The sequence below is a fragment of the Vibrio sp. S457-15 genome (genome assembly GCF_000960545.1).
Taxonomy (GTDB): domain Bacteria; phylum Pseudomonadota; class Gammaproteobacteria; order Enterobacterales; family Vibrionaceae; genus Vibrio; species Vibrio parahaemolyticus.
The window spans coordinates 1-57671 of record NZ_JYOQ01000042.1; the positions used below are offsets into that span (position 1 = coordinate 1).

Below are 57671 nucleotides of genomic sequence, written 5' to 3' on the forward strand. Positions count from 1 at the left end.
CTAAAGGGTTGTCGGAGACTACGACGTTGATAGGTCAGGTGTGTAAGTGCTGTGAGGCATTGAGCTAACTGATACTAATTGCCCGTGAGGCTTAACCATACAACACCCAAGGGGTTTTGATGGACTCAAAGCAAGAACAGAATTGAATGTGTAGAGAACACAAAAACAGCTTTCCGAATTAAAGAATTTGCTTGGCGACCATAGCATTTTGGACCCACCTGATTCCATTCCGAACTCAGAAGTGAAACGAAATAGCGCCGATGGTAGTGTGGGGTTTCCCCATGTGAGAGTAGGACATCGCCAGGCTTTAAATTTAGACTTAGGTCTAACCAGTGCGGAGCGGTAGTTCAGTTGGTTAGAATACCGGCCTGTCACGCCGGGGGTCGCGGGTTCGAGTCCCGTCCGCTCCGCCACTTATTTGAAAGCCCTGCTAGAAATAGCAGGGCTTTTGTCGTTTTAGGGGCTGTCATTTTCCCTTCCAAGAGAAGTCATACTAACCTTGAAAATTAACTGGTTAGGTCTATCCATTTTCACGAATGCATTTTGGTGACTCTTTTGGAGCAATCCAAAAACCGATTTCATGCATCGCAGACTTTGGAGATGATGTCGTGGTAATCAGTAAAAGATTGGTTGGATAAATCGCGTTGCCTCAACCAACGCCATACTTGTTCGATAGGGTTTAGCTCTGGAGAATAGGGAGAAAGTTTGATTACACTGACATTTAAAGTCATTGGCAATTTCTCTGTATGCCATCCTGCACCATCCATTACAACGACAGCGTGACGTCCCTCCTCCGTGACTGCCAAGTGCTCTATCATGATGTCTTTATGAACCCAAGGACAATGATAGCCTCACCAATTCCTTTTCTGGGACAAACTGAACCGAACAGATAAGCATACTCAAATTGTTATTGCTTCACGGCTCTGGGGTGAGTTGCTTTTTCAGTCCATAAGCGTGTTGTAGTGTTTTGTTGCCCAAATCTGGCTTCGTCCTGAAACCAAACATCAACACACTCTAAAGCTATATGTTCTGGGATCTTAAGGATCGTTTAGATTTTGATTTTTTCAAATCCTTCTGTGCTTGGCTTTTCTTGCTGTCCTTTTAGCCCCTCTTCAAGAAAGCTTTGGACCAACTTATTGACACTGGTTCGGCTTACCTTGAGAAACTTGGCGATTTGTGTGCGTGAATGTTCATCATTTGAAATGAGCAAGGGCCAGCAGTCTCATTTTCATCTGAATGGATTTTTGCTGACTTGCGAGCTTTTTAAAGTCGATATTAAGGATGGAATGATGGTGGTTTAGGTCGATAAATAGCGAACAGATATAGAGCATTTTTTACTAATAGTTATAAGGCTTTTAGATAGGTGAGTTTTTAGCGATGTTATTGTGGTCAGAAAAGGGGAACTTATATTTAAGAAACTCTTTGTATTTTTAGGTGACCGGCTTGATAAAGCTTAAGATCTGGCAGGTTTTCGTAAGCTAGGGTGACTTGATTGCGTCCTGAGTGCTTTGAATAGTACATCGCTTTATCGGCCTCGATTAGAAGCTCTTTTGCGTTGGATTGTTGTGAATTCAACTCTGCTACACCAATACTAACAGTGGTCGTAATTTCAACGTCATCGACATGACAGATCGTTGCTTGTATAGCTTGGCGGATGCGTTCAGCTACTTCATACGCTTGAATCGCATTCGTATCTGTTAAGATTACTGCGAACTCTTCTCCTCCCAATCGACCTATAAAGTCGCTGCCACGAATGACTCCTTGGCAAACGTGAGCAATGCGAGTGATAACATGATCTCCAGAAAAATGGCCAACGCTATCATTAATATCTTTGAAGTGATCAATATCGATCATCAAGCATGAAAGTGTTTTAGAACGTTTTGTATGTTGAATGATCGCATTATCTAAATTGGAGATAAACGCCCGACGGTTGAGAAGACCAGTAAGTGCATCAGTTTCTGATAATTGTTTAAGGCGTTGCTCTAGCAAATGAGTCTTGGTGATATCACGTACAGACCAGATCACCAGTTTGTTTGCATTTTCAGGAGCGTTAACTGGTTTGATAATCGCTTCAAACCACATTTCTTCTGGATTTTCTAACGCTTCTAGTTCTTCTATAGGCAGGAGTAGGTGGTCATGCAGAGAAAGATTGTATTTCACGACTTTCGCTTCGTTATCTTGCATAACGTCAAAAATGAACCCCATGAGTTCATCTGCTTTGCTTGGGGAAAGGACATCGCTAAGCTGTAAGCCAGTGTAGCGTTTTGCGTTGAACGTTTTGGAGTGGTGGGTTCCACCAAAGCTTTCAATATAGCGCCCGCTTTCGTCTAGGATAAACACATGATCCGGTAGGGTGTTTAAAATGGCTTCTAACCATGTTTCCCTTTCTTTATAAATCATGTGGTTACTTTCCTTCTTTTCGGCAAGTAGCCGATTATATAGGTTTGTATTGATGACACAATCAATATGGAACACATAATGGTTTATCGATTCAGCTAATCTGTGTGTGTTAGCTTTTGAGCTGTTTGAGTGAAATTTTTATAGCACTTTGTTTCGTGCGGGTGTAGGCTCTTGCCTGTATATTTTTGAGACAAAAGTTCATGTTATATCTCTTGTTTAAAAACTTCGTAAGAAGGCTGAACTCCGTGCATAAAACGCGATGAAGTGTTGCTCGGAGTCATAAATTATCTTCATCAGATGTGGAAATACGTGCACAGCTAAGCTGGAAATGCGTAGGTTGTATTACATCTGAGTAAAGACAAGAGACCGCCGGTGATATTTCATCACCGGCTTTTTTGTATCTGAAGTTTGAAATCAGATATGAAGTTACCCATAGTTGAAATAGGGGCCGGTATGTAAGTACCGGCCCTTTTTATTTGGTAAAAAACATGAGTGTGTTACACGTTAAAAATATGTCCTATCAGGTTGTTGATCATCACCTATATTGCCATTCCCACTTCACTATTCATGCTGGAGAGCACGTAGGAATCACCGGTGCAAACGGAGTAGGAAAAAGTACATTGTTAAAGTTGCTTGTTGGTGAAATTTCTGCCGATGAGGGAGATATTCATTGGCAGCCAAACTTAGAGATTGGCTATCTTGATCAACATCTTGTGGTAGATAAAACTCAGACGATTAGAGAATGTTTACAATCGGCATTTAATGAGTTGTTTGAAGCTGAACGTGAATTATTTTCTTTGTATCAAGAGATGGCTGAATCTGCATCGCCTTCTTTGCTTCGCCGAGTTGCTAAGTTACAAACGGAATTGGAAGCCCAAGGCTTTTACGCCTTACATGCCCAAATTGAAAGTGTATCCGCAGGGCTTGGTATACAGCAGTTGGGACTGGATACGCTAATGAGTGCGTTAAGTGGTGGGCAACGCCATAAGGTTTTATTAGCGCGCTTATTGTTGCGTGAACCAGACGTCTTATTGTTAGATGAGCCGACTAACTATCTTGATGCAACTCATATTGAGTGGTTGAAGAGTTATCTCAATGCTTATGTAGGAACCGTACTGTTGGTGTCTCATGATGTGAGTTTCCTGAATGCGGTTACTACCTGCATCTGTGATATCGACTATCAAAAAATCCAGAAATACATCGGCTCATACCACAAAGCAATGGCGCAAAAGCGACACAACAATTCGCTGTTGGAAAAAGAGTACCACTCACAGCAAGCTGAGATTAAGAAACTGGAACAGTTTATTGCGAAAAATGGCGCAGGTGTGAATGCGAGCATTGCGAAGGGCCGTAAGAAACAATTGGATAAAATTGAAAGGATTCAGTTGCATAAAACAGATGCCGTGACTGAATTTGATTTTTCTTATGCGCCTATTGGACATCAAAGTGTTGTTAGTGCCGAAGCGTTGAGCATTGGCTATCAAACGCCTTTACTGTCACCGATTGATATCACTATCGCGCGAGGAGACAAGTTGGTGATTGAGGGCTTTAATGGCGTAGGGAAGTCGACATTGCTCAAAACGCTAATGGGGGAGGTGCTTCCACTCTCTGGTGAAATGACGTTTGCACAAGGTCTTAAGATCGGTTACTTCGCTCAAGACCTATCTTGGCGTCATCCGGATCATACACCGGAGCAAGAGGTGTGTGCGGTCGATTCTTCAATCAATAGTAAATCGGCTCGTAAGCTGTTAGCACGCTTCGGGATAAAGGGTGATAAAGCACAACGTCGCTTAGAGGCTTTGAGTGGTGGAGAGCAAACTCGCGTTAAGCTTTGTTGTTTAGCAACACGAGGCTGCAATGTACTCATTCTCGATGAGCCAACTACGCATCTTGATACCAGCAGTAAAGATGCGTTGAAGCTGGCGCTACAACGTTTTGCGGGCAGTGTCATCTTGGTTTCACACGAGAAGGCATTTATCCAAGATTGGCCAGACAGAATCGTCGATATCGCGACCTTAGCGGAGCTTTCGTTGCAAGCGGAGGTTGAAGCATGATTCAGTCGATAGCGTTGTTCTTTATTGCATTTCTGGTAGGTGCTGACGAATTGCTGCTTGGCTCTATTTTAGAACCTATCGGAGGTGATCTTGGTGTTCCTCCGAGCCAGGTGACACTCTTTATTACGGCGTATAGCCTAGCGATTGCGTTTTGTGCGCCTTATTTAGGGCGCTGGTCGGATCGAGTAGGGCGTCTTCGCCTTATGTTGCCTGCTTGTTTCGTTTTTGGCATCTCCTCGATTCTGACTGGCTTGGTTAGCCAGTTTGAATGGGCTTTAGTCACTCGTGTTGTTACGGGCATTGCTAGCGCAGGAATGCTGCCAATCGCATTTGCGTTGGCTGGTGATGCAAAAGGTGGGCGCTCGATGCGGCAGATTGTGATGGTGCAAGCTGGATTGACATTAGGAATGATAACCAGCCCTGCTATCGGCGCACTGATCACTCAGCTCTTATCATGGCGAGCTGCTTTTATCATCTTAGGTATGGCGGCACTTGCTGTTGGGGCCTTAGTTTGGGGATGCATGAGAGAGCACCATGATCAGAATGAGCGGTTAATGACATTACCTCCCGTTATAGAGGCATTTCGCCTTCCTGGAGCTTTGGGTGCGATTGCGGCTATGTGTTTTGGCTTAGGTGGTGGTATTGGTGTGTTCAATCTCATTGGGCTCAATATGCGAGATGTCGCGGGAGTGTCGATAAGTTGGATTGGCATGATGTACGCAGCTTTAGGAATCGTGAGTGTTCTTGGAAATCTACTCACGACTCGAGCTTCTCATCGCCTTGGAAGTGGCCGAGCTGTAATGCGTATTGCGCTTATGGTGTGCATGCCATGTAGCATCTGGGTATTTGCGTGTGGTGCGAGCCAATTCGTGGCCTATCTTCCCATATTGGCAATTTGGTCGTTGGCAGGCGGTATAGGCTCTCCGGCTCTACAGGCTTATATAGCGAGCTTATCGGATGAATATCGAGGAGTTTTAATGTCATCTGCGATGAGCATGATGCATTTTGGCGTCGCAATTTGGTCTGCGCTTGCTGGATTCGCCTATGATGTAGGGAGTGAATGGGTCGCTGTATTGGCCGTACTACTCTTTGGCTTCGCTATCGCAGCATTGAAGCCCATTCAGGAAACGGAGCAACTCCAGCGCTACTCATAAAAGAGTGTGAATCGCGTGATGCGAAAGTGTCACGTGTGTTTCTTCACTAATATTTTTAGATCAGTAGATAAAGAAAAGCCGCTACCCGAAGGTAACGGCTTGTTCCAAATACTTTTGAAATCCGGTCTTAGTTCATGCCGTATTTCTTAAGTTTCTTGCGAAGAGTACCGCGGTTGATACCCATCATAGTTGCTGCGCGAGTTTGGTTACCGCGAGTGTACTGCATGATAGTATCTAATAGTGGCTGTTCAACTTCAGCTAGAACTAATTCGTATAGTTCTGTTACTTCCTGGCCATTTAGTTGAGCAAGGTAGTTTTTAAGAGACGCTTTAACAGAGTCACGTAAAGGCTTTTGAGTAATCTGGTCTTGTGACGTTACTGTAGTTACTGTTAATGCTTCTGAAGTCAGATTTTGTTCGAACATATTCGGTCTAGCTCTTCTCTTAATTATGATGCAACGTTATCAAAATAACCTTCTAGCGCTTCAATTTGCAGCGGAGCTGCGTCGATAGCGTTGAAGGTACGGCGAAACTCACTCGCTTGTTCATGTTCTTTCAGATACCAACCTACGTGCTTACGCGCGATACGTGGACCTAAATACTCACCATAAAATTCATGAAGAGCATTCACATGACCAAGCATAATGGCTTTCACTTCCTGAGTGGGAAGCTCCTCCATTGTGGTGCCGTTTTCCAAATAGTGATGGATTTCCTGGAAAATCCAAGGACGGCCCTGGGCAGGGCGTCCAATCATTAAAGCGTCCGCACCGGTGTACTCCAGTACAAATTTGGCTTTCTCCGGGCTATCGATATCACCGTTCGCGATAACCGGAATTGAAATCGCCTCTTTTACCGCTTTAATGCTGTCGTATTCGGCCTCACCTTTGTACATACACGCTTTTGTTCTGCCATGCAGGGCAAGAGCTTGTATGCCGCAGTCTTCGGCTAATTTAGCGATTTGGACACAGTTTTTGTTGTCTGTATCCCAGCCTGTTCGGGTCTTTAACGTTACAGGAACGTCTACCGCATTCACTACCGCTTTCAAAATCTCTTCGATAATGGTTGGGTATTGAAGCAGTGCAGAGCCCGCCAGCTTCTTATTCACTTTTTTTGCCGGGCAGCCCATGTTGATGTCGATGATTTGCGCACCGTTTTCAACACTGAATTGAGCTGCATCTGCCATAAGCTGTGGATCGGAACCGGCAATTTGTACAGAGCGAATGCCCGATTCGCCTTCATGCACCATGCGCTGTTTCGACTTCGACGTTTTCCATAGTTTTGGGTTGGCGGACATCATTTCACTGACGGCCATGCCCGCACCATAACGAAGACACAACTCGCGGAACGGTCTATCCGTTACACCAGCCATAGGGGCTACGATTAGATTGTTCTTAAGTTGGTAGTTTCCGATTTTCAAAACGTCATCACAGTTCTGTGCCAGCAAGGGCGCGCATTTTACGCATTTTTTCACTGCGTGAAAAGACTAATATTTGAGCATTTACAAATTGTTTTTGTAAATTGTATGAATTTCAAACAATTAGCCCTGAAAACCTTGTCTAGCCTTGCTTACGACCAGAGATGCGACACCATTCGCTTTGCTCAATGATAGGGTCAATGTGAAGCTCATCACGGTAATAGCTTGCAACATCTTCCGCTTGCGTGTCCAAAACACCAGACATCGCTAGGGCGCCATTTGGCTTAACTAGGCCTTTAATGATTGGTGCAAGTTCACGTAGTGGGCCAGCAAGAATGTTAGCAACAACCACGTCTGCAATCAGACCTTCTGGTTGGTTGTGAGGAAGGTATACTTCTAGTTTGTCGGCAACGCCGTTACGCTCTGCGTTGTCTTTTGAAGCAAGTAGCGCTTGAGGATCAATGTCGATCCCGATAACTTTTTCTGCGCCCAGTTTGATCGCTGCGATCGCAAGAATGCCTGAGCCACAGCCGAAGTCGATAACGGTTTTACCGCTTAAGTCCATGCTTTCTAGCCACTCAAGGCAAAGCGCGGTTGTTGGGTGAGTACCAGTACCGAATGCAAGACCTGGATCCAGCATTACGTTGACAGCGTCTGGTTCTGGCACTTCACGCCAGCTTGGGCAAATCCATAGGCGCTCACCAAATTTCATTGGGTGGAAGTTTTCCATCCACTCGCGTTCCCAGTCTTTGTCTTCAAGCTGTTCAACTTTGTAAGCAAAATTTTCTGCTAGCATATTGCTAGCTTTGATTTGGTCGATGATGAAGTTGGTATCGGCTTCTGCATCGTACAGTGCCAGAATGTCAGTATCGCCCCATAAGCGAGTCTCGCCAGGTAGAGGTTCGAATACAGGTGTATCCTGCGCGTCTAAGAAAGTTACAGACAGCGCACCAGTCTCTTCCATTAGCATGTCGCCGATTTGCTCGGCGTTTTCATTGGTCGCGTTGAGTTTGATTTGAATCCAAGGCATTTGTTTTTGCTCTTAAAGTGAATGAAGTGGCGCAGAGTTTACCAGAACTCTGCGATTTGTTTGAGTATAGACTTTATACAAAACAAAAATGCCCACAGATGTGGGCATTTATTAGAGGTTCGCTGAGGCTTATTGTAGGCCTAGTTTCTTCTCTAGGTAGTGAATGTTAGCACCGCCGTGTTGGAAGTTTTCATCATTCATGATTGACACTTGCAGTGGCACGTTAGTTTTAATGCCTTCGATGATCATCTCACCCAGTGCATTCTTCATACGTGCAATCGCTACGTCACGGTTTTCACCGTAAGTGATCAGCTTACCGATCATTGAGTCGTAGTGAGGTGGTACTGTGTAACCAGAGTAGATGTGCGATTCCCAACGAACACCCATGCCGCCTGGCGCGTGGAAGCGTTGAATCTTACCTGGAGATGGTAGGAAGCGCTCTGGGTCTTCTGCGTTGATACGACACTCAATCGCATGGCCGCGGATCTTTATGTCATCTTGAGTGAATGACAGTGGTTGACCTGCTGCTACGCGAAGCTGTTCTTTGATTAGGTCTATACCGGTAACCATTTCTGTTACTGGGTGTTCTACCTGAATACGAGTGTTCATTTCGATGAAGTAGAATTCACCGTTCTCGTATAGGAATTCGAACGTACCCGCGCCGCGGTAACCGATTTCAATACATGCACGAGTACAACGTTCGCCGATGTACTTACGCATCTCTTCAGTGATGCCAGGAGCTGGAGCTTCTTCCACTACTTTTTGGTGACGACGCTGCATAGAACAGTCACGTTCACCTAGGTGGATTGCACCGCCTTGACCATCAGCAATAACTTGTACTTCAACGTGACGTGGGTTTTCTAGGAATTTCTCCATGTAAACTATGTCGTTGTTGAATGCTGCTTTTGCTTCTGCACGAGTCATAGCAATAGCTTGAACGAGGTCTTTTTCTGCACGAACTACGCGCATACCACGACCGCCGCCGCCGCCAGATGCTTTGATGATAACAGGGTAGCCGATACGCTTAGCGTGAGCTTTGTTCTTGTCTTCGTCGTTATCTAGTGGACCGTCTGAGCCAGGTACACATGGAACGCCCGCTTTTTTCATTGCGGTGATCGCTGATACTTTGTCGCCCATCATGCGGATAGTGTCCGCTTTTGGACCAACGAAGATGAAACCACTGCGCTCAACTTGCTCTGCGAAGTCAGCGTTTTCTGACAAGAAGCCGTAACCTGGGTGGATAGCTACCGCGCCAGTTACTTCTGCTGCAGAAATGATGCGTGGGATGTTTAGGTAGCTGTCGATACCACGAGCAGGGCCGATACATACGGTTTCATCTGCAAGTAGTACGTGCTTAAGATCGCGGTCAGCTGTTGAGTGAACAGCAACGGTCTTAATACCTAATTCTTTACAAGCGCGAAGAATACGAAGTGCAATTTCACCTCGGTTCGCGATGACTACTTTGTCTAGCATAAGGCAAGCCTCGCTTATTCGATTACAACTAGAGGTTGGTCGAATTCAACTGGTTGGCCGTCTTCAACTAGGATTGCAGTAACAACGCCAGATTTGTCCGCTTCGATTTGGTTCATCATCTTCATTGCTTCAACGATACATAGCGTGTCGCCAGCGTTAACTTTTTGGCCCACTTCTACGAATGATTTCGCATCAGGACTTGGAGAGCGGTAGAAAGTACCAACCATTGGAGAAAGAACTTGGTGACCTGTAGGTACCGCTGCTGCTGGAGCTTCAGCTGCTGGCGCGTCTGCTACAGGTGCTGCTACTGGAGCAGGTGCTGCTACTGGAGCTGCTGCGTAGTGAACTGGTGCTGGAGCTGCTGTACCGTGACGACTGATGCGTACTGACTCTTCACCTTCAGAAATCTCTAGCTCAGCAATGCCAGACTCTTCAACTAACTCGATTAGCTTCTTGATTTTACGAATATCCATCTTTTCTTTCTCTTTTATCTTGTGATTAAGACAACCCCTGTGGGGTTGCAGAGTGTTAGGGTTACTTTGCCTGTAGCTTTTTAATCGCGGCAGACAGAGCGAATTCATAACCTTGTGCGCCTAAACCGCAGATCACGCCTTCTGCCTTATCAGACAGGTAAGAGTGATGACGAAACGGCTCACGTGCATGCACGTTCGATAGGTGCACCTCGATAAATGGGATGGCCACGCCAAGTAATGCATCTCGCAGTGCTACACTGGTGTGAGTGAAAGCAGCTGGATTGATGATGATGAAATCAATCTTGCCGTAAGCGGCATGAATGGCTTCAATCAGTTCGTACTCACGATTTGATTGTAGGTGTTCCAATTCCACCCCTGCGTTGTGCGCTTGTTCAGTCAAAGCGTCCACAATTTGTGCTAGGGTGTTGTTACCATAGTGTGTCGGTTCACGCAGACCTAATAGGTTAAGATTTGGTCCGTTTAGAACAAGAATCCGTGACTTTGCAGACATTATGTTGCTATCTTCCCTTATCGTGAGTGGAACGTTTATATTCCCAAATATACGATAATTCAGCACGATTTTTTTGTTAAAACCGAGCAAATTTTAAAAAATCGACCAAGATTATAGCTAATTCATAGCAATTAGCAGCAATTTACTGGTCTAATCTCCTAATTGCCCGCCTCGTTTCTGTAACCAAGTTAACAAAAACAACATAATCACCATATCTATGTTGTGGTTAATTTGCGCCCAAAAGCAAAAAACCGCCATACAAAGATGGCGGTTTTCGTTCACTGTTTAAAACAGGCTGGCGAGCTTATACCAGTTCTGCTTTTTCGGCGATGAGTTTGTCTACTACACTTGGATCGGCAAGCGTTGAAGTATCACCTAGGTTGCTGGTATCACCTGTCGCAATCTTACGCAGAATACGACGCATGATCTTACCTGAACGAGTCTTTGGTAGAGAGTCTGTCCAGTGCAGTACGTCAGGCGTTGCAATTGGACCAATCTCTTTACGCACCCAATCTTTCACTTCTTTGTGCAGCTCTGCGGATGGGAATTCGCCATCGTTGAGCGTGATGTAGGCGTAGATCGCTTGGCCTTTGATGTCGTGTGGAATACCAACAATCGCGGCTTCGGCAATTTTGTGATGCGCGACTAGCGCAGATTCAATTTCAGCGGTGCCCATACGGTGTCCAGACACGTTCAGTACGTCATCGACGCGGCCAGTGATCCAGTAGTAGCCGTCTTCGTCACGACGCGCACCGTCACTGGTGAAGTACATGCCCTTAAAGGTTGAGAAGTAGGTTTGTTCGAAGCGTTCATGGTCGCCGTAAACCGTACGCATCTGACCTGGCCAAGAATCAAGAATTACCAAGTTACCTTCAGCCACGGTGTCTTCAAGGATATTACCCATGTTATCAACCAGCGCAGGTTGTACGCCGAAGAATGGGCGAGTTGCTGAACCTGGTTTGAGATCTGTCGCGCCCGGAAGTGGAGCGATCAAGATGCCGCCGGTTTCCGTTTGCCACCAAGTGTCGACGATAGGTGAATTTTCGTTTCCGATCGTTTTGTAGTACCACTCCCATGCCTCTGGGTTGATTGGTTCGCCCACTGAGCCCATGATGCGAAGGCTTGAGCGAGACGTGCCAGCAACCGCTTCGTTGCCTTTTGCCATCAACGCACGAATAGCCGTTGGTGCGGTGTACAGAATGTTCACTTGATGCTTATCGACCACTTCGCTCATACGGCTTGTGTTCGGGTAGTTTGGTACACCTTCGAACAGGATGGTTTTCGCGCCGTTCGCAAGTGGTCCGTAGATAAGGTACGTGTGGCCTGTAATCCAGCCTACGTCTGCGGTACACCAGAAGGTTTCACCTGGTTGGTAATCGAAGACGTATTTAAACGTCATGGCCGCATAAACAAGGTAGCCACCTGTGGTGTGAAGTACGCCTTTTGGTTTGCCTGTCGAGCCAGATGTGTAGAGGATGAACAGTGGGTCTTCCGCTTTCATCTCTTCTGGTGGACAAACATCAGATACTTTTGCGGTTGCTTCGTGCCACCAAACATCACGATGCTCATGCCAATCTACATTGCCGCCTGTGCGTTTTAGTACCACAACCTTGCTGATGGTTTTTACTTCTGGGTTAGTGAGTGCTTCGTCCACGTTCTTTTTCAGTGGAACGGCACGTCCACCGCGCACACCTTCGTCCGCAGTGATCACAACTTTCGCGTCAGAGTCGATGATACGACCAGACAGTGCTTCTGGTGAGAAACCACCAAACACCACGGTATGCACCGCGCCGATGCGTGTACACGCCAGCATAGCGATAGCTGCTTCTGGCACCATTGGCATGTATAAACACACCACGTCGCCTTTGCGCACGCCTTGGTCTTTTAATGCGTTAGAGAACTTGCACACTTCTTTGTGCAGTTCGTTGAAAGTCAGCGTTTTGTCGTCTGCTGGATCATCGCCTTCCCAGATGATCGCTACGTCGTCGCCGTGTTCTGCGAGATGACGGTCGATACAGTTTGCAGATACGTTCAGTGTGCCATCTTCAAACCAGCGAATGTCAACGTGGCCGGTGTCGAATGAGGTGCTTTTTACTTTGGTGAAAGGTTTGATCCAATCAACGATTTTGCCGTGCTCGTTCCAGAAGCCCTCTGGATCGGTGACCGACTGCTGATACATGGCTAGGTAGGTATCATTATCCGCGTGTGTATGAGTTTTAATATTTTCTTTTACCGGATAAACGTGGGCTTCGCTCATGGCTTCTCTCCTTGTGCCTTAATTCTCGGCCTTACACCAATCTACTTAAGATTCTGAATATGTATTTTTGTAGGGCTGTCTTTTGGTTCTTAAATACTCAGTCGTCCTAGAACGACGTTGTGCCTATAACTGTCAGTCACAGCGCGTATTTCCACAATTAGACTTTAGGATGAGACAGAGGGGTGTGCCGGAAAATGCTTGAAATAAAAGTAATTATGGGAGCTAGGTCAACAGGATTTATGTGTATGGCGCGGTGAGATTTGGCAGATCGCCCTTGGTGAGGCGCACAAAAACCAAGGCGGCAGAAATCGCATCTTGCAGTGCGTCGTGTTTATCTTGAATGGGCAGTTCAAGGTGCTTGCAAATCGCATCCAGACTTAAGTCGAAGTAGGCATTGGGTAAATGCCGTTCTAGTTTGTCGTGATAAATCTGGCTGACTTCAATCAATGGGTTTGGCAGTGGGAAGCCGAGTTGCCTTTGGCAGGCAAGGTCGAGAATTTTTTTGTCATAGCGAATGTGATATCCGACTAAAGGACGGTTGCCGATGAACGTGAGCAGTTTCAGCAACGCTTCTTTCTCGCTGATACCATCAGCCAGATCTTGGTGGCGAATTTTATGAATTTTCACTGACCCAGAATCTAACGATTGGGGTGCACGTAAGCGTACTTCAAAAGGCTGACTGGTGAGGATGCGGTTGTCGATGATCTTGGTTGCCGCGATGGTTACCAACTCAGCACGGTTCGGATCAAGGCTGGTGGTCTCACAATCTAGAGACACAAACTCGGTTTTGTGTGGCGCACAAAACAGCGACTGATAAGGCGAGCCTTTCAGTTTGTAATGCCAATATTTGCGTTGTAACCAGTTCATCCTCTACGCCTCATTTTGACTTGTGTAAGCGCTTAATCGCGGATTTGATAGTGGAAGCCCAAGAACTGCTTAAACTTCTTCACTACATGCAAGCTATGACGCAGCAAGTCACGCTCGGTTCGGTCTAACTGTTTGATATCAATGTTGTTAAGTGTTTCTTGTTTACTCAATTGCTGATGAAGGCGAATCTTAAAGAACAGCTTCAACGCTTCGTTTAAGTTGTCTGCGGTCTCAGGTTCTAAGATGCGTTTTTTTCTTAGTGCTTCGATGCGTTCAAAGGTGTTTTTTTCTTCAATCGCATATTCCAACGACAAGGTGCGAATACCATGCACGATAGGGAAGATGCCACCACGTTTGATATCCAAACCATCCTTGGCACTTTTTACGTTGCCAAACAGAGTAAGGGGCACGGAAAATTGCAAAGCAGGGCGCGTGAAATCCGACAAAACCAGCATGCGATCTTTCATGCTGTCTCTGAGGTGATTTGCTATTGGGGTGAGAAGCTCTCGATTTCCTGCTACTGCATGTGCGTCACTGAAAATCGCCAAGTCCATGATTGGTTCAGGCTCCGCCTTCGTAATCCAATGATCTAAGGTGTGGATCCACTCTTGCTGCGTTTTGACCCATTTCGGGTTGTTGACCATCACTTTGCCGGGACAGAGTGGGTAACCAAGCTGCTGCAGAGTATGGGTAAATGATTGCATTACTTGTTCGCAATGCGGCCATTCTAGCCCGTCTTCAATAATGAGCGCGTTGTCTTGGTCGGTCTTAAGAATTTGCTCGCCACGCCCTTCTGAGCCCAGCACGATCAAACAACAGTGGTCGTGCAAAGCGGGTGGCACCACCAGTTCAAAGGCTTTTTCGATAATTTGTTCGTTTACCGCAGAGATGAGCTCCATGATGAAGCGAGTGCGGATGCCGTTTCTCAGCAAGCTTTCTACCAGTTGACGTTGACGGTTTGAGGCCAACGCCAGTTCTTCTACGCTGCTTGCTCGTGCAATGCTGAGTGTTAACACATGGGAGTGGGTCGAGAACGCGCTGAGAATTTGTGTCATGTCGAGCATGCCCACCGCGCGATTGCCTTCGCAGACCATCAAACGCTTCATGCGATTACGTGTCATGGTGATCATGGCGTTAAACAGAAAATCCCCGTCATCAACATGGTAGACAGGGAAAGTTGCGATCTCACCTACGGGCGTGTCCACGGCGCAATTATCCAACATAACCGAGTGCAGCATGTTGGTACGAGTCACGATGGCGTACTGGTGAGCAGACGGCCATTTTTCCAATCGCGGGTCGTCGTCATGGAGCTGAACCAATGCAGCATCGATGCCGTTATCTTTTAGAGTTCGAGTTACCTCGTTGATTGGCGTTTCTGGCGCGAGGATCATCGGCGGATGATAAATGCTGTTATCGACTTTGGTCAGAATGAACTCGGCCAAGTTTTGCTGTTGCTGCGCGGCTTCGATGAGTTCTTGTCGTTTGGATAAATTGTTGTCGAAGTAAGCCGCGAACTGGCCATTCTCGTTATAAAGCTCGAGAAAAACGTCTTTTGGCAGCAAGTACGAAAGGGTGTCTTCCAGCGCGATGTATTGATGTCGAACGCATTCTTCAAACAGTGAACGCACATCAAACATGTCGTCATTGGCGTAGTGAGCGAACACTTCGGATTGGTCTTTAGAACGCTCTTCGACTGCGCCTTTGATCAATATGTGCAAGTGAGGGTTGGTCTGCCCGCTAGATAAAATGACATCTCGAGTTCGATAGTACGCCACATCTAAGGACGAGCGCAGCCGAGTTTGCTGAGCATCGGTCAGACGATCGAACGGGGGAGATTGCATATTAAATTTGTCAGGCATGGAGACACCTAAAATTGGGAGGAACACAGTATAAGTCTGACAAATTTCTTGCCGTAAGCCAGACGACTTTGGTCTAAACCGCTGGATATTGATGGGCGAGTTCGGCGCATCAAAAGTCAGAATGACATCGAGGAAACGGTAAGTTGCCTATTCTTCCCTTTTTCTAATACGCATAGCGATCCATAATCCACGGTTCGAGCGATGGTGTTCCCGTTTTAGGATATTAGTAATGTTGAAACCTTCTCCGTATGGCTGGATTTCCCAGTACTTTCTCGGATTCTTTTTTGCGTATGGCGTTTACCTGCCATTTTGGTCGTTGTGGTTTAAAGAACAGGGCGTTTCTTCCACGGACATTGGTTTACTGGTTGGTTTAGGTTTGGCGACACGCTGTGTGGCTAACATCGTCATTACCCCTCGTGTACACCGAGTTGAACATCTAATGCCAACGTTGCGTTGGTTGAGCTTTGCAGCCCTCATTTTTGTTGGTTTCCACTTTTTTACGGGCGGCAGTTTTTGGCTCATGGCATTGGCAACGGTGTTGTTTAACTTGTGTTGTGGTCCGGTAGTACCGCTATCAGACGCGATGGCAAACTACTACGCTCGCTTGAAAATGTTGGATTACGGGCGCACGCGTTTGTGGGGCTCTATAGCCTTCATTGCGGGTTCAACGGTGGTGGGTTTCCTTGTCGCAGAATTTGGCTCGGATATGATTCTGTACACCGCGATGGTGGGGGTGTTCTTTTCATTGCTTTTCGCGATGCGCAGCATCAATCCAATGCCTGTCACTCGTGGTGACCAGCATGCTGAACGTCCGAAATTATCTACACTGCTTACCGATAAATCAGTGGTGAAGTTCTTGGTTTTGGTGTCGCTTATCCAAGGTAGCCATGCGGCGTACTACGGCTTTAGTGCCATTCACTGGAAAGCGGCGGGTCACTCAGAAGACGTGATCGGCTACTTGTGGAGTCTAGGCGTTGCGGCAGAAGTGGCTGTGTTTGCATTGAGCAAGCGTCTGTTTGCTGGTTGGGCGCTGCGCACGCTGTTTATTGTTGCAGCTTGTGGTGTGATGATGCGTTGGGGCATGACCGCAGCAACAACGTCTATCGTTGCGTTGGTTATTGTGCAACTTCTGCACGGCGTGACATTCGCGACGGCGCACATTGCGGCCATTCAATACATCCAAAACTCTGAAGAGCACAAAATGGTGGCGCTGCAAGCGCTATACAATGCGATCCCGCTTGGCGCATTTATCGCGCTGATGACGGTGCTCAGTGGTTGGGGTTACGAGCACTGGGGCGCGCTGGTGTTCTGGGGTATGGCGGCAATGGGCCTATTGGCGCTGTTCATCAAATTGGACCCTCAAGAGCCTAGCCACAACGTGGTGGATGTGTCTGAAAAGGCACTTGAAACACAGAATTAGACTTCTGTGACAAAGGTTAAAAACTAATCTTTGTCTCCATTGTGAAACCAGTGTTAAATGAAACCTCTCCCTCAAGGAGAGGTTTTTTATTTTCTGTAAGAAAAGCTAGAAAGGATATCGGATGCAAGGATGGCTGGTGGTTCCCGTTTCGTTGGCGTACTTGGGAGCCCTATTTATAATCGCGTGGTACGGTGACATACAGAAGCGCTGGCTCGCCCGTTGGCGACCGTGGATTTATAGCCTCTCGATTGCGGTGTACTGTACCTCGTGGACCTTCTACGGCACGGTCGGACAGGCGAGCAGCAATCCTTGGTCTTTCTTGCCCATCTATATCGCGCCGATTTTGGTGTTTACCATCGGATGGCGGGTTCTGGCTCGACTCATTCTGATCGCGAAGCGCGAACACATCACTTCCATCGCTGATTTTATTGGTGCCCGTTACGGAAAATCGCAAGGTTTGGCGGTGGTCGTCACATTGATTGCGGTGGCGGGGATCTTACCTTATATCGCCTTGCAGCTGCGTGGCATCACCATGGGGTTGGAGATCATCGCCCCAGAATTGGCGACCGATTTTGGTTATCAGAATGACAGCGTGTCTTGGTTTGTCGTGGTGGCACTGGCCATTTTTACCATGTTGTTTGGTACTCGCCATATTGATAACACCGAGCATCACCGTGGGATGATGATGGCGATCGCGTTTGAATCCATCATCAAATTGCTGGCGTTTTTGGTGGTGGGGATTTTCATTGTCTGGTTGGCGATGAGCACGGAAAACTTGAGTCTGGTTGAAGTGGCTTCTGAAACCTACCAGTCGCCAAACATTCCAACCTTATTGATTCATACTGTGCTGACCATGTTGGCGATTGTCTGTTTGCCGCGTCAGTTCCACACCATGGTGGTGGAAAATGAACGTGCGCAAGACTTGCATGTCGCGCGTTGGTTGTTCCCGCTGTATCTGATTTTGATGGGCGTATTTGTGTTGCCAATCGCGTGGGTCGGGCAAGGGTTATTGAGCGGAACATCTGCCGATACTTACGTGATCAGTGTGCCGATGGCGGTGGGGGCAAGCGAGATTGCGTTACTGGCGTTTTTGGGCGGTACTTCGGCGGCGAGCGGTATGGTGATTGTTTCAACCATTGCTTTGGCGATCATGGTATCGAACGACTTAGTGATGCCGCTGATATTACGCCGAATGCGCTTGGCGCAGCGCAACCATCACCATTTCTCGGAGCTTTTGTTGCGTATTCGCCGCGCTCTAATTCTGATTTTGTTGATTGGTGCATGGGGATTTTATCAGGCCTTAGATAGTATCCACTCACTCTCTGCGATAGGTTTTCTCTCGTTTGCAGCCATTACCCAGTTTGCCCCTGCATTGATTGGCGGTATGTATTGGCGTCAGGGTAACAAGAAAGGCGTTTATGTTGGCCTCGCGGTCGGTTTTACGATTTGGTTGATTACCTTAATGAGCCAAACCGACATGTTAGCTGGTAATGCCAGCAACAACTTTTTGATTTGGTTAATCACGCCGCCAGAGGTGCTGTCGAGCTTCGACATTGCGATTTCGGATTGGGGCATGATCATGAGTGTGGTGGCGAACGCGGTGTGTTTTGTCGCGGTGTCTCTGGCGACGCGTCCAAGCCTAAGTGAGCGCTTACAGTCGGCGTCTTTTGTCGGAACACCGCTGCCTGAAAGCGAAAACATCAGCTTGTATCAAAGTCGTGTTACCGTGGCTGAGCTGGAAATGCTTGCCTCGCGCTTTGTTGGCCGCACTCGGGTGAAAGTGGCTTTCCAAGCCTATTGGAGCCAGCAGCGAGAGGAGTTGTTACCGAACCAACAAGCGCCGTCTTCGTTGATTCGTCACACTGAACGCGTATTGGCTGGGGTGTTTGGTGCCTCTTCCGCTAAGTTAGTACTCACTTCTGCGTTGCAAGGCAGGAATATGCAGCTTGAAGAAGTCGCAACCATTGTTGATGAAGCTTCCGAGCTGTACGACTTTAGCCGCGGGTTACTCCAAGGGGCGATAGAACATATCGGCCAAGGGATTGCGGTGGTCGACAAACAACTGCGGCTGGTGGCGTGGAACCAGCGTTACCTAGAGCTGTTTGTATTCCCGCCCGGATTGATTCAAGTCGGCCGACCGATTGCTGATGTGATTCGCCACAATGCTGAGCAAGGTTTGTGTGGCCCCGGCGATCCAGAAGACCACGTACGCCGCCGCGTGTATCACCTTGAACAAGGCACGCGACATACCTCTTCCCGTGTGCGTCCTGATGGACGAGTGATTGAAGTGCAGGGCAACCCGATGCCCGGCGGTGGTTTTGTAATGAGCTTTACGGACATCACCGTATTCCGCGATGCCGAGCAAGCGCTGAAAGACGCCAATGAAACGTTAGAAGAGCGAGTGCGCGCGCGCACCAGAGAGTTGGAGCAACTCAACAAACAGCTAGTGGCAGCGACGCAGCGTTCGGATTTGGAATCGAAATCGAAATCGCGTTTTTTAGCGGCCGTGAGTCATGACTTGATGCAGCCGCTCAATGCCGCCCGTTTGTTTGCGTCTTCACTTTCTGAAGTAGCCAAAGACAGCGAAACCCGCAAGTTGTCGGCACACATCGAAAGTGCGTTAGGCGCGGCAGAAGATTTGATCGGAGATTTGCTGGATATTTCGCGTTTGGAATCGGGTAAGTTGGAGGTCAATGTCCATGGCTTCGCGGTCAACGATGTTCTGGCGAACCTCAATGCGGAATTCAGCGCATTGGCCAAACAACAGGGGATCGAGTTCACTATGATCCCATCTTCTCTCATGGTGAAATCGGACCCTAAATTACTGCGCCGTGTGGTGCAGAATTTCCTCACCAATGCCTTTCGTTACAGTCCAAATGGAAAAGTTGCGCTGGGAGTGCGCCGAGTTCAAGGGCGTGTGCGCATTGATGTGTGGGATAACGGCATGGGCATCGAGGAAGAAAAACAGCAGGAGATCTTCGAAGAGTTTAATCGCGGAACGCAAGTACGCTCCGATCAAGGTTTGGGATTAGGCTTGGCGATTTCCAAAGGGATTGCGCAGGTGTTGGGGCACGAAATTTCAATGCGTTCGTGGTTTGGTAAAGGCAGCGTGTTCTCAATAACCTTGGATAAGGCTCATCACGTTCAGCCACACTCTGCGAAAGTCGAGACCAGTCCTCAATCTGAGTTGTGCCACTTGCGAATTTTGTGTGTCGATAACGAACCTGACATTTTGGTCGGAATGGAAAATCTGCTCTCTCGTTGGGGGTGTGACATACGGGTTGCGACGGATCTCGTCGAAAGCTTACAAGCGCTCGAAGGCGATTGGGTGCCAGACGTCATTTTCTCTGATTATCGATTGGATAACGGACGTACGGGGTTAGAAGTGTTGCAACAGTGTCGTTTGCGTCTAGGGAATCGTTTTGAAGGGGTGATCATCAGTGCTGACCGTACTGACGATATGATGGAAGGCATCAAAGCGAACGGTTTCAGCTTTATTGCCAAACCAGTTAAGCCGCTCAAATTACGCTCGGTGCTCAATCGAGTCGCGTAGCTTAGGTAAGTTGAACGCATGAGCCAGATAGTAAGAGACCTCCAATGAGAGGTCTCTTTGTATTCTGCGGATCTTCAAAGCGGTGCTTTACTCAGCCACGCCACCTTGAGTCAATTTGGCTGGATTAAGCAGCCTTTCAAGCGTTTCGCGGTCTAAATCCGTTTCCTCTTCGGCCACATCAATGATGGCTCGTCCTTGTTTGTAGGCTTTTTTCGCGACTTCTGCCGCTTTCAAATACCCGATCACCGGGTTTAGTGCGGTGACTAAAATCGGATTCTTGGCCAAAGCAATATCGAGGTTATCTTCTCGAACGTCAAAGGTCGCAATCGCCTTATCGGCAAGGGCGGTCGCACTGTTCGCAACGAGCTCAATGCTCTCCAAAATATTATGTGCAATCACGGGTAGCATAACATTCAACTGGAAGTTGCCAGACTGACCCGCGATGGTGATGGTTGCGTCGTTGCCAATCACTTGCGCTGACGCCATGGCTGCGGCTTCAGGAATAACCGGGTTTACTTTGCCCGGCATGATTGATGAACCCGGCTGTAAGCCTTGCAGTTCGATTTCACCCAAGCCAGCCAATGGGCCAGAGTTCATCCAGCGAAGATCGTTTGCGATCTTCATGATCGCAACTGCTGCTGTTTTGAGCTGTCCAGACAGTGCGACGATCGCATCCTGGCTGCTGAGGTTGAAGAAGAAATTGTCGCTTGAAGTAAAGGTGACTCGAGTGGACTGAGTGAGGTTGTCTGCAAACAGAGAGGCAAAACGCGGATCGGCGTTGATCCCTGTGCCAACGGCAGTGCCGCCTTGAGCAAGGGCTTTCACCATCGGCAGTGTTTGTTCAATGGCTTGTTTAGCGTGTTCAATCTGGAATTGCCAGCCGCCCAGCTCTTGCGCGAAAGTGATTGGCATGGCGTCCATCAAATGAGTTCGGCCTGTTTTTACCACACCTTGCAAAGCTTGCTTCTTGGTTTCTAGGCTTTGGCTAAGATGAGCCAGTGCAGGCAACAACTTGTGTTCAATAGCAAGTGCTGAGCTGACTTGAATCGCCGTCGGCACCACATCGTTACTGCTTTGACCCATGTTAACGTGGTCATTCGGATTGACGTTGCCGCCAAGCAATTCAGACGCGAGCGTGGCAATCACTTCATTGGCGTTCATGTTGGAGCTTGTCCCAGAACCGGTTTGGAACAGGTCGATAGGGAACTGATCGAGATGTTGCCCATCAATAATGGCTTGCGCAGCGTCTGCAATCGCATTAGCAATATCACCTTCTAGTAACCCTAGTTGTGCGTTGGTCAGTGCTGCCGTCTGTTTGATGTGGGCTAAAGCTTGGATGAAACTGCTTGGCATGGTGTGCTGGCTGAATGCGAAGTTATCGATAGCGCGCTGAGTTTGTGCTTGATACAAGGCATTCGCCGGGACTTTTACTTCGCCCATGCTGTCGGTTTCAATACGAAATTCGGTGGTCATAGTAGGGTTCCTTTCGTTTAATCAAGAGAAGTCTGAATGAGGCGTAATTGTTGTTGTAATTGGAGAAACTTTACGTCGCCATGTTCAAACTGATAGTAGTAACGTTTGAGGCAGAATAAGGGCGTGTGAACCGAATCAAGGCAGACTCGGCGAAATGTACGAGTGCGAGTTGGGTCTTGAATCGCTTCGAGAAGGTGGAAATACACTTGGCGCAAAAACAGTTCGCACAAGAGTAAGTTTTCGTCTTCTGCTTCATGCTCATAGCTGGATGACAACACCATACCCCAATGAATATAGTCATGAATGACGTCGGGCTCAAAGCCACTTGGCGCGGCAAGTTGGAAGCGATCTTGCGCTTTGAAGAAGGCGTTGAATATGTCCTTTCTGCGTTTCATATCTGCCTCAATTAATTAGATAATGATAATTATTATCAATTAAGAATGAATTAGCAACCCTCTATTTTCAGCAAGGCTAGATATAAAAAAGCCGACGCAGTCGCATCGGCAGAAATGGTTGGGTTTTCATCCCGCAGCAAAGCTTATCCGTTGTTTAGAAGGATAAGCAGCGTAATGTTACTCAGTAAACAAGGTTTCGTATTTCACAAATGCTGTTTGTGTTTCGCCGTAGTAAAGCGTGCCTTCGGCTTGGATAACGACTCGTAACCAGCTCTCTGCGGAGGTTGGCTTTGGCAGAGTGACGTACCAGTTTTGGCCAGCTTGATCGGCGCGTGTCATATCAATCGGCTGAGCGTTCTGTTGTTGGTCATCGACTACGGACAGCTTGACGCCTTCCAGCGGATAGGCAGCGTTGAGAGACAGTTCTAGGCTATCTTTTGTCAGTTTTTCAGAACGGAACTTAACTTTAAAATCGCCATTTTCCATGTCACATAGGCCACTGGTGTAACGGCAGTTGGACTTACTCGCGAGCTTGTAAGTTTCCCCTTCTTTAGCGGCATGAGGCTTTTCGCTCAGTGCCATATCGGTACCAAAGTAGGCAATGATAGAAAGGATGGGCGCGATTAACAGGGCGAGAATAAAGTGCTTGTTTTTGAACATCTTGGCTTCCTTGCAACGACATACTGCGAATATGGTAACTGAAAAGTGAGAATAAAAAAGCCCCGGACGGCAGGTTCCAAACGGGGCTTTTGTGGTTTTGGTTATATTTTAGTGATCCACTGCGCTACCAGCACCTACCGGTACGCGAACGTGTTCGACTAGGTCTTTCACTTCTTGTGGTGTTTCTGCTGTTACTTTCGATACAGCGAACGCAACGATGAAGTTGAATAAGGCACCAATCGCACCAAATGCGTTTGGCTCAATGCCTAGGAACCAGTTGCTGCCCCAGCTTTCTAGGTAAGTCCAATCTGCGATGAATAGGATACCTTTGTGTTGGAACACGTAGAACAGAGTGATACTGATACCTGCAATCATACCCGCGATAGCACCTTCTTTGTTGATGTTCTTACTGAAGATACCCATCATCAGAGCCGGGAAGATGGAGGACGCCGCCAGACCGAAGGCCAGTGCTACCGTACCTGCCGCGAAGCCCGGTGGATGCAGACCCAAGTAACCTGCGACTGCAATGGCCACCGCCATCGAGATTCGACTCGCAAGCAGCTCTTTCTTCTCTGAGATATTCGGGTTAATTACCCCTTTGATTAAGTCGTGGGAAATCGCGGACGAAATCGCCAGCAATAGACCCGCTGCGGTTGATAGTGCCGCCGCTAGACCACCCGCTGCGACCAGTGCGATAACCCAGTTAGGTAGTTTCGCGATCTCAGGGTTAGCCAGTACCATGATGTCGTTATCAACTTTCAGTTCGTTAGTTGCAGCATCTGATGTGTAGTTGATGTTGCCATCACCGTTCTTATCATCAAAGCCTAGCAGACCCGTTTTCTCCCAGTTTTTGAACCAAGTAGGACGTTCGTCATAAGCCAAGTGTTGGCCCGGCGCTGGGTTAACGGTATCCATTAGGTTTAGACGTGCCATTGCTGATACTGCTGGAGCCGTTGTGTATAGGATAGCGATGAACACAAGTGCCCAACCTGCAGAGGTACGTGCATCACGCACCTTCGGTACAGTGAAGAAACGGATGATTACGTGTGGCAGACCTGCAGTACCGATCATCAGTGACATGGTGTAAACGAACATGTTTAGCGTGTCACCGCGGACTTGAGTGGTGTATTCACTAAAGCCGAGCTCCGTCACCACTTGGTCGAGCCGATCCAACAGATAGACATCGGTGCCGGCCATGGTACTACCGAGCCCTATTTGTGGAATTGGATTGCCGGTAAGCTGCAGAGAGATAAAGATTGCAGGAATAGTGTAAGCCAAAATGAGTACGCAATACTGAGCAATCTGCGTGTAAGTGATGCCTTTCATTCCACCAAGAACGGCGTACATGAATACGATACACATACCAATCAGTAGACCGGTTGAGTAATCCACCTCAAGGAAGCGACCAAACGCAACGCCAACGCCTTTCATCTGACCGATAACGTAAGTGACCGACGCGATGATCAGACACACTACGGCTACGATACGCGCTGTCTTGGAGTAGAAACGCTCGCCGACAAACTCAGGCACGGTAAATTTACCGAACTTACGTAGGTAAGGGGCAAGCAACAGTGCAAGCAGCACGTAACCACCAGTCCAGCCCATTAGGAATACGCTGCCGCCGTAACCCATAAAGGCAATCAGACCCGCCATCGAGATAAACGATGCCGCAGACATCCAGTCTGCTGCGGTTGCCATGCCGTTAGCGATAGGGTTTACACCACCGCCCGCGACGTAGAACTCTTTGGTTGATCCAGCGCGTGCCCAAATCGCAATACCGATGTAGAGGACAAACGTCGCACCAACAACCAGATAAGTGATAGTTTTCAAATCCATCTGAGTGACTCCTTACTCATCCACGCCGAATTCACGGTCGATTTGGCGCATTCTCCACGCGTAGTAGAAAATAATACCTAGGAAGGCATAGATGGAGCCCTGTTGAGCAAACCAGAAACCAAGTTTGTATCCACCTAATTGAAATTGATTAAGTACGTCGACAAATAAAATGCCGCAGCCGAAAGACACGACGAACCAGATGACCATTAGACCGATCATGAGCTTCACGTTTTTGTCCCAATAGGCTTTGGCTCTTTCTTCGCTTTCAAATGCCATTGCCGTCTCCTTACGATTGGTATTGTTGTTAAAAAAATGTTTCACAATGTACATTAGCAAGGTGTTGGCAATAACTCTTTTCAACTTTAGTCGGGGCGTAAAAAAGGAAAAACGACCGAATAATGGGCGTTTATGGCGAAATCGATAAGATTTGATGATGTTAAAAAGGTGTTAAATTAGCCTAAGGTCTAATGATTTGATGCATAAAATTTTCAATATGTTGCATTGGTTAATCTTTTCTTCATTGATTTCACCGAATCTATACCTAGATTCAACCTTCTCAAGTGATTTGTTTACATAAAGTTTTCGTACCGGAGCACGGTTTTAAGGCACAATAAAGCCTGTGCTTAACTCATCACGCTTACATCTTAAAGTTGAGGTGATTTAGGAACTTATATGCTTACTCGTTGAGATTGTTTGTAGCTTTTCATTTAGGGAGGGTGAGAATGGACGCCGACACCATTAACAGCTTTTTTCTGATTGGTGCATTACTTATTGCACTGAGCGTTCTTTTAAGCCCCGTGTCCTCAAAATTGGGGATTCCAATCCTTCTCGTATTTCTTGCGGTAGGTATGTTGGCTGGGGAAGATGGCCTTGGCGGAATCTTATTTGATAATTATTCCATCGCTTATTTAGTCAGTAACTTAGCGCTCGCCATCATTCTTTTGGATGGCGGGATGCGAACGCGAGTCGCCAGTTTTCGGGTCGCCTTGTGGCCTTCGGTGTCGTTGGCAACTATAGGCGTAGCCATCACGACATTGTTAACTGGATTGATGGCGACCTGGCTGTTCGATTTGGATTTATTGCAAGGTATCTTAGTTGGCGCGATTGTCGGTTCAACGGATGCGGCCGCGGTCTTCTCTTTATTGAAAGGGCGCAGTCTGAACGAACGTGTTGGCTCGACGTTAGAAATTGAATCGGGCACCAACGACCCAATGGCGGTGTTCTTGACCGTTACGTTAATTGCGATTCTTTCTAGTACGGGAACGGAGTTAAGCGCCGGCTTTTTAGCGCTCAGTTTTGTTAAGCAGTTTGGTATCGGTGCGCTTCTTGGTTTTGCTGGTGGCTGGGTCTTGTGGAAAGTCATCAATCGCAATCAACTGCCGGATGGCTTGTACTCGATTTTGACCGTCAGCGGCGGCTTGATCATTTTCGCGTTGTCGAACTCGTTAGGCGGCAGCGGTATTTTGTCGATTTACCTCGTGGGTTTATTGCTGGGTAACCGTCCAACGCGCAGCCGTCATTCGATTCTGCATGTGTTAGATGGTATGACGTGGCTAGCGCAAATTGGCATGTTCCTCGTGCTTGGTTTGTTGGTTACGCCGTCGAACTTGCTGAGTATTGCGGTGCCAGGCTTGGCGCTTGCGTTTGGTATGATTTTGTTTGCCCGTCCTATTTCCGTGTGGATTGGACTGCTGCCATTTAAGAGCTTCACGCCACGTGAGAAGTGGTTTGTCTCTTGGGTTGGTTTGCGCGGTGCGGTGCCAATCATTCTTGCGGTATTCCCTATGATGGCTGGTTTGCCAGACGCGCAGCTGTACTTCAACTTGGCCTTCTTCGTGGTGATGGTATCGCTGATCGTTCAGGGCGGTACGCTGACCAAAGCGATGTCGCTTGCCAAGGTTGAGTTGCCACCAAAGCCCGAGCCAATCTCTCGCACTGGTGTGGAGATTTACCCAACCAGTGAGTGGGAACTGTTTATTTACCGATTGAAAGCGGATAAATGGTGCATTGGCGAACCGCTGCGTAGTTTGTCGATGCCTGAAGGCACGCGCATTGCGGCTGTTTTCCGTAACCAAGAACTGCTTCACCCATCGGGCAGTACCAGGTTGGAAGAAGACGATACCCTATGTGTATTGGCTCAAGAGAAAGACTTAGCTGCATTGAGCTTGTTGTTCAGTGAAGCGCCGGAGAAAGCCTCTCTGACTCGTTTCTTTGGTGATTTCTTCTTAGATATTGAAGTGAAGCTGGCCGACGTGGCGATGATGTACGGTTTGAATTTGGGCGATGAACTGCAAGATAAAACCTTGAGCAATATTGTTGAAGAACAACTGGGTAGCACGCCTGTTTTGGGCGACCAGTTTGAATGGCAAGGATTGCAATGGGTAATCGCGGACGTGGTGGATCACCAAGTGACTAAGGTTGGTTTACGTTTACCCAATGAAGAAGAGGAAGGGGAAGAGGAGGACTAAGTCCTAATCATTCATTTCCGTTAACATGATGACGGCTTGCGTGCGGTTCTTCACGCCGAGCTTGCGGAAAATCGCCGTCATATGTGCTTTGATGGTGGCTTCTGATACATTCAACTCGTAAGCGATTTGTTTGTTCAGCAAGCCATCAGACAACATCCCCAACACTTTGTATTGCTGTGGTGTTAGCGCGGCAATCTTCTCTGCTAAATCATTACACGCTGCGTTATTGGTGATCAGCCCTTCAGGGAAGTACGGGTCGCCATTGAGCACTTGGTTGAGTGCATTGACCAGCTCACGCATATCACTCGATTTCGGAATAAAGCCAAACGCACCATGGCTCTTCACTTGACTCACCACCGTTGGCTCTTCGCTGGCGGATACCACGACGATAGGCAAATCTGGGTATTCCGCTCTTAAGTGGATAAGCCCTGACATTCCATTAGCCCCAGGCATTTTGAGATCCAACAGCACCAAATCCGGCTCTTCCTCTTTGGAGAGTAATGCAAGCAGGGCATCAAGAGAGTCTGCTTCAAGCAGATTGGCACCACTGACAGCCATGTGTACCGATTGGAACAATGCATTACGGAAGAGAGGGTGATCATCGGCGATGATGATGGTGTAGGTCGAATCCATGACGTTAAACACTTTTGACTATTTCGTTAAATGAATTATTGTCCAGCTTTGAGAAGGTGGACAATATTTATTCGCTAAAAGTCTGAACCAAATCGACTTTTATTAGGAAAATTGCATATAGCCGCATTTTTCTCATTCAAATTTGTGCAACAAAAAACGCCAACGAAAATCGCTGGCGTTTGAATGATGTGATATCAGAATCGATTGATGTGCTCTAAGAAAGGCTCGGCTTGCATAAAGCCAGTTAAACGAGCGTTTGAAACGTGTTCGCCTTTCGCATCCCAGAATTCGATGGTCGGCAAACCCAGCACGTTCATGTGTTTGAGTAGCTCAATATCTTGCACTTGGTTTTTGGTGACATCCGCTTGCAGCAACACGAAGTCTTGCAGCTTGGCTTCGACTTTTGGATCGTGGAAGGTGTACTTCTCAAACTCTTTACACGCTACACACCAGTCGGCGTAGAAGTCGAGCATGACTGGTTTACCTGCTGCTTTTGCCAGTGCCAGTTGCTCTTCAAGGTCGGCCACATTAGCAATGGGAGTAAAGCTAACCGTTGTTTGTTGTGCTTGGGTTTCGTGATTGCCAAACCAATAATTCAGTGCTGGTTGCGCGGAGGCGAACAAACCGAGGACGGCAATAATGCCAATTGCGCTTTGCTTCCAGCCACCAAACTCCAAGCTGTTTTTGATGTGATACAACCAACCAAATGCCGCGATACCGAGCGCAGACCACAACGCCGTCGACCACATTTCTGGCAAGATACGCTCAAGCAAGAAGATTGGTGCTGCCAGCAGAATGAAACCAAATAGTGTCTTCACTCGGTCCATCCAACCGCCGGCTTTTGGCAGCAGTTTGTTGCCAAATACCGCCACGAGAATCAGCGGAATACCCATACCCATCGCCAGTGCGTAAAGCGCAATACCACCAGTCAGCAAGTCACCACTTTGTGCAACGTAGAGTAGTGCGCCCGACAGAGGTGCTGTGGTACACGGTGAGCACACCAGACCTGAGATCGCGCCCATCGCGAATACACCTGCGCTGCTGCCGCCTTGCTGTTTGTTGCTCAGGTTGTTTAGCCACGTTTGTACACTGCTTGGCAATTGCAGGGTGTACACACCAAACATGGAGAGTGCCAACGTGACGAATAAGATACTCAAACCAATCAACACATATGGGTGTTGCATCGCCGCTTGGAACTGCATGCCTGCTGATGCCACCACTAAGCCGAGAAGAGTGTAAGTCAGCGCCATGCCTTGTACGTAAACTAGGGATAAACCCAGAGCGCGGCGTTGGCTGAGTTTCCCGCGGCCAAGTACGATGCTGGTCAAAATTGGGTACATTGGCAGAACACATGGCGTAAACGCTAAGCCTACACCAAGAGCTAAAAACAGCAGCGGAGTCCACCAATTGTCAGCAAGGTTCGCCGCGAGGCTATCTTGCTCAGTGACTGGTGCTGGAGCGTTGTTTGATGACACTGACGTGCTCACCGTTGGTGATGTCGCGCTTGTTTGGTTGTTGTTTGCTGTCGATTGAGTTGGTTTTGTTGCGACTGCAGAATCAGCAATGGAAGCCGTAAAAGCGTCAATGGGAATGATGCGAGTTTCTGGCGGGTAGCAGAATCCAGCCTTCGCACAGCCTTGATATTGCACGATCACGCGTGCGCCTTCTTGCCACTCATCAAGCGGTACATTCACAAATAAAGGCGTGGTGTAGATATGCACATCACCGAAAAATTCATCTTTATGTGGCGTGCCGTTTTCCATTTGCAGTTCGCCAAGAGAGATGTTTTCACCAGACACAGACAAGCGCTCTTGATACAGATAGTAGCCGTCACGTACCTGCCAATCGAGCATCAATTTGTCGTCTTGTTGGTAGAAGTTAAATGGGAACGCTTGGTCGACCGGAACAAAGCTGTCGTTGCTGCTACCAAAGCTGTTATTCTGGCTATTGTTAAACTGGTCTTTGCCAAATAAAGCTAAAGACGGAGTGGAAAAGGTAATGAGCCCTAAGAGTAAAACGGAAAGTAATGCGCGCATAAAATGTTCAATTCATCTTAGATAATTGCCGTTAGTGTAACTCAATCAGACCCGCAGGCGAGTTAATAAGTTTCATCCAAGTGAAGATTTGTTAAGCAATACTCAAGGCGCAGAAAAGAAAAAAGGGAGCCGAAGCTCCCCGAGTAAGACTCTGTTTCTACTAGATCAGTAGACCACCGAATGCGAAGCCAAGTGCTACTGCTGATGCGATGGTGACCACGCCTGGAACGAAGAACGGGTGGTTAAATACGTACTTACCGATACGAGTTGAACCCGTGTCATCCATCTCAACCGCAGCTAGTAGCGTTGGGTAAGTTGGTAGTACGAATAGCGCACTTACTGCTGCGAAAGACGCAACGGCTGTTAGTGGCGCTACACCGATTGCAAGTGCTGCAGGCATAAGCGCAACGGTAGTTGCACCTTGAGAGTAAAGCAGCATAGACGCGAAGAATAGAACAAGTGCTAGCATCCATGGGTAGTCAGCTAGTAGTGCACCAGCCACTTCTTTGATGCCATCAACGTGCGCGTTAACGAACGTAGAACCTAGCCATGCCACACCAAGAACACACACACACGCTGTCATACCAGAACGGAATGTCGCTGCTGCTGGGATTTTGCCAGCATCAATTTTACAGCTCATTACGATCGCCGCGGCTGCTGCCAGCATTACCGTCATGATTGCTTCGTTACGCCCCAGTGCTGGGTTCTCGATTAGACCCACTGAACCAGAGATAGCCGCTGCGTAGCATACGACGAAAGCGATAGCGCCAAGGAAGATGAACGTCGCTTTTTTCGCAGTTGGTAGGATTTCGCGTTTTGCTTCTGTGTTTAGCTTGATTAGGCCTTTCTCTAGACGCTCTTGGTATTCAGGATCGTCTTTTAGCTCACAGCCCATGAAGTTCGCAACGAATGCACCGATCATACAAGCGATGAACGTGGTTGGAATACAGATCGCAAGTAGCGTTAGGTAATCCACACCAAACGGATGCAACATTGCAGCAAACGCCACAACTGCCGCTGAAATTGGCGACGCTGTGATAGCGATTTGCGATGCCACAACCGCGATAGACAGTGGACGAGAAGGACGAACGCCTTGGCCTTTCGCTACTTCTGCAATAACCGGTAGCGTAGAGAATGCTGTGTGACCTGTACCCGCCATTAGTGTCATTAGGAATGTCACGATTGGCGCATAAAAGGTGATGCGCTCAGGGTGTTTACGCAAAAAGTCTTCCGCAACTTGTACCATCCAATCCAAACCACCAGCCACTTGCATTGCTGCGATAGCCGTGATTACAGACATGATGATCAAAATTACGTCAACAGGAATGTACGCTTGGCTTGTCGGGACACCCAAGATCAAAGACAACGCAATGACCCCAGCACCACCGGCGAAACCAATGCCGATACCGCCGATTCTTGCCCCCAAATAGATGAAGAGCAGAACCACGAAGAGTTCGACCATGACCATATTGATACCTCTTTAGTTTTTTATTTGATTCTGATTTTTTGAACACTCAGGAACAGGAGTAAATGTTCAGAGAATCAGAACCCAGCGGCCTACGGCAATAAAAGCTTATTAAAAATGTGGTTACCGTGAAAAAGCCTAAAAAAGGGGCCTGGATGGCCCCCCTTAGCTTCAATGCTTACTCGTAGCGTTTCGCTTTGTAAGTAGGATGCATGAAGTTTTCAACTGTTAAGATTTCATCAAGTTCTTCTGCAGTTAGCAGGCCGCGCTCAAGCACGACTTCACGAACACTCTTACCAGTTTCTGCACAAATCTTACCGACAATGTCACCTTCGTGGTGGCCAATGTATGGGTTTAGGTAAGTTACGATACCGATTGAGTTGTAAACGTAGTTCTCACAGATTTCTTTGTTTACAGTGATGCCGTCGATACATTTATCACGTAGGTTCACACACGCATTGTGTAGTAGAGAGATAGACTCAAACATGCTTTGTGCGATAACTGGTTCCATTACGTTTAGCTGTAGCTGACCGCCTTCTGCTGCGAAAGAAACCGTGTTGTCGTTACCTAGAACTTTGAAACAAACTTGGTTTACTACTTCTGGGATAACTGGGTTTACTTTCGCTGGCATGATTGAAGAACCTGCTTGCATTTCAGGTAGGTTCAACTCGTTTAGACCCGCGCGAGGACCAGAAGAAAGTAGACGAAGGTCGTTACAGATCTTCGATAGTTTCACTGCTAGACGTTTTAGCGCGCCGTGAGTCATTACGTATGCACCACAGTCAGAAGTCGCTTCGATTAGGTCTTCTGCAGGCACAACGTCAAGGCCAGTTACTTCTGCTAGGTGTTTCACTGCTAGAGCTTGGTAACCAGTTGGAGTGTTAAGACCAGTACCGATTGCGGTTGCACCTAGGTTGATTTCTAGTAGGAGTTTAGATGTGTAATCTAGAGCACGAATCTCTTCGTTTAGCGTTACAGCCCAAGCGTGGAACTCTTGACCAACAGTCATTGGTACTGCGTCTTGAAGCTGAGTACGACCCATCTTCAATACGTCTTTGAATTCAGTTGCTTTAAGATCGAATGCGCCTTTTAGGTATTCAATCGCTTCCATTAGTTTGTGTACGCTGTTGTAAACCGCGATACGGAAACCAGTTGGGTACGCACAGTTAGTAGATTGGCTCTTGTTAACGTGGTCGTTCGGGTTGATGAACTCGTATTGGCCTTTTTCTTTGCCCATCAGTTCAAGTGCAACGTTCGCGATAACTTCGTTAGTGTTCATGTTAACGGAAGTACCCGCGCCGCCTTGGAATACGTCTGAAGGGAACTGATCCATACACTTGCCTGTTTCTAGGATCAAATCACACGCTTCTAGGATGTAGTTAGCAACTTCTTTAGGAATGGCGCCAAGTTCTTTGTTCGCCAACGCCGCTGCTTTCTTCGTCATCACCATGCCGCGTACGAACTCAGGTACGTCAGAAATAGTTACGTTAGAGATGTTGAAGTTTTCGATCGCACGTAGGGTATGAATGCCGTAGTACGCATCAGCAGGGACATGACGTTGACCTAATAGATCTTCTTCAATACGAGTGGCTTGGTTTGCTGTTTTTGGAGCATCAGATAGGGTAGCCATAGCAGGATCCTTAGATGATAATTCTGATAATAAAGTTATTTATTAGCCATTTCTGCAATCTAGAATCCATTCATCAGAATTTTTGGCTGGAAAATCCGTCCTGACTTATGTGGCACATCATACTGCACCTAGCGCATAAAAATAGTAACTAGATCACCTTTTTCGCTTTTCATGAGTCAATAATTTGCAAAGTATGAACGGGTTATTAATAACCCTTTGTGGGTATTCAATTTTCCTCGACAAACATGGTTTTTTAGAGTTCGAAATTGGCACTTTTCAAGCACGAAAAAATCGGTATGCGCACAAATGCAACGCATAAATGTATAGCGTGTTTTCGCAAAGTTTGCCTGTGTGTTCGCCTGAATAAAAAAGCCATGAGTATGAACACGCTTTTTTACAACGATTCGTTTGAGGTTACTTGGCTTTTACCATTACACTGAATTAAACAAAGGAGGGCGTGTGTTTCCTATCTTATTATTGGCGTTTATTTTCGTCCCAATCATTGAAATTGGCTTATTTATTCAGGTGGGGGGCTTTTTAGGTCTCTGGCCAACCATCGCATTAGTGCTGATCACGGCATTTGTCGGCGCGTCATTAGTGCGCAGCCAAGGTATTCAAACCTTGATGTCTGTTCAGGGCCGTCTTGAACAAGGCGAAATTCCAGCACAGCAAATTTTTGAAGGTGTGATGCTAGCGGTTGCCGGTGTGCTATTGCTGACTCCCGGCTTTATGACCGACGCGTTGGGTATGGTGGTATTGCTGCCTGCGCCGCGTGCCGCGATTGCAAAATACTTGATGAGCAAGATGGTCGTCAAAACCATGCATGGTGGTGGCTTCCAAGGTGGTTTTTCAAACCAAGGGCCATTTGAGCAAGATCCGTTTCATCGTGACCCGTTTGATTCTCGCTCGGACAACGGCAACACCTTCGAAGGTGAATTCGAGCGTAAAGATGACGATGATCGTAATAAGCTCAACTGATTGAATCAGTGAATCAAGAAAACAAAAGGGCGCATTCCGCGCCCTTTTTTTGTGTCTGGAATTCGTTGAGCTTACAACGCCCCTTCAAAGCCCATTTGACGCCAGGCTTCAAAAGCAATGATCGCAACGGCATTCGAAAGGTTCAGGCTGCGCGCGTCTGGCATCATTGGGATGCGAATACGCTGTTCCATTGGCAAGCCTTCAATGATCTCTGCTGGTAGGCCGCGAGTTTCAGGACCAAACATCAACACATCACCTGCTTGGTATTGCGCATCAACGTGGTGACCTGTGGTTTTGGTGGTGCAAGCAAACAGACGGTAATTGCCTTGCTTTTCTTTATCGAGATATTCCAAGAATGCTTGATAGTTCTTATGACGCGTTACGCGAGCCAAATCGTGATAATCCAATCCTGCGCGACGGACTTTTTTCTCTTCCAGATCGAAACCCAGCGGTTCAATCAAATGCAGGTTTGCACCGCAGTTGGCACAAAGTCGAATGATGTTGCCGGTGTTCGGCGCGATTTCTGGTTCGTATAAAGCGATATCAAACATGGTATTGAGATAGAGTTGGTCAAAGAGAGGGGCAGTATATACCCAAGTGCAGCGACTTGGGTACAAAAGAGGGCTTGGCGCTTACCAACCTTACCCCTTCATCGTTAGCGGTTACACGAGCGCGCGAGCGTAGTTCTCTTCGACGGCGCGCCAGTTCACCACATTCCACCAAGCGTCGATGTATTCTGGTCGACGGTTCTGATAACTGATGTAGTACGCGTGCTCCCACACATCTAATGCAAGGATAGGCTCGCCGCGTACATCGGCCACGTCCATTAACGGGTTATCCTGATTGCTGGTGGAGGTGATGTGGATGTCGCCATCTTTCACAACTAACCATGCAAAGCCAGATCCAAACGTATTAACGGCTGCTTGAGCGAATTCGTCTTTGAACTTTTCGAAGTGACCAAACTTGTCGTTGATGGCTTGCGCAAGTGCGCCTTGTGGTTCACCGCCGCCTTCTGGCGACATGCAATTCCAGTAAAGGATGTGGTTGTAGTAGCCGCCGCCATTGTTGCGAATGGCTGGGCTATGTTGCGAAACGGCTGCGAAGATTTCGTCTAGCGATTGTGTTTCAAGATCACTGCCTTGCACGGCGGTGACGAATTTATCGAAGTAAGTCTTGTGGTGTTTGCTGTAATGCACTTCCATGGTTTTTGCGTCGATGTATGGCTCTAACGCATCGTATGGGTAAGGCAGAGCGGGAAATGTATGCGACATAGTAAATCCTCCTTAATCGGAGGATTTACTCTAGTGTTAATGAAAATCATTATCAACTAAAATCTTGTAGGGTTATTTGCCTACTTTAACTAAAGGCAACGTGATGGAGACGCGCAAACCTCCCAGTGGGCTGCGGCTTGCGACTATCGTACCGCTGTGCTGACGAATCGCACTTTCGGTGATGGTTAACCCTAATCCTGTGCCGCCAGAGTGACGATCACGAGCAGTAGACACACGATAAAATGGACGGAAAATCGCTTCTAACTCTTCATCCGGCACACCATCACCGTTGTCATCGACGGTAATCGTCAGTGTGTCAGTCTTGTCTTGAATGTCGATCTGCACTTCATCTTTTCCGTAATAAATCGCGTTGCGGATGATGTTTTCTACCGCGCTCATCAACAGTTTTGGGTTGCCTGAGATATGTCGCTCAGGGATCTCTGAATAGCGGAGTGTTTTACCCATTTGCTCGGCTTCAAACTGCGCATCTTTAATGATCTCTTCCCACAAACTTTCTATTGGCTGTGTCTCGCGTGTCATGTGGCTGTTCACCTGCATGCGCGAGAGCTCAAGCAATTCGCTGATCATCTGCTCAAGGCGCTGCGCTTCGGTATCAATGCGAACCAACTCAGGGCTGTCACCCTGTTTGCGCGTCGCTAATGCACTGGCCATGCGCAATCGAGTGAGTGGCGAGCGTAATTCGTGAGAAATGTCCGACAGTAAACGCTGCTGACCTGAAATCATCTGATTCACCGCTTCGACCATTTGGTTGAAGCTGCTGCCCGCTTGACGAAATTCTGCGGTGCCTTTTTCAAGATTCGGATCGATGACGAACTCACCTTTTGCTACTCGCTGCGCGGCGGCTTCAAGGCGTCGTGCGGGTTGGCTCAGCGCCCAAGCAAGCCACAGCAGTAATGGCGTGCTCACCAGCATGACGGCCAACAGTAACTGGAATGGGTGGTCGAAGAGACGCAGCAGCAGCGGTGGTGGCTCGTTCCATTTAAAGCCAACGTACATCAGCAGTTCAGAGTCGGCCAGAACGATTGGCACAGGGCCGGCAATCATATAGCGGCCATAAAGTCTCTGTTTTGGCTTGTTGTAATCTTCAATACTGGTGACAAAGTTTTGCATCGCACGCAGTTGAAAGTTGCTGCGCTTATCGGTGGTTAAGACGTTGCCGTTATAATCCGAAAAGAACACTCGTGGTCGTGGGTCATGCTTACCTGCGCGATTGCCCTCTACGCGGAACAAAATGCGTCCTAGGTCGGTTTCTTTGCTGTATTTGTTTTGAATGGCATCACGCGTTTCAATGATCCGTTGATAATGCTCTTCTGGGATGTCGCGTGCTTTCCTTGGATCCAAATGTGGCAGTGATAGCACGGCTATCAACACCAACAGCATAGTGAACCAAAAGATGGCAAAGATGCGTCCATACAAGCTATTAATCTTTGGCAGTTTGATGCGTGATAGGCGCATTAATCCTCCTCAAGCAGCATATAGCCGCGACCACGTAGGGTTTTGATGCGCGGTTTGCCATTGCTTTGGTCGGGCAGCTTTTTGCGTAAGTTCGACACATGCATATCGATTGCACGGTCAAAGGCTGCCAGTCGTTTACCTAGTACGTCGAGGCTCAACGTCTCTTTGGTGAGTACGTGCCCTGGATTTTGGACAAAGTGGGTCAACAGCGCGAACTCGGTTGCGGTTAGATCCAGCAATTGTTGATCGCAGTAAGCCTCTTGCTTGCCCGGATACAGGCGCAACTCTTGGTACTCAATACAATCGCTGTTTTTGCCGTTTTTCTGCGTGTTACTGGTGCGACGTAAGATCGCGCGAATACGAGCGAGCAGCTCTCGGTCACTGAAAGGTTTTGGTAAGTAGTCATCTGCGCCGAGCTCTAAACCGATCACTCGATCAATCTCTTCGCCTTTGGCGGTCAACATCAACACGGGGGTTTCCCAGTTCTCTCGCAGACGCTTCAGCGTTTCCATACCATTCAATTTTGGCATCATTACATCCAGTAGGATGAGGTCGATATCGCTGTTGATTGCGGCAAGGCCGGCTTCACCGTCGTTTGCTTCACTGACTTCGAATCCTTCGAAGCTGAGCACCTCTTTTAATAGGCTTGTCAGTTCTATGTCGTCATCAATTAAAAGAATGTTTGCCATCGGGGCACCTTTGGTCAGTTACCGTTTACTTAATATTACATTGGATTGATGTGCGACGAAGAGGGCAAAAATCACTCTTTACGATTCTTTACGCTCCCTATACGCCGCTTTACCTAGCGAGTCGTATTCTATACTCAAGCGCTGTGAAAACAGCCCAGAAGAATCACTCACTTGTGTAAGGAATCGAATTATGAAATCTGCAAAAAAACTTGTGTTAGCTGCTGTTGTTCTACCTCTAACTTTAGGCACTGCGAGTGCATTCGCATTTGGCGGTAAAGATCACCACAAAGGCCCACGTGATGAATGTGGTATGGGTATGGACCGCGGCATCATGCGCGATTTGAACTTAACTGATGCACAAAAAGACCAACTGCAATCTTTCCGTGATGCAAACCGTGCGGAAATGAAAGGCAAATATTCACAAAACCGCGAAGCACGCATGGCAGAGCGCCAAGCGCATCACGCGAAAATGCAGTCTCTATTGCTAGCGGATACGTTCGATGAAGCGCAAGCCACTGCTCTAGCGAAAGAGATGGTTGAGCGCCAAACTGAGCACCGCGTGAAAATGCTGGAGAGAAAACACCAAATGTTGAGCGTGCTGACTCCAGAGCAAAAAGCTGAATTTGTAAAACTGCAAAACGAGCGCATGCAAGAATGTGGTGACCAAATGCAACAACGCATGGGAAAACACCGCAATAATTAAGTCATGATCCGATGATATATATGAAGAGGCAGCCACAGGTTGCCTCTTTTTGATCTGGCGATTTCACGCGCATTCAACGTATACTCAAAATACGGTTTGAGTTAACTCTTTGATTATGAAACAGCAATATGCACGCTTAGTCACGACGGCAGCTTGGACAGCAACCATAGTGGCGACGCTTCTTCTCATTGTAAAAGTCATCACATGGTGGGTGACGGGATCGGTCAGCCTATTGGCATCGCTTATTGATTCTATGCTGGACATCGCCGCTTCAGTGGTGAATTTGGTGGTGGTTCGCTATTCGCTGCAACCAGCCGACAGAGAACACACTTTTGGGCATGGTAAGGCCGAGTCTCTCGCTGCGTTGGCACAGGCGATGTTTATCTCCGGCTCTGCGGTATTTTTGATCCTAAATGGTATCGATCGTTTCTTCAGGCCACACGAACTGAACGCGCCGGAGCTGGGTGTGTATGTCTCCTTGTTTGCGATGATGGTGACGTTTGGTTTGGTCATGTTCCAGAAACGCGTGGTGCGCATCACGGGCAGCCAAGCAATCGCGGCAGATTCGTTGCACTACCAAACGGATTTATACATGAACGGGGCGATCATGGTCGCGCTTGGGCTCAGCTATTTTGGTGTAACGCAAGCGGATGCGGTCTTCGCGATTGGTATTGGTATCTTCATTCTTTACAGCGCCTTCAAAATGGTCAGCGAAGCGATTCAAACGTTGCTCGACAGAAAGCTGCCCGATGAAGAGCTTGAGCAAATTAACCAAGCTTGTTTGAGCGTGAAAGGCGTGCTGGGCGTACATCAGTTGCGTACCCGTATGTCTGGTCCAACACGTTTTATTCAATTGCATTTGGAATTGGATGACAACTTGCGTTTAATTGAGGCGCATTATATTGCCGATAAAGTGGAAGATAACTTGTTGGCATTGTTCCCAGAGGCGGATGTATTGATCCATCAAGATCCGTTGTCGGTGGTATTTGGGCCAGAAAAAGAGCAAAAAGCACAAGATTGGTAAGAGTCGAAAAAACGTTTTGATCTTAACGACAAACAAGCGCTTATTGACTATCTTTCCATCAATGCTTATTAAGATTCGTGATCCTGATGTGAATCAACAAAGTTTCAAAGAGAAACTGTAATACTCTTACATAAGTAGAAAAGTTACATAAAAAAGTGCGTTTTAATTGGTATTCCTGTAGAGGAAATGTAACATAACGCACAGTTCTGGATTATGCAGGTTGCTTGGTAACAAGGGGCCTAAAAGAAAATTAAATAATTGATTGCCAAAGATCGAGGGTGAGCATGATTAAGAAGATCGGTGTTTTAACAAGTGGCGGTGACGCACCTGGTATGAACGCTGCTATACGCGGCGTAGTACGTACAGCACTATCCGAGGGATTGGAAGTTTTCGGTGTGTACGACGGCTACCTAGGCCTATACGAAGGCCGCATCGAGAAGCTAGATCGTTCTAGCGTTTCAGATGTGATCAACAAAGGTGGTACGTTCCTAGGTTCTGCACGTTTCCCTGAATTTAAACAAGTGGAAGTGCGTGAAAAAGCGATCGAGAACCTAAAGAAACATGGTATTGACGCGCTAGTCGTGATCGGTGGCGACGGTTCGTACATGGGTGCGAAGAAACTGACTGAAATGGGTTACCCATGTATCGGTCTTCCAGGCACAATCGATAACGATATCGCTGGTACTGACTACACAGTGGGCTACCTAAGTGCACTAAACACAGTTATCGATGCAATCGACCGTCTACGTGATACTTCTTCATCTCACCAACGTATTTCAATTGTAGAAATCATGGGCCGTCACTGTGGTGACCTAACTCTGATGTCTGCAATCGCGGGTGGTTGTGAGTACATCATCACTCCAGAAACTGGTCTAGACAAAGACAAGCTGATCAGCAACATCCAAGACGGCATCGCAAAAGGTAAGAAACACGCAATCATCGCGCTTACTGAGCTAATGATGGATGCAAATGAACTGGCTCGTGACATTGAAGCGGCTACAGGTCGTGAAACTCGTGCAACAGTACTTGGTCACATCCAACGTGGTGGTCGTCCAACTGCATTTGACCGCGTTTTAGCATCTCGCATGGGTAACTACGCTGTACATCTACTGCTTGAAGGTCATGGCGGTCGCTGTGTCGGTATCGTGAAAGAGCAACTTGTTCACCACGACATCATCGACGCGATCGAAAACATGAAGCGTCCAGTGCGTAACGATCTATACAAAGTTGCTGAAGAACTGTTCTAAGCAAGCTGAAATAGATAAAGAAAAACCGCGGCTTTCCGCGGTTTTTTTGTATTTGAGTATCAGCGAAAGGAAGCTGATGTATTGGGTAGAATCTTACGAAGCGCTGTTTTGTTCAATCAGCGTCAATTTACGTTCGCGCAACGCGAACATGTAACCCAGCAGTCCACCTAGTGTGTTGCCCAGCGCAATACCGATGAACAAGCCTTCAATGCTGTACACTTGGCTGCCAACCCATGCAGCAGGCAGCGTAAACACAAACAGGCGCATGAAGCTCCATTGGAAAGCGCGTAGCGGCTTGTGCATCGCATTCAGCCCACTCACCAACATCATCACAATACCTTGGAAACCATAGCTAAATGGAACCACGAGTAGATAGTGCCAAAGTAGATTCTTTACGGTTTCTTCTTGTGAAAATAACGCCGCTAAAGGAATGCTCAATGGCACCATCATCAAGAAGATAAAACCTTGGAACACCACTGCAAAACGCATACTGAGAAACAAACCAGAGAAAGCGCGCTGAGGATTTTTCGCCCCTAAGTTCTGCGCCATAAATGGCGTGAGTGCGGAGGTCAGCGACATCAACACTAAGATCAGAATCGACTCAATACGCTGCGCAGCGCCGTAAGCTGCCACCGCTGCCGTGCCGTGGCTAGATAGCAGCATCATCAAAATCGCGCCCGACAACGGATTCATCGCATTGGATAGCGCTGCAGGGGTGCCAATTTTTAACGTCTGTTGCCAATCTTGTTTCAGTGAGGCCCATTGAGGTTGTGCGAGCAGTTTTTCGCGTTTCACCAGCACATAGAAAGAGCCGCACAAAGCGCCTAGCCAACTAAAGGCACTCGCTATAGCTGCGCCTTGAATGCCAAGTTCTGGGAAGGGGCCGTAACCGAAAATCAGTAGTGGATCGAGCATGCCGTTGATCAGACCGGCCAACATCATGATCTTAGCGGGTGTCTTAGTGTCGCCAGTGGCACGGATCGCACTGTTGCCCGCCATTGGGATCACCAACAGTGGAATGGTGAGATACCAAACCTGCATGTATTGTTCGATGAGTGGAATCAGATCGTCGGCCGCGCCAAGGAAACGAAACAGTGGCGCAATGGTAGCAAAGCCAATAGAAGAAGCGATAGCGACGAGCAACACCGCCAACAGCAAACCGTGAGTCGTAAATCGCGCCGCTTGTGGAGCGTGACCTTGACCAAGTAAGCGGCCAATGTTGGTCGATAGCCCCATCCCGATCCCCATCGTGATGCAGTTAACCGCAAAGGTGACAGGAAACGTGTAGCTGATTGCCGCCAGGGCATGCGTCCCCAACAACGAGATAAAAAACGTATCCACCAAGTTAAACATCAAAATTGCGATCATGCCCATGGTCATGGGGACGGTCATCTTGCGCAGTGTTTCGGGAATGGGCGCGCTCAGCAAACCATGCTTATCTGTCGCGTGGCTTTCTGGCTTGTTCTTTTCCAGCATGTTGAACATCTATCTGGTGGGCAAACTGCAAGGATACAAGAAAGCGAGAAGCTGGGCGAGTGAGCATTTCGCACGCAAACCGTTGCTTAGCTGTTCGTTATTTTAACTAAGTCACAAAAAAAATACGTCTCCCCCTTGGGATTACTCGTTTGACCCCTTATATAGGGATCACGTGCCCCAACGCGGGCAATTATCAAATAAACATGGAAATTTTCAGGAGAGACGACCGATGAACATTCGTCCATTACATGACCGAGTTATCGTTGAACGTAAAGAAGTTGAATCTAAGTCTGCTGGTGGCATCGTTCTTACTGGTTCTGCTGCGGAAAAATCAACTCGCGGTGTTGTTCTAGCTGTAGGCAAAGGCCGCATCCTAGAAAACGGCACAGTACTACCGCTAGACGTAAAAGTTGGTGACACCGTTATCTTCGCTGAAGGTTACGGCACTAAAACTGAAAAAATCGACGGTAAAGAAGTGCTTGTCATGTCTGAAAACGACATCATGGCGATCGTTGAATAATAGCAATCATTGAGTAATTTTTTGCTCAGATTCAAATTGAAAATCAAACACAAAGAATTTTAGAAAGGAAATCAAAGATGGCTGCTAAAGACGTTAAATTTGGTAATGACGCACGAGTTAAGATGCTAGAAGGTGTAAACGTTCTGGCTGACGCAGTGAAAGTAACACTGGGTCCTAAAGGTCGTAACGTAGTTCTAGATAAATCTTTCGGTGCTCCAACCATCACTAAAGACGGTGTATCTGTAGCGCGTGAAATTGAGCTGGAAGACAAGTTCCAGAACATGGGCGCGCAAATGGTTAAAGAAGTAGCGTCTAAAGCAAACGACGCTGCGGGTGACGGTACAACAACAGCAACCGTACTAGCGCAAGCAATCGTAAATGAGGGTCTAAAAGCAGTTGCAGCGGGTATGAACCCAATGGATCTTAAGCGCGGTATCGACAAAGCTGTTGCAGCGGCAGTAGAGCAACTAAAAGAGCTTTCTGTTGAGTGTAACGACACCAAAGCAATCGCTCAGGTTGGTACTATCTCTGCGAACTCTGACGCAAGCGTAGGTAACATCATTGCTGAAGCAATGGAACGCGTTGGCCGCGACGGTGTTATCACTGTTGAAGAAGGTCAGGCTCTACAAGACGAGCTAGACGTAGTAGAAGGTATGCAGTTCGATCGCGGTTACCTATCTCCTTACTTCATCAACAACCAAGAAGCGGGCAGCGTTGAGCTAGAAAACCCATTCATCCTTCTAGTTGATAAGAAGATCTCAAACATTCGTGAGCTTCTACCAACTCTAGAAGCAGTAGCAAAAGCATCTCGTCCACTGCTAATCATCGCAGAAGACGTAGAAGGCGAAGCTCTAGCGACATTGGTTGTGAACAACATGCGTGGCATCGTGAAAGTTGCTGCGGTTAAAGCGCCTGGTTTTGGTGACCGTCGTAAAGCAATGCTACAAGACATCGCTATCCTAACTGGCGGTACTGTGATTTCTGAAGAAATCGGTCTAGAACTAGAAAAAGTAACGCTTGAAGATCTAGGTCAGGCTAAGCGCGTAAGCATCACGAAAGAAAACTCAACCATCATCGATGGTGCGGGTGAAGAAGCGATGATCCAAGGCCGCGTTGCTCAAATTCGTCAACAAATCGAAGACGCAACTTCAGACTACGACAAAGAGAAACTACAAGAGCGTGTTGCTAAACTGGCTGGCGGTGTTGCAGTAATCAAAGTTGGTGCAGCGACTGAAGTTGAAATGAAAGAGAAAAAAGACCGCGTAGAAGACGCGCTACACGCGACTCGCGCAGCGGTTGAAGAAGGCGTAGTTGCTGGTGGTGGTGTTGCACTAATCCGCGCTGCATCTAAGATTGTTGACCTAGAAGGCGACAACGAAGAACAAAACGTTGGTATCCGCGTTGCGCTACGTGCAATGGAAGCACCAATCCGTCAAATCACGAAGAACGCAGGTGACGAAGACTCTGTTGTTGCGAACAACGTGAAAGCGGGTGAAGGTTCTTACGGCTACAACGCAGCGACGGGTGAATACGGCGACATGCTAGAGATGGGTATCCTAGACCCAACTAAAGTAACTCGTAGCGCTCTACAATTTGCAGCGTCTGTCGCTGGTCTAATGATCACAACAGAAGCGATGGTAACTGACCTACCACAAAAAGAAAGTGCAGGCATGCCTGACATGGGTGGTATGGGCGGTATGGGTGGCATGGGCATGATGTAATCATCCCGCGCTATTCCAAGCCGAGTAGAACAAAAAGCCGAGGTGTGAACCTCGGCTTTTTTGCGTCTGGCGTTTGCCCACTGTGTATTTTTCAGTACAGGTAAAAGAAGATGTGAATTGTGAGGGATGCGTTCCGGCAGCGTCAGTGGAAAAACAGAAAAATAACTGAGATGAATTTTTTCTAGGGTAGTCAGATTGTTAAATATGACCTATTGCTAACACTTTTTGTGTCCGAATAGCGCAAAATCTGAACATTACACTATGTTGTAAATTACTGCTTACCATCATGGAGATAAAAATGAAAAAGCTTATGACGTCATTGGCTGTTGCAGCCACTATCGCATCACCTGTTGCTCTTGCGAACAGCACCCCTGTGATGTTTTCAACGATCGACCATACTAACGCTCCATCAAACTCTGCTGTTGGTGGTGTTCGTTTGGCGGTACTGCATGGCCAAGTAAACGAAGTAAAAGGCGTCGACTTCTCTGTTCTAGGTATGTCTGAAACTGACCGTACTACGGGTGTGAACTTCGGTCTGTTCTTTGGGGCAGCGAAAGTAAACCAAGAAATGAAAGGTGCGTCACTTGGTTTGGTTAACTGGAACCAAGGCCAAACAACCGGTGTGAACTTTGGTGCGGTAAACATCACGAACAACGTGAAAGGCCTAAACTGGAGTGCGGTGAACTACTCAGAAGGTTACACCATGGCAGACGTTGGTCTGGCGAGTATTTCTAAAAAGTCTAACTTCCAACTTGGCTTCTTCAACATGACAGACCAAATCGATGGCGTGCAAATTGGTCTGTTGAACTGTGCGGATAACGGCTTCTTCAAATGTTTCCCTATCATCAACTTCGCTAAATAATCTTAGCGAAAGCCTGATACAAAAAAGCCCGCGATGTTCGCGGGCTTTTTTATTGGAAAATTGAAACAGGCCAACCATTCTCTTATTTGATCAAGCGAGAGGAGGTTTTGCGCTGCTGAATTTTTTGATGAACACCGCGACGTAACGCCTTGATACGGTTTTCGGCTTTATCCACGCCAAGCAGAACGCTCAACGCAAGCAAGGTAATCACGACCGATTGCATTAAGTAACCGAGGCCGATCATCAAACCGAGCCCAGCCAGTACCCAAATGACGGCTGCCGAAGTGACGCCATGGATTTTGCCATCCAGCGTCATCATCACGCCTGCACCCAAGAAGCCGACGCCAGTAATTATCTGACCAAGCACACGAGCTTGGTCGAGCGTGTTTGGTGATAACGACACTGCCATCGACATAAACAGGTAGGTACCTGAAATAATGAGAATTGCTGTGCGAATACCTACTGGTTTACCACGGGTTTGGCGTTCTATGCCAATCATTAACCCATTGATGGCACAGCAAAATAGGGCAGGCCAACTGAATGGGCCAAGATCGAAAATTTGTTCGAATGTTGTATGCATCTTGACCTCCAAAGCAGCGGAGTATGCATAGACTTATCCTGCAAAGCGAACAAAAAGGATCGTTCGTGTCGACAAATTTACATTGAACATCTGCTTCTGGTTTGGAGCGCGACGATGAGCTAAATGGAGAGAAAAAACGATCAAATTGGCGATGATCTTATTTTATCGTTTTGATGGAATGACTTTATTAAGCAATAGACATAAAAAAGGCCAGTATGAGACTGGCCTTGGTGACTATTGCACTTGCCGTTTAACGGTAAACGCGAGGGTTAGTTGCACCCCAGATAGTGTAGTGCTCAGGCAGAATACGACCGCTTTTCTCTTCGGTTTCTTCTGCTGTGATTTCTTCAAAGCCTTGGCGGCCAAATACAACTACTTCGTCGTTTGCCTGAACACCAATGATGTCAGTGACATCAACCATAGTAGTGTTCATTGACGCTTTACCCATTACGCGAGCACGCTGACCGTTGATCAGAACGTCAGCTTTGTTGCTTAGTGAACGGGCGAAACCGTCTGAGTAGCCGATAGGCAGGTTAGCCAGGATAGAGTCACGCTCTAAAACTTTAGTGCTGCCGTAGCCGATTGTGCTGCCTGCAGGGAAGAAGTGCAGTGATGCTACGCGTGTTTTGAAAGACACGATGCGCTCGTAAGGTAGGGTTGCAGGGTAATCACCGTACAGCATGCCGCCAGGACGAACCATATCCAGATGTGCTTCAGGCAGATTTAGCGTGATGTAAGAGTTAGCCACGTGTAGTGTGATGTCTTTACGTTTCAGACCTGCGCTGTCCATTAGCCACTTTGTTTCTACTTTGAAACGGTCAACCTTGCGGCGGATTTCATCAAGACCTTCATTCGGGAAGTGGGTCATCATACCTACGATTTTTAGGTTAGGATCGCTTGCGATTTCCACACCTTCAACCTGACCTTCATACGTTGTCAGATCCAGACCATTACGACCCATGCCTGAAGTATTCAGAGCAAGGTGAACAGGAATAACGGTATTGTAGTTGTATGCAATCTCGATGATTTGATCCGCCTGCATCTTAGTGCCAATCAGCTCTTCGATTTCGTACTGTACGCCGTTTTCAATTTCGTTGCGGCTAGCCGCACGGACACGCATGATCTTGCCTTCGAAGCCGTGCTCACGCACTACGCGAGCTTCTTCATTACTGGTGATACCTACACATGCAACGTTGTTCGCGATGATGCTAGGCATCAGGCCTGCGATACCGTTACCGTACGCGTCAGCCTTCATGATGGCACAGATCTGAGTGTTGCCCTTTAGATCCTTCTGAAGCAACTGAATATTATTTGAAAATGCCTGAGTATCAATTTCCAGCCAAGCGTTGCTCGCCTGAACGCGCTCTTCGCGCTCGCTGTCATCAAAATCAACTAGCAGAGGAGCGGCATGTGCGGCTGTTTGGCCCATCAGAGCCAGTGCAGTTAGGCTAAGTTTCAGTTTCAAAGGATATCTCCTGTTATGAGTTTTTTCTTCTTGTTGGTTGAAGTTAAAGTGTAAATAGATGCACAACGTCGCGTAGCGCAGTAGCCTTGCGTTTCCGCTCTTCAACCCCTTGTTGTGCGTCCTTAGCAGATAATCGGTTTTCTTCGGCACTGTTGCTCAGTGCGGCAAGATTGAATGATAAGTGTTCGCAGGAAAAGGTCTCTCTTTGACCGATTCAGTCCTCTCTTCCATGCTTTGGTAACGGTTGAGATTTCGCTGCGTAAACCGTTAAGTGAGGCGTTGGCCTGGTCGACAGAATGCTTGGTTACGTCCCGAATCATCGGTTTCAGCTAGGTAATGGTTGCTGCAATACTTTCTGGTGGACTGGTTAACTTTCCGCAGGGCTGCCTTAAAGGCGATGAAGGCATTTACCATTGCGTAGACTTCACGTTTACTGGCTACCGTTCTTTACGTCTTTCATCTTCAGTTTGGTTGAATATGGATGTCGTAAACTCGACCATTTTTCATCACAATAGTGTGATTTTCATTCCATATTTTGTGTCGCAAATAATCTAGGCGGCAGAGACTACATGAGACTTAAATGTTTTAGAACGGTTTGGTGTCTTTTTTATTGAGTTTTCTGAAAATAAACAAAAATTAGAGAGAAATCGTAAGATTTTGTGCCTCGACCGACACAAAATCTCATGATTTGTAGGGGTTATAGATGGTTATGCAAGGTGTAGGTCGAGCGGCGTTTTGCTTTTTCGGCCGCCGATTTCACGGGTGAGGGTCGGGATCAGGTAGCCAGAGACGTTTTCTAATAAGCCTGCCATTAGTTGTCGGGCTCGTTCGTCATCGACCATAAAGTGAGCCGCTCCCTGGACTTTGTCTAGCACGTGCAAGTAATACGGCAGGATCCCAGCATCGAACAGGGCCTCGCTGAGCTGGCTCAGGGCATCAACGGAATCATTAACGCCTCTTAATAAAACTCCCTGGTTTAGCAGGGTGACATTGGCTTCTTTTAGTTTTTTCATTGCCTGGCGCAGCTCATCGTTAATCTCATTAGCATGGTTGATGTGCGTAACCAGGATAATTTGCAAGCGTGACGCTTTTAGCAACTGACACAGCTCATCTGTGATTCGAGCTGGGATCACTACAGGCAAACGGCTGTGAATGCGCAGACGTTTGATGTGCGGAATCTGAGCTATGTGTTCCAGCAGCCAATGAATCTCATCGTCTTTTGCCATTAGTGGATCACCGCCAGAGAAAATCACCTCATTGAGCTCTGGTTTTTCCGCCATGTATTCGATGCACTGGCTCCAAGCTTGTTTGCCGCTCTTGTTCTCTTGATATGGGAAGTGACGACGGAAGCAATAACGGCAATTCACCGCACAGCCGCCTTTGACGATCATCAGCACTCGGTTTTTGTATTTATGCAGTAATCCCGGGATCGCATTGTCCTGTTCGTCAAGAGGATCATTGGAATAGCCTGCATGCACTTCAAACTCGTCACTCAAGGGTAAAACCTGACGCAAAAGAGGGTCTTTAGGATTGCCTTTTTCCATCCTATCGACAAAACTTTGCGGTACACGCTGTGCAAACAGCTTGCGTGCGGCAAACCCGTCTTGCCACGGTGAGGGATCTATTTCCAGTATTTCGAGCAATTTTGCAGGATCAGAGATCCCATTCGCCAACTGTTTGAGCCAGTTTTGCTCAACAGAATCGACTTTTCGGGTTATTATGTGCGGCATTGGAATTTAGCTCTAAGAATGTAAGAGGAAAAAATGGCTACAGTTAGCACCAATGAATTTAAAGGCGGTCTTAAGTTAATGCTTGATAATGAGCCTTGTGTAATTCTGGAAAACGAATACGTTAAACCAGGTAAAGGCCAAGCGTTCAACCGCGTGAAAATTCGTAAACTTCTTTCTGGTAAAGTGCTAGAGAAAACATTCAAGTCTGGTGACACTTGTGAAGTGGCAGACGTAATGGATATCGACCTAGATTATCTATATTCAGACGGCGAATTCTACCACTTTATGAACAATGAAACGTTCGAACAGATCGCAGCTGACGCGAAAGCGGTAGGTGAAAACGCTAAGTGGTTGGTAGAAAACAACACTTGTATGATCACTCTTTGGAACGGTAACCCAATTACCGTTACTCCACCAAACTTCGTTGAGCTAGAAGTTACAGATACTGATCCAGGTCTGAAAGGTGATACTCAAGGTACTGGTGGTAAACCAGCTACACTAGCAACTGGCGCTGTTGTTCGTGTTCCACTATTCATCGCAATTGGCGAAGTGATCAAAGTTGACACTCGTACTGGTGAATACGTAGGTCGTGTGAAGTAATTAATACTTCTCTGAGAAAGGTCGCTTCGGCGGCCTTTTTTATTGCCCGCAATTTCCCTTTTCTACTGCTTTTCAGCGAAATACGAAGCTCACCGCATATTCTTATCTATTTTGTATTATTCGTAAAAATCGCATTAATTTCATGAATCTTTCGATTATTTCTTAATGTAACAATTTGATACATTAACACATGTTGTCAGCGAGTTGCATAGCAGCTTGATTTTCATCGATTTAACTCAATGACAACCGAAATAATAAGGAGAAAAACATGGAAAGCAGAAGCTTAGGACAAGGCTTAAAAGTAGAAGAACGACGTCAGTTGCTTCACCGCGGGATAAAAGCGGCATTGATTGGTGTGCCTTTATTGGCTGTAGGCTTAACGATCAACAGTTCGGTTTTGATGACAGATGCGGGCTATAGTTATGTGCATCAAAACAACATCACTGGTGAGTTGGATGTGTTTACTGAACCTGGTATTCATTTCCGGATGCCGTTTCTATCCAAAATCACTAAGTACGATCAAGTGATCACTGTGTCTTTTGGTAACAGCAAGGGTGAAGACTTTTACCAACGTCTTGATTCGGTTCAAGTTCGTTTCGCTGATACCTATATTGGCCAAATACCAGTGACGTTCCGCTTTAAATTGAGTAACGATCCAGAAGCTCTAAAAAAGATGCATCGTGAGTTTCGCAATAACAACAACTTGATCGACGCGCTGCTTGTGAAAAATGCGCGTAACGTGACAGTGATTACCGCCACGCAATACACCGGAGAGGAGTTTTTCCAAGGTGGTTTGAACCAGTTCAAATCGAAACTTGGCGATCAGTTGCGAGAGGGTATTTATCTTACAGAGCGACGTCAGGTTGAAGTGGAAGAACTGGACCTTGCGCCTGTTGGGGTGAATCAGGCTAACGCGAACCAATTGCAACGTACCAATCAGCTGGTTTGGAAAACCGTGCCAGTCGTAGACAAAACCGGGCAACCGATTCGTCAAGATAACCCGTTGCAACAATACGGTATTCAGGTAACGCAGGTGACCATTGGTGATCCACAACCAGAGAAACAGCTCGACCAATTGCTGGCGGATAAAAAACGTTTAGTGGCGGATCGCATTCGTGCGATTCAGGAACAAGAAACGTCGAAAGCACAGGCAGAAACGGAGCAGTTACGGAAAGAAATTCAACGTACTCGTGAAGTGCAAGATGCACAGCGTCAGAAAGAGTTGGCGATTATTTCACAGCAAAAAGAGGTCGAGGTTGCGCGCCAAATCGCGGAACGTGAAATCGTCGAAGTGGAAAAAACCAAACGACTTGCAGAAGTTGAGAAAGAGAAAGAGTTGGCAATTGCCGAGGCTAACTTAGCGATTCAAAAAGCAAACGCACTTTCCGCAGAGTTTGAAGCGAAAGCGATATTAGCGAAAGGTCGCGCAGAATCTGAAGTTCTAAAAGGTAAGTATGCGGCGTTAGGAGCAAACCGTGAAGTTTACTTGGCGGAATTGAATCGAGACGTAGCGAACTCGTTGTACAACAACTTGCAAAACTTCCAAGTTCAGATGCCACAAAACTACATCGGTGGAAGTGACGAAACGGGCTTGAAAACGAACTTAGATGTGATTACTGGCTTTGGTGCTCTGGGTCTTATGGACCAAACAAAGAAGGTCACACAGCAATAAGATCATGGGTGGTCAAAAGCTTAAAAAGCAAAAAGATCATTGGTAACCCAAAGCAATAAAAAAGCTGGCATTGAGCCAGCTTTTTCTTTTGGGTCAGTCTCTTAAATCATGAAGATAAAGATAACTGCTAGTGCAGTGATTAAGCCTGCAAATGCGTAACATGCTACTTTACCAATCACACCTGTGTGGAATTTAAGGTCATGCATGCCGTGGTGTACACGGTGCATTGCATGCCACATTGGCAATGCTAGCGTGCCAATGATGAATAGCGCACCGATGATGCTGGTTGCGAATGCAGAGACACGCTCGTAGCTCATCGCTTCTGCGTCAATCACGCCTAGTGGTACCAAGATACCTAGCACAAGAACAGTGATTGGCGTCAGCATCGCGAACCAAGTACCGCCCGCACCAAACAGACCCCACCAGATTGGCTCATCAGAACGTTTTGGTGATGTGTTTACACTATAATTCGGTTTCATTGCTCAGCTCCTTACACCACGATGAGAACGATCAGTGAGATGAACGCAACAGCGGCCCACTGAGTCAATACGATGATTTTCTTGTCCACTGGTTTGCCTTTCAAACGAATTGGCATTACTTGTGGCATCATGCTGAAGAAAGTTTGAGCGTGGAATAGGCTACCTAGCAGCGCAACGATGTTGATTGCGACTACGACTGGGTTCGCCATGAACGCTAACCAACCTTGCCAAGCTTCAGGACCTTTCACCAAGCAACCTAAACCGAAAGTTAGGAACAGAGTGAATAGGATCAAAGGAAGCACAGTCGCTTCACGTAGCATGTAGAAGCGGTAGAAAGGATGGTTCTTCCACCAAGTGCGTTTTACTTCACGAACGTAAGGTTTACGGTTGCTCATCCTTATGCCTCCTGAGGTTTCAACATAGCAATCACGAAGTCCATAGAAGACTCCACTTTGCCTTGGTTTACTGCCGCTGCTGGGTCAACGTTCTTTGGACAAACTTCAGAACAGTAACCAACAAACGTACAACCCCAAGCACCGTTTTCACCGTTGATAAGCTTCATGCGCTCATCTTTACCGTTGTCACGGCTGTCTAGGTTGTAGCGGTGCGCTAGCGTTAGTGCCGCAGGACCGATGAACTCTGGGTTTAGACCAAACTGAGGACATGCTGCGTAGCAAAGACCACAGTTGATACAGCCAGCGAACTGCTTGTATTTCGCCATCTGTTCTGGCGTTTGCAAGTTCGTACCGTCTTCTGGTTTACGGTCGTTACCAATGATGTATGGTTTGATTGCTTCAAGACGTTCGATAAACGGTGTCATATCAACAATCAAGTCTTTCTCGATAGGGAAGTTTGCTAGAGGCTCGATAGTCACGCCGTCTGGGTAGTCACGTAGGAAGCTCTTACAAGCAAGTTTCGGTACGTTGTTCACCATGATGCCGCAAGAACCACAGATCGCCATACGGCAAGACCAACGGTAAGACAGATCTTTGTCTAGGTGATCTTTGATGTAGCCAAGTGCGTCAAGCACAGACATGGTTTCATCGAATGGTACTTCGAATGTTTGCTTGTATGGTTCTGCATCTTTTTCTGGGTCGTAACGCAGGATGTCTACTTTTTGAATGCGATTTGCTGACATTATGCTTGCTCCTCTGCGTTCTTCTCTTCAGCCGCTGCTTTTTCTGCTGCTTCACCGTATAGACGAGCTTTTGGTTGTGACTTAGTGATGGTCACATTGCTGTAATCGATGCTTGGTGCTGAATCTGGTTTGTAGAAAGCAAGTGAGTGTTTTAGGAAGTTCACGTCATCACGCTCTGTACAACCATCGTCTAGACGTTGGTGCGCGCCGCGAGATTCTTTACGTAGAATCGCAGAGTGAACCATCGCTTCAGCGACTTCTAGGCCGTAACCCACTTCGATTGCATATAGAAGGTCTGTGTTGAACACTTTACCTTTGTCTTTGATGCTGATGCGTTTGTAGCGTTCTTTCAACTCAGTGATTTTGTCGATAGTCGCTTGCATCAAATCTTCTTGGCGGTAGATACCACAGCCCGCTTCCATGGTGTGACCCATTTCTGTGCGGATCTCTGCCCAGTTTTCGTCGCCTTCTTGGTTCATCAGTTTCGCGATGCGTTCTTCAACCGCTTTTACTTGCGCGTCAATTGCCGCGTCGTTCCAGCCTTTGAATTCTGCCGCACGTTTCACTGCGTTTTCACCAGCTACGCGGCCAAATACCACGAATTCAGCCAGTGAGTTAGAACCTAGACGGTTTGCACCGTGAAGACCAACAGACGCACATTCACCAACCGCGAATAGGCCTTTAATGCGAGTTTCACAACCGCCGTCTGTTTCAATACCACCCATGGTGTAGTGAACGGTTGGACGAATTGGAATCGGCTCTTTTGCAGGGTCCACGTTTACGTAAGCTTTTGCTAGCTCACAGATGAACGGTAGACGCTCTTGTAGGTACTCTTCACCAAGGTGGCGAAGGTCTAGGTGCACCACGTCACCCAGTGGGTGTTTGATGGTGTTGCCTTTCTGTTGTTCGTGCCAGAAAGCTTGAGAAACTTTGTCACGAGGACCCAGTTCCATGTATTTGTTCTTCGGTTGGCCAACTGGAGTTTCAGGGCCCATGCCGTAATCTTGTAGGTAACGGTAGCCGTTCTTGTTAACGATGATACCGCCTTCACCACGACAACCTTCTGTCATCAGGATACCTGTGCCAGGAAGACCTGTTGGGTGGTATTGAACGAATTCCATATCACGTAGAGGAACGCCGTGACGGTAAGCCATTGCCATACCATCGCCCGTTACGATACCGCCGTTGGTGTTACAGTGGTAAACACGGCCCGCGCCACCTGTTGCTAGAACAACAGATTTTGCTTTGATAGTAACAAGCTCGCCTTCAGACATGTGAATAGCAATCAGACCTTGAACTTCGCCTTCATCAACAAGCAGATCCACCACAAAGTACTCATCAAAACGTTTGATGTTGCTGTACTTCATTGATGTCTGGAATAGCGTATGAAGCATGTGGAAGCCAGTTTTGTCTGCAGCGAACCAAGTACGTTCAACCTTCATACCACCAAAGCGGCGTACGTTGACTTCACCGTTCTCTTTACGACTCCATGGGCAACCCCATTGCTCCATTTGGATCATTTCGCGAGTCGCGTTCTCTACAAAGTATTCAACAACATCCTGTTCACATAGCCAGTCACCACCGCCAACAGTGTCGTTGAAGTGGTTGTCTAAGCTATCTTCATCCTTGATAACTGCTGCTGAGCCACCCTCTGCAGCGACCGTGTGGGAGCGCATTGGATAAACTTTAGAAATCAGAGCGACTTCTAAGTCAGGGTTTGCTTCAGCCGCTGCAATAGCAGTACGAAGACCAGCGCCGCCTGCGCCGATGACTGCGATATCTGTGGTGATAATTTGCACAGTTATCCTCCAGTGTGTGATTGCGGAAATCCGCTTGTTATTGTGATTGCGAGGCGCTCTTTAAAAAGAACTCCCCAAAAGTAGTAGGGTTAGTGTAGATGAGCCACATGGCAGAAAAATTGATGTAATTGGGTTTTTGCTTCGGTAATGCACTTAAGGGCATAGAATTTATAGGTTATGTGACTGCTATCACGGCACGAAACATTTGAAACTCAAACGTCATATCCATGAATGTTAAATGAGTGTTGCCCGACATTGCTGTCATTGATAACAGGTTTTATTTCGAATGTTTTTTGTACTGCAGCACGAGTAATGCTTGCTTCAAATTTAAACAATGTGGCGGGAAAATAGAGAAGGGAAATTCCCCTCTCGTCGAACCGTGAAAAGCATGTAGAATGGGGTTTTTACGCGCTAAATTAGAGTTTTGAGAGACTTATTATGCAAACCAACTGGCAACCTACCGCTTCCATTGAGCAACTTCGTCAACGTGCGACGTTAATCGCCGCCATTCGTCAATTCTTTGCCGAGCGACAGGTGATGGAAGTGGACACGCCAGCGATGAGCCACGCGACCGTGACTGACATTCATTTGCATACTTTCCAAACCGAGTTTGTTGGCCCTGGTTACGCTGATGGCAGTAAGCTGTTCTTTATGACCAGTCCAGAATTCCATATGAAGCGCCTTTTGGCAGCGGGCAGTGGTTGTATTTATCAAATCAATAAAGCGTTTCGTAACGAAGAAAATGGTCGATACCACAACCCCGAGTTTACGATGTTGGAGTGGTATCGCGTTGGCTTTGACCACCATAAATTGATGGATGAAATGGATGACCTGTTGCAGCTGGTATTGAAGTGTGGCGCAGCGCAGCGCATGACGTATCAACAAGCCTTCATTGATGTGTTGGGTGTGTGTCCACTAGAAGGCTCGATGACTGAGCTGAAAGCGGCGGCAAGCAAGCTGGGCTTGAGTGACATTGCTGAGCCAGAAGAAGATCGCGATACGTTGCTGCAACTGTTATTTAGCGTGGGAGTAGAAAACAAAATTGGTCAGGATGTGCCGGCTTTTGTGTACGACTTCCCGGCGTCACAGGCGGCGCTCGCAAAAATCAATCCTCAAGATCATCGCGTCGCGGATCGTTTTGAAGTGTACTTTAAGGGGATAGAGCTGGCGAACGGATTCCATGAACTGGACAATCCGAAAGAGCAATTAGCGCGCTTTGAACAAGATAACGCAAAGCGTATCGAAATGGGTTTAAAACCGCAGCCGATCGATTATCATCTGATTTCTGCACTGGAAGCAGGGTTGCCAGACTGTGCAGGTGTCGCGCTGGGTATCGATCGTTTGATCATGCTGGCGCTAGGCTGTGACCACATTGATCAAGTCACGGCCTTTCCATTTCCAATCGCATAAGGATATCCAATGAACTTGACGGCTGCACGTTTCGTCATCTTGAGCTACGCCATATTGATCGCTTTTTTATCTCTGAGTTCAGGTGAACTACAAGACTGGGGCAATATCGCGTACCTCGACAAAATGCAGCACGCCATGGCGTACAGCGGCTTTGCGTTTTTAGGTTGCTTTTGCGTGTGGCGTTGGCGTCAACGTTGGGCGGTGGCGATGGGTATTTTGCTATTTAGCGCCGTCATTGAGTGGCTACAAGGCTATGTCGGCAGACAAACCTCTTGGTTAGACCTTGTCGCCAACTCGACTGGCATCTTAACTGGTCTGTTATGTTACCTTATTTGGAGCCTCTATCGACCTAGGTTGGTGAAGTCGCTATACTCGATTCGTTAACGAAGAGGGAATACGATAACAATGAAAACGCGCGACAAAATCGTCTACGCGGCACTGGAGTTGTTCAACCAACATGGTGAGCGCAACATCACCACCAATCACATTGCCGATCACATCGAAATTAGCCCTGGTAATCTGTATTACCACTTCCGCAATAAGCAAGAAATCGTTCGTGAGATCTTTGCGCTTTATTCAGCAGAACTTTTAGAAAGATTTACCCCTATTCAAGGCTCACAAGAGAGCCTGACTATGCTGAAGAGCTACCTAGACTCTATTTTTACCTTGATGTGGAAATACCGCTTTTTCTACGCAAACCTACCAGAAATCTTGTCACGAGATGAACAGCTGCACGAGCAGTACATCGATGTGCAAGAGAAGCTGCAAGCTAACCTCATTGCGATTATGCAGGAGTTTGTTTCTTTGAAGTTGCTGGATGTGAATGAACAGCAGTTGAAATCACTGGTGTGCACGCTGCATTTGATCGCTTGTAGTTGGTTAGCTTACCAATCTGCAATGGCATCGAAAACCAGCATTACCGAGCAAATGGTGAAGCAGGGGATGCTGCAGATGCTGAATGTTGTGAAACCTGTCGCGACTGAACAAGGTTTGGAGCAACTACAGCTGTTGGAAGAAGCAGTCAGCACACTGCAGGGCTGATCGGTCACTTGCTTCAATATTTCGAGAGTCACTCTCATTTTCGAGTCGCGCCTTGAGTTGACTTGTCATACTTGCTACGCACAATAAGACGACTATCTCCCTCGATTAGTTCAAGGGATTGACTCTCGATAAAGGAACTATCGCTCAATGAATTACGACATCTTCAATGGTGATGCAGACGGCATCATCGCACTTCTACAACTGCGTTTGGCTGACCCTATCGATTCCCAATTAATTACTGGCGTAAAGCGCGATATTAAGCTAGTGGAAAAAGTGGACGTGCAAGCGGGTGATGAGCTGACTGTGTTAGACATTTCGATGGAAAAGAACATGGCTGGTTTAGAGCAAGCATTGGCTCAAGGCGCGCACGTGTTTTACGCCGATCACCACAAAGCTGGTGACATTCCTCAACACGGTAATTTGGACGCCCATATCGATCTTGACGCTAATATGTGTACCGCTTTGATTGTCGATAAGTTGCTGGAAGGACGCTTTCATACTTGGGCGATCACCGCTGCTTACGGTGATAACTTGATTGCTAAAGCGGATGCGCTGGCGGATCAAGCCGGACTTAATAACGAGCAAAAAGCGCAGTTAAAAGAGCTCGGTACATTAATCAACTACAACGGTTATGGCTCGAAAGTCGACGACCTTCATTTCCATCCTGCGGATTTATACCGAGCGTTGGTCCAATATATTTCGCCATTCGAAGTCATTGAAGATAAAGCCT

General features: G+C 47.3%; 49 protein-coding genes, 1 tRNA gene, 2 rRNA genes and 1 pseudogene (1 of these 53 running past the window's edge). 21 read left to right on the top strand and 32 right to left on the bottom strand.

Features of this window, described 5'->3' with window-relative positions; all coding sequences use genetic code 11:
* From UF05_RS05430 to UF05_RS05440, 3 genes are all read left to right on the top strand, one after another.
* Positions 1-99 (top strand): 23S ribosomal RNA (locus tag UF05_RS05430); the annotation flags it as partial.
* Positions 100-190: 91 nt separating this feature from the next.
* Positions 191-306: ribosomal RNA gene (gene rrf / locus UF05_RS05435) — 5S ribosomal RNA — on the top strand.
* A gap of 30 nt (positions 307-336) precedes the next feature.
* Positions 337-413: transfer RNA gene (locus UF05_RS05440), tRNA-Asp, on the top strand.
* Positions 414-593: 180 nt separating this feature from the next.
* Here UF05_RS05440 and UF05_RS26285 read toward each other — a convergent pair.
* Both UF05_RS26285 and UF05_RS05455 read right to left on the bottom strand, forming a co-directional pair.
* Positions 594-1283: pseudogene (locus UF05_RS26285) on the bottom strand (IS630 family transposase); the annotation flags it as partial.
* A gap of 127 nt (positions 1284-1410) precedes the next feature.
* On the bottom strand, positions 1411-2400 hold the full coding sequence (locus UF05_RS05455; RefSeq protein ID WP_045545922.1) for a sensor domain-containing diguanylate cyclase: 990 nt from the start codon (positions 2398-2400) through the stop codon (positions 1411-1413).
* Between the two features lie 488 nt (positions 2401-2888).
* Here UF05_RS05455 and UF05_RS05460 point away from each other — a divergent pair, with 488 nt between their 5' ends.
* Positions 2889-4454, top strand: a complete 1566-nt coding sequence (locus UF05_RS05460) for an ABC-F family ATP-binding cassette domain-containing protein (RefSeq protein WP_045545923.1) — start codon at positions 2889-2891, stop codon at positions 4452-4454.
* On the top strand, positions 4451-5608 hold the full coding sequence (locus UF05_RS05465) for an MFS transporter (RefSeq protein ID WP_045545924.1): 1158 nt from the start codon (positions 4451-4453) through the stop codon (positions 5606-5608). Before UF05_RS05460 ends, UF05_RS05465 begins: the two co-directional genes overlap by 4 nt.
* Before the next feature lie 127 nt (positions 5609-5735).
* On the opposite strand, the gene fis is transcribed toward UF05_RS05465, so the two are convergent.
* The 9 genes from fis to UF05_RS05510 all read right to left on the bottom strand — a co-directional run bounded on the left by fis (position 5736) and on the right by UF05_RS05510 (position 15491).
* On the bottom strand, positions 5736-6032 hold the full coding sequence (fis, locus tag UF05_RS05470) for a DNA-binding transcriptional regulator Fis (protein WP_000462885.1): 297 nt from the start codon (positions 6030-6032) through the stop codon (positions 5736-5738).
* A 23-nt stretch (positions 6033-6055) separates the two neighbouring features.
* Positions 6056-7024 (bottom strand): tRNA dihydrouridine synthase DusB, encoded by a 969-nt coding sequence (dusB, locus tag UF05_RS05475; protein WP_031809353.1) that lies wholly within the window; start codon positions 7022-7024, stop codon positions 6056-6058.
* A gap of 139 nt (positions 7025-7163) precedes the next feature.
* A complete protein-coding gene (prmA, locus tag UF05_RS05480) occupies positions 7164-8051 on the bottom strand; it encodes a 50S ribosomal protein L11 methyltransferase (RefSeq protein WP_020839802.1) in 888 nt (295 codons plus the stop codon).
* 129 nt (positions 8052-8180) lie between these two features.
* A complete protein-coding gene (gene accC / locus UF05_RS05485) occupies positions 8181-9524 on the bottom strand; it encodes an acetyl-CoA carboxylase biotin carboxylase subunit (RefSeq protein ID WP_020839801.1) in 1344 nt (447 codons plus the stop codon).
* A 14-nt stretch (positions 9525-9538) separates the two neighbouring features.
* Complete coding sequence (gene accB / locus UF05_RS05490) at positions 9539-9997, bottom strand: acetyl-CoA carboxylase biotin carboxyl carrier protein (RefSeq protein WP_045545925.1); 459 nt, start codon at positions 9995-9997, stop codon at positions 9539-9541.
* Positions 9998-10058: 61 nt separating this feature from the next.
* On the bottom strand, positions 10059-10508 hold the full coding sequence (gene aroQ, locus UF05_RS05495; protein WP_017449381.1) for a type II 3-dehydroquinate dehydratase: 450 nt from the start codon (positions 10506-10508) through the stop codon (positions 10059-10061).
* Between the two features lie 304 nt (positions 10509-10812).
* The gene (acs, locus tag UF05_RS05500; RefSeq protein WP_005458005.1) at positions 10813-12765 is read right to left on the bottom strand and encodes an acetate--CoA ligase; all 1953 of its coding nucleotides are present in this window, start codon (positions 12763-12765) and stop codon (positions 10813-10815) included.
* Between the two features lie 237 nt (positions 12766-13002).
* Positions 13003-13632 carry a 3'-5' exonuclease gene (locus UF05_RS05505; RefSeq protein WP_021449808.1) on the bottom strand — a complete coding sequence of 210 codons (630 nt, stop codon included), beginning with the start codon at positions 13630-13632 and terminating at the stop codon, positions 13003-13005.
* Positions 13633-13664: 32 nt separating this feature from the next.
* A complete protein-coding gene (locus UF05_RS05510; RefSeq protein ID WP_045545926.1) occupies positions 13665-15491 on the bottom strand; it encodes a DUF294 nucleotidyltransferase-like domain-containing protein in 1827 nt (608 codons plus the stop codon).
* A gap of 229 nt (positions 15492-15720) precedes the next feature.
* On the opposite strand from UF05_RS05510, the gene UF05_RS05515 reads away from it, so the two are divergent.
* Positions 15721-16911 carry a 3-phenylpropionate MFS transporter gene (locus tag UF05_RS05515; protein ID WP_025557166.1) on the top strand — a complete coding sequence of 397 codons (1191 nt, stop codon included), beginning with the start codon at positions 15721-15723 and terminating at the stop codon, positions 16909-16911.
* A 121-nt stretch (positions 16912-17032) separates the two neighbouring features.
* Complete coding sequence (locus UF05_RS05520) at positions 17033-20464, top strand: hybrid sensor histidine kinase/response regulator (protein ID WP_045545927.1); 3432 nt, start codon at positions 17033-17035, stop codon at positions 20462-20464.
* Positions 20465-20551: 87 nt separating this feature from the next.
* Here UF05_RS05520 and UF05_RS05525 read toward each other — a convergent pair whose 3' ends face one another.
* The 5 genes from UF05_RS05525 to UF05_RS05545 form a co-directional block, all read right to left on the bottom strand.
* Entirely contained in the window at positions 20552-21937 is a 1386-nt protein-coding gene (locus UF05_RS05525; protein ID WP_045545928.1) for a class II fumarate hydratase, read from the bottom strand.
* Between the two features lie 17 nt (positions 21938-21954).
* Entirely contained in the window at positions 21955-22332 is a 378-nt protein-coding gene (locus UF05_RS05530; RefSeq protein ID WP_005458016.1) for a hypothetical protein, read from the bottom strand.
* Positions 22333-22509: 177 nt separating this feature from the next.
* On the bottom strand, positions 22510-22992 hold the full coding sequence (locus UF05_RS05535; RefSeq protein WP_025579100.1) for a hypothetical protein: 483 nt from the start codon (positions 22990-22992) through the stop codon (positions 22510-22512).
* Positions 22993-23100: 108 nt separating this feature from the next.
* Positions 23101-24828, bottom strand: coding sequence for a sodium:solute symporter family protein (locus UF05_RS05540; protein WP_005458020.1), 1728 nt, complete (start codon positions 24826-24828; stop codon positions 23101-23103).
* A gap of 12 nt (positions 24829-24840) precedes the next feature.
* Positions 24841-25104, bottom strand: a complete 264-nt coding sequence (locus UF05_RS05545; protein WP_005458022.1) for a DUF4212 domain-containing protein — start codon at positions 25102-25104, stop codon at positions 24841-24843.
* Positions 25105-25550: 446 nt separating this feature from the next.
* Between UF05_RS05545 and UF05_RS05550 the strand changes: the two genes are divergently transcribed.
* On the top strand, positions 25551-27296 hold the full coding sequence (locus UF05_RS05550; protein ID WP_015297432.1) for a potassium/proton antiporter: 1746 nt from the start codon (positions 25551-25553) through the stop codon (positions 27294-27296).
* A gap of 3 nt (positions 27297-27299) precedes the next feature.
* Here UF05_RS05550 and UF05_RS05555 read toward each other — a convergent pair whose 3' ends face one another.
* The 4 genes from UF05_RS05555 to aspA form a co-directional block, all read right to left on the bottom strand.
* Complete coding sequence (locus tag UF05_RS05555; RefSeq protein WP_017449376.1) at positions 27300-27929, bottom strand: response regulator transcription factor; 630 nt, start codon at positions 27927-27929, stop codon at positions 27300-27302.
* A gap of 194 nt (positions 27930-28123) precedes the next feature.
* Positions 28124-29965 carry a protein-disulfide reductase DsbD gene (locus UF05_RS05560; RefSeq protein ID WP_045545929.1) on the bottom strand — a complete coding sequence of 614 codons (1842 nt, stop codon included), beginning with the start codon at positions 29963-29965 and terminating at the stop codon, positions 28124-28126.
* 160 nt (positions 29966-30125) lie between these two features.
* On the bottom strand, positions 30126-31433 hold the full coding sequence (locus UF05_RS05565) for an anaerobic C4-dicarboxylate transporter (protein ID WP_005457503.1): 1308 nt from the start codon (positions 31431-31433) through the stop codon (positions 30126-30128).
* A gap of 175 nt (positions 31434-31608) precedes the next feature.
* On the bottom strand, positions 31609-33060 hold the full coding sequence (gene aspA / locus UF05_RS05570; RefSeq protein ID WP_005460458.1) for an aspartate ammonia-lyase: 1452 nt from the start codon (positions 33058-33060) through the stop codon (positions 31609-31611).
* Between the two features lie 459 nt (positions 33061-33519).
* Between aspA and UF05_RS05575 the strand changes: the two genes are divergently transcribed.
* On the top strand, positions 33520-34038 hold the full coding sequence (locus UF05_RS05575) for an FxsA family protein (protein ID WP_025501248.1): 519 nt from the start codon (positions 33520-33522) through the stop codon (positions 34036-34038).
* Positions 34039-34109: 71 nt separating this feature from the next.
* Here the strand turns inward: UF05_RS05575 and trmL are convergent, their stop codons facing one another.
* From trmL to UF05_RS05595, 4 genes are all read right to left on the bottom strand, one after another.
* Positions 34110-34589 (bottom strand): tRNA (uridine(34)/cytosine(34)/5-carboxymethylaminomethyluridine(34)-2'-O)-methyltransferase TrmL, encoded by a 480-nt coding sequence (gene trmL, locus UF05_RS05580; protein WP_005460447.1) that lies wholly within the window; start codon positions 34587-34589, stop codon positions 34110-34112.
* 111 nt (positions 34590-34700) lie between these two features.
* The gene (locus UF05_RS05585) at positions 34701-35309 is read right to left on the bottom strand and encodes a superoxide dismutase (protein ID WP_005460445.1); all 609 of its coding nucleotides are present in this window, start codon (positions 35307-35309) and stop codon (positions 34701-34703) included.
* Positions 35310-35381: 72 nt separating this feature from the next.
* Positions 35382-36785, bottom strand: coding sequence for an envelope stress sensor histidine kinase CpxA (cpxA, locus tag UF05_RS05590; RefSeq protein WP_045545930.1), 1404 nt, complete (start codon positions 36783-36785; stop codon positions 35382-35384).
* Positions 36785-37474 (bottom strand): response regulator, encoded by a 690-nt coding sequence (locus UF05_RS05595; protein ID WP_005478591.1) that lies wholly within the window; start codon positions 37472-37474, stop codon positions 36785-36787. The genes cpxA and UF05_RS05595 overlap by 1 nt, the downstream gene beginning before the upstream one ends.
* Before the next feature lie 190 nt (positions 37475-37664).
* Between UF05_RS05595 and UF05_RS05600 the strand changes: the two genes are divergently transcribed.
* The 3 genes from UF05_RS05600 to pfkA all read left to right on the top strand — a co-directional run bounded on the left by UF05_RS05600 (position 37665) and on the right by pfkA (position 40448).
* A complete protein-coding gene (locus UF05_RS05600; RefSeq protein WP_005487153.1) occupies positions 37665-38177 on the top strand; it encodes a CpxP family protein in 513 nt (170 codons plus the stop codon).
* Between the two features lie 115 nt (positions 38178-38292).
* Entirely contained in the window at positions 38293-39201 is a 909-nt protein-coding gene (gene fieF, locus UF05_RS05605; RefSeq protein WP_005482190.1) for a CDF family cation-efflux transporter FieF, read from the top strand.
* Positions 39202-39485: 284 nt separating this feature from the next.
* Positions 39486-40448 (top strand): 6-phosphofructokinase, encoded by a 963-nt coding sequence (pfkA, locus tag UF05_RS05610; RefSeq protein WP_005460467.1) that lies wholly within the window; start codon positions 39486-39488, stop codon positions 40446-40448.
* 93 nt (positions 40449-40541) lie between these two features.
* Here pfkA and UF05_RS05615 read toward each other — a convergent pair whose 3' ends face one another.
* Entirely contained in the window at positions 40542-41924 is a 1383-nt protein-coding gene (locus UF05_RS05615; protein WP_020839792.1) for an MATE family efflux transporter, read from the bottom strand.
* Positions 41925-42153: 229 nt separating this feature from the next.
* On the opposite strand from UF05_RS05615, the gene UF05_RS05620 reads away from it, so the two are divergent.
* The 3 genes from UF05_RS05620 to UF05_RS05630 all read left to right on the top strand — a co-directional run bounded on the left by UF05_RS05620 (position 42154) and on the right by UF05_RS05630 (position 45027).
* Positions 42154-42444: a co-chaperone GroES gene (locus tag UF05_RS05620; protein ID WP_005381516.1), complete on the top strand. Its 291-nt coding sequence runs from the start codon at positions 42154-42156 to the stop codon at positions 42442-42444.
* 77 nt (positions 42445-42521) lie between these two features.
* Positions 42522-44165 (top strand): chaperonin GroEL, encoded by a 1644-nt coding sequence (gene groL, locus UF05_RS05625; RefSeq protein WP_005482180.1) that lies wholly within the window; start codon positions 42522-42524, stop codon positions 44163-44165.
* Positions 44166-44463: 298 nt separating this feature from the next.
* The gene (locus tag UF05_RS05630) at positions 44464-45027 is read left to right on the top strand and encodes a VC2662 family protein (protein ID WP_005457036.1); all 564 of its coding nucleotides are present in this window, start codon (positions 44464-44466) and stop codon (positions 45025-45027) included.
* An 82-nt stretch (positions 45028-45109) separates the two neighbouring features.
* Here the strand turns inward: UF05_RS05630 and UF05_RS05635 are convergent, their stop codons facing one another.
* The 3 genes from UF05_RS05635 to epmB all read right to left on the bottom strand — a co-directional run bounded on the left by UF05_RS05635 (position 45110) and on the right by epmB (position 48802).
* Complete coding sequence (locus UF05_RS05635) at positions 45110-45607, bottom strand: MgtC/SapB family protein (RefSeq protein WP_005482203.1); 498 nt, start codon at positions 45605-45607, stop codon at positions 45110-45112.
* 250 nt (positions 45608-45857) lie between these two features.
* Positions 45858-47072 carry an alanine racemase gene (gene alr / locus UF05_RS05640; RefSeq protein ID WP_005496464.1) on the bottom strand — a complete coding sequence of 405 codons (1215 nt, stop codon included), beginning with the start codon at positions 47070-47072 and terminating at the stop codon, positions 45858-45860.
* Positions 47073-47779: 707 nt separating this feature from the next.
* A complete protein-coding gene (gene epmB, locus UF05_RS05645; RefSeq protein WP_020839790.1) occupies positions 47780-48802 on the bottom strand; it encodes an EF-P beta-lysylation protein EpmB in 1023 nt (340 codons plus the stop codon).
* Positions 48803-48835: 33 nt separating this feature from the next.
* Here epmB and efp point away from each other — a divergent pair, with 33 nt between their 5' ends.
* Together efp and UF05_RS05655 are read left to right on the top strand one after the other, a co-directional pair.
* The gene (efp, locus tag UF05_RS05650; protein WP_005456976.1) at positions 48836-49402 is read left to right on the top strand and encodes an elongation factor P; all 567 of its coding nucleotides are present in this window, start codon (positions 48836-48838) and stop codon (positions 49400-49402) included.
* Between the two features lie 268 nt (positions 49403-49670).
* On the top strand, positions 49671-51074 hold the full coding sequence (locus tag UF05_RS05655; protein WP_045545931.1) for an SPFH domain-containing protein: 1404 nt from the start codon (positions 49671-49673) through the stop codon (positions 51072-51074).
* A gap of 101 nt (positions 51075-51175) precedes the next feature.
* Here UF05_RS05655 and frdD read toward each other — a convergent pair whose 3' ends face one another.
* From frdD to frdA, 4 genes are read right to left on the bottom strand one after another with little or no spacing between them, the layout of a single operon-like run.
* A complete protein-coding gene (gene frdD / locus UF05_RS05660; RefSeq protein WP_005456924.1) occupies positions 51176-51553 on the bottom strand; it encodes a fumarate reductase subunit FrdD in 378 nt (125 codons plus the stop codon).
* Positions 51554-51564: 11 nt separating this feature from the next.
* Positions 51565-51948 carry a fumarate reductase subunit FrdC gene (gene frdC, locus UF05_RS05665; protein ID WP_005496468.1) on the bottom strand — a complete coding sequence of 128 codons (384 nt, stop codon included), beginning with the start codon at positions 51946-51948 and terminating at the stop codon, positions 51565-51567.
* 2 nt (positions 51949-51950) lie between these two features.
* Positions 51951-52691: a succinate dehydrogenase/fumarate reductase iron-sulfur subunit gene (locus tag UF05_RS05670; RefSeq protein ID WP_005456956.1), complete on the bottom strand. Its 741-nt coding sequence runs from the start codon at positions 52689-52691 to the stop codon at positions 51951-51953.
* Entirely contained in the window at positions 52691-54490 is a 1800-nt protein-coding gene (gene frdA / locus UF05_RS05675) for a fumarate reductase (quinol) flavoprotein subunit (RefSeq protein WP_025631616.1), read from the bottom strand. The genes UF05_RS05670 and frdA overlap by 1 nt, the downstream gene beginning before the upstream one ends.
* Before the next feature lie 438 nt (positions 54491-54928).
* Between frdA and epmA the strand changes: the two genes are divergently transcribed.
* The 4 genes from epmA to UF05_RS05695 all read left to right on the top strand — a co-directional run.
* Positions 54929-55900 carry an elongation factor P--(R)-beta-lysine ligase gene (gene epmA / locus UF05_RS05680; protein ID WP_005456968.1) on the top strand — a complete coding sequence of 324 codons (972 nt, stop codon included), beginning with the start codon at positions 54929-54931 and terminating at the stop codon, positions 55898-55900.
* Positions 55901-55909: 9 nt separating this feature from the next.
* Complete coding sequence (locus UF05_RS05685; RefSeq protein WP_045545932.1) at positions 55910-56284, top strand: VanZ family protein; 375 nt, start codon at positions 55910-55912, stop codon at positions 56282-56284.
* A 21-nt stretch (positions 56285-56305) separates the two neighbouring features.
* Positions 56306-56941, top strand: a complete 636-nt coding sequence (locus tag UF05_RS05690; RefSeq protein WP_005456944.1) for a TetR/AcrR family transcriptional regulator — start codon at positions 56306-56308, stop codon at positions 56939-56941.
* Positions 56942-57088: 147 nt separating this feature from the next.
* Positions 57089-57671: the 5' portion of an acetyltransferase gene (locus tag UF05_RS05695; protein ID WP_020839787.1), read on the top strand. It continues 374 nt past the right edge of the window; the window shows 583 of its 957 coding nt (coding positions 1-583); the start codon lies at positions 57089-57091; the stop codon falls past the right edge of the window.

Excerpts from the sequence above, each read along its gene's own strand:
- UF05_RS05530 (WP_005458016.1), bottom strand. The coding sequence starts at position 22,332 with ATGAAACGCAGAAAGGACATATTCAACGCCTTCTTCAAAGCGCAAGAT.
- UF05_RS05465 (WP_045545924.1), top strand. The coding sequence starts at position 4,451 with ATGATTCAGTCGATAGCGTTGTTCTTTATTGCATTTCTGGTAGGTGCT.
- UF05_RS05515 (WP_025557166.1), top strand. The coding sequence starts at position 15,721 with ATGTTGAAACCTTCTCCGTATGGCTGGATTTCCCAGTACTTTCTCGGA.
- UF05_RS05655 (WP_045545931.1), top strand. The coding sequence starts at position 49,671 with ATGGAAAGCAGAAGCTTAGGACAAGGCTTAAAAGTAGAAGAACGACGT.
- epmA (WP_005456968.1), top strand. The coding sequence starts at position 54,929 with ATGCAAACCAACTGGCAACCTACCGCTTCCATTGAGCAACTTCGTCAA.
- efp (WP_005456976.1), top strand. The coding sequence starts at position 48,836 with ATGGCTACAGTTAGCACCAATGAATTTAAAGGCGGTCTTAAGTTAATG.
- aroQ (WP_017449381.1), bottom strand. The coding sequence starts at position 10,508 with ATGTCTGCAAAGTCACGGATTCTTGTTCTAAACGGACCAAATCTTAAC.
- UF05_RS05565 (WP_005457503.1), bottom strand. The coding sequence starts at position 31,433 with ATGGTCATGGTCGAACTCTTCGTGGTTCTGCTCTTCATCTATTTGGGG.
- UF05_RS05550 (WP_015297432.1), top strand. The coding sequence starts at position 25,551 with ATGGACGCCGACACCATTAACAGCTTTTTTCTGATTGGTGCATTACTT.
- UF05_RS05620 (WP_005381516.1), top strand. The coding sequence starts at position 42,154 with ATGAACATTCGTCCATTACATGACCGAGTTATCGTTGAACGTAAAGAA.
- cpxA (WP_045545930.1), bottom strand. The coding sequence starts at position 36,785 with ATGCGCCTATCACGCATCAAACTGCCAAAGATTAATAGCTTGTATGGA.
- epmB (WP_020839790.1), bottom strand. The coding sequence starts at position 48,802 with ATGCCGCACATAATAACCCGAAAAGTCGATTCTGTTGAGCAAAACTGG.
- UF05_RS05600 (WP_005487153.1), top strand. The coding sequence starts at position 37,665 with ATGAAATCTGCAAAAAAACTTGTGTTAGCTGCTGTTGTTCTACCTCTA.
- fieF (WP_005482190.1), top strand. The coding sequence starts at position 38,293 with ATGAAACAGCAATATGCACGCTTAGTCACGACGGCAGCTTGGACAGCA.
- prmA (WP_020839802.1), bottom strand. The coding sequence starts at position 8,051 with ATGCCTTGGATTCAAATCAAACTCAACGCGACCAATGAAAACGCCGAG.
- UF05_RS05670 (WP_005456956.1), bottom strand. The coding sequence starts at position 52,691 with ATGTCAGCAAATCGCATTCAAAAAGTAGACATCCTGCGTTACGACCCA.
- UF05_RS05585 (WP_005460445.1), bottom strand. The coding sequence starts at position 35,309 with ATGTCGCATACATTTCCCGCTCTGCCTTACCCATACGATGCGTTAGAG.
- UF05_RS05595 (WP_005478591.1), bottom strand. The coding sequence starts at position 37,474 with ATGGCAAACATTCTTTTAATTGATGACGACATAGAACTGACAAGCCTA.
- UF05_RS05615 (WP_020839792.1), bottom strand. The coding sequence starts at position 41,924 with ATGCTGGAAAAGAACAAGCCAGAAAGCCACGCGACAGATAAGCATGGT.
- accB (WP_045545925.1), bottom strand. The coding sequence starts at position 9,997 with ATGGATATTCGTAAAATCAAGAAGCTAATCGAGTTAGTTGAAGAGTCT.
- pfkA (WP_005460467.1), top strand. The coding sequence starts at position 39,486 with ATGATTAAGAAGATCGGTGTTTTAACAAGTGGCGGTGACGCACCTGGT.
- frdD (WP_005456924.1), bottom strand. The coding sequence starts at position 51,553 with ATGAAACCGAATTATAGTGTAAACACATCACCAAAACGTTCTGATGAG.
- trmL (WP_005460447.1), bottom strand. The coding sequence starts at position 34,589 with ATGTTTGATATCGCTTTATACGAACCAGAAATCGCGCCGAACACCGGC.
- UF05_RS05505 (WP_021449808.1), bottom strand. The coding sequence starts at position 13,632 with ATGAACTGGTTACAACGCAAATATTGGCATTACAAACTGAAAGGCTCG.
- UF05_RS05455 (WP_045545922.1), bottom strand. The coding sequence starts at position 2,400 with ATGATTTATAAAGAAAGGGAAACATGGTTAGAAGCCATTTTAAACACC.
- UF05_RS05540 (WP_005458020.1), bottom strand. The coding sequence starts at position 24,828 with ATGGATTTGAAAACTATCACTTATCTGGTTGTTGGTGCGACGTTTGTC.
- UF05_RS05545 (WP_005458022.1), bottom strand. The coding sequence starts at position 25,104 with ATGGCATTTGAAAGCGAAGAAAGAGCCAAAGCCTATTGGGACAAAAAC.
- UF05_RS05690 (WP_005456944.1), top strand. The coding sequence starts at position 56,306 with ATGAAAACGCGCGACAAAATCGTCTACGCGGCACTGGAGTTGTTCAAC.
- UF05_RS05555 (WP_017449376.1), bottom strand. The coding sequence starts at position 27,929 with ATGGATTCGACCTACACCATCATCATCGCCGATGATCACCCTCTCTTC.
- UF05_RS05460 (WP_045545923.1), top strand. The coding sequence starts at position 2,889 with ATGAGTGTGTTACACGTTAAAAATATGTCCTATCAGGTTGTTGATCAT.
- UF05_RS05510 (WP_045545926.1), bottom strand. The coding sequence starts at position 15,491 with ATGCCTGACAAATTTAATATGCAATCTCCCCCGTTCGATCGTCTGACC.
- UF05_RS05635 (WP_005482203.1), bottom strand. The coding sequence starts at position 45,607 with ATGCATACAACATTCGAACAAATTTTCGATCTTGGCCCATTCAGTTGG.
- acs (WP_005458005.1), bottom strand. The coding sequence starts at position 12,765 with ATGAGCGAAGCCCACGTTTATCCGGTAAAAGAAAATATTAAAACTCAT.
- aspA (WP_005460458.1), bottom strand. The coding sequence starts at position 33,060 with ATGGCTACCCTATCTGATGCTCCAAAAACAGCAAACCAAGCCACTCGT.
- fis (WP_000462885.1), bottom strand. The coding sequence starts at position 6,032 with ATGTTCGAACAAAATCTGACTTCAGAAGCATTAACAGTAACTACAGTA.
- UF05_RS05520 (WP_045545927.1), top strand. The coding sequence starts at position 17,033 with ATGCAAGGATGGCTGGTGGTTCCCGTTTCGTTGGCGTACTTGGGAGCC.
- UF05_RS05535 (WP_025579100.1), bottom strand. The coding sequence starts at position 22,992 with ATGTTCAAAAACAAGCACTTTATTCTCGCCCTGTTAATCGCGCCCATC.
- accC (WP_020839801.1), bottom strand. The coding sequence starts at position 9,524 with ATGCTAGACAAAGTAGTCATCGCGAACCGAGGTGAAATTGCACTTCGT.
- groL (WP_005482180.1), top strand. The coding sequence starts at position 42,522 with ATGGCTGCTAAAGACGTTAAATTTGGTAATGACGCACGAGTTAAGATG.
- UF05_RS05630 (WP_005457036.1), top strand. The coding sequence starts at position 44,464 with ATGAAAAAGCTTATGACGTCATTGGCTGTTGCAGCCACTATCGCATCA.
- UF05_RS05560 (WP_045545929.1), bottom strand. The coding sequence starts at position 29,965 with ATGCGCGCATTACTTTCCGTTTTACTCTTAGGGCTCATTACCTTTTCC.
- frdC (WP_005496468.1), bottom strand. The coding sequence starts at position 51,948 with ATGAGCAACCGTAAACCTTACGTTCGTGAAGTAAAACGCACTTGGTGG.
- UF05_RS05685 (WP_045545932.1), top strand. The coding sequence starts at position 55,910 with ATGAACTTGACGGCTGCACGTTTCGTCATCTTGAGCTACGCCATATTG.
- UF05_RS05525 (WP_045545928.1), bottom strand. The coding sequence starts at position 21,937 with ATGACCACCGAATTTCGTATTGAAACCGACAGCATGGGCGAAGTAAAA.